This is a genomic window from Acinetobacter lwoffii (assembly GCF_022967985.1).
Taxonomy (GTDB): Bacteria; Pseudomonadota; Gammaproteobacteria; order Pseudomonadales; family Moraxellaceae; genus Acinetobacter.
Genome location: NZ_JALJVC010000001.1, coordinates 230,686 through 288,356, shown reverse-complemented (window position 1 = coordinate 288,356; position 57,671 = coordinate 230,686). Strand labels below are relative to the sequence as shown.

Annotated in this window: 53 protein-coding genes, 7 tRNA genes and 1 other RNA gene (2 of these 61 only partly in view); 29 read left to right on the top strand and 32 right to left on the bottom strand. The window is 43.3% G+C overall.

The window, feature by feature from the left end; translation table 11 throughout:
- The 5 genes from epmA to greB form a co-directional block, all read right to left on the bottom strand.
- Positions 1–689, bottom strand: the 5' portion of a protein-coding gene (epmA, locus tag MWG72_RS01405) for an EF-P lysine aminoacylase EpmA (RefSeq protein WP_247143076.1). The gene continues 286 nt to the left of window position 1, outside the view; 689 of the gene's 975 nt are visible here — the first part of the coding sequence; it begins with the start codon at positions 687–689; its stop codon lies beyond the left edge, outside the window.
- Positions 686–1,753: a 4-phosphoerythronate dehydrogenase gene (locus tag MWG72_RS01400; protein WP_180037121.1), complete on the bottom strand. Its 1,068-nt coding sequence runs from the start codon at positions 1,751–1,753 to the stop codon at positions 686–688. The genes epmA and MWG72_RS01400 overlap by 4 nt, the downstream gene beginning before the upstream one ends.
- 180 nt (positions 1,754–1,933) lie before the next feature.
- Positions 1,934–2,023 (bottom strand) — tRNA-Ser (locus tag MWG72_RS01395).
- Between the two features lie 269 nt (positions 2,024–2,292).
- Positions 2,293–2,382 (bottom strand) — tRNA-Ser (locus MWG72_RS01390).
- 88 nt (positions 2,383–2,470) lie between these two features.
- Positions 2,471–2,965 (bottom strand): transcription elongation factor GreB, encoded by a 495-nt coding sequence (greB, locus tag MWG72_RS01385; RefSeq protein WP_004731844.1) that lies wholly within the window; start codon positions 2,963–2,965, stop codon positions 2,471–2,473.
- A gap of 362 nt (positions 2,966–3,327) precedes the next feature.
- Between greB and MWG72_RS01380 the strand changes: the two genes are divergently transcribed.
- Positions 3,328–4,443: an MltF family protein gene (locus MWG72_RS01380; RefSeq protein ID WP_005247689.1), complete on the top strand. Its 1,116-nt coding sequence runs from the start codon at positions 3,328–3,330 to the stop codon at positions 4,441–4,443.
- Positions 4,444–4,536: 93 nt separating this feature from the next.
- Here the strand turns inward: MWG72_RS01380 and MWG72_RS01375 are convergent, their stop codons facing one another.
- The gene (locus MWG72_RS01375) at positions 4,537–4,923 is read right to left on the bottom strand and encodes an SCP2 sterol-binding domain-containing protein (RefSeq protein ID WP_004280536.1); all 387 of its coding nucleotides are present in this window, start codon (positions 4,921–4,923) and stop codon (positions 4,537–4,539) included.
- Positions 4,924–5,129: 206 nt separating this feature from the next.
- Positions 5,130–6,056, bottom strand: a complete 927-nt coding sequence (gene ttcA / locus MWG72_RS01370; RefSeq protein ID WP_004280538.1) for a tRNA 2-thiocytidine(32) synthetase TtcA — start codon at positions 6,054–6,056, stop codon at positions 5,130–5,132.
- 499 nt (positions 6,057–6,555) lie between these two features.
- Between ttcA and MWG72_RS01365 the strand changes: the two genes are divergently transcribed.
- Together MWG72_RS01365 and htpX are read left to right on the top strand one after the other, a co-directional pair.
- Positions 6,556–7,428: a lytic transglycosylase domain-containing protein gene (locus tag MWG72_RS01365; protein WP_114540821.1), complete on the top strand. Its 873-nt coding sequence runs from the start codon at positions 6,556–6,558 to the stop codon at positions 7,426–7,428.
- Between the two features lie 176 nt (positions 7,429–7,604).
- Positions 7,605–8,510: a protease HtpX gene (gene htpX, locus MWG72_RS01360; protein ID WP_004280540.1), complete on the top strand. Its 906-nt coding sequence runs from the start codon at positions 7,605–7,607 to the stop codon at positions 8,508–8,510.
- An 80-nt stretch (positions 8,511–8,590) separates the two neighbouring features.
- Here the strand turns inward: htpX and MWG72_RS01355 are convergent, their stop codons facing one another.
- The 5 genes from MWG72_RS01355 to MWG72_RS01335 form a co-directional block, all read right to left on the bottom strand.
- The gene (locus MWG72_RS01355; RefSeq protein ID WP_247143075.1) at positions 8,591–9,172 is read right to left on the bottom strand and encodes a DUF4112 domain-containing protein; all 582 of its coding nucleotides are present in this window, start codon (positions 9,170–9,172) and stop codon (positions 8,591–8,593) included.
- Between the two features lie 74 nt (positions 9,173–9,246).
- The gene (gene mgtE / locus MWG72_RS01350; protein WP_004731854.1) at positions 9,247–10,587 is read right to left on the bottom strand and encodes a magnesium transporter; all 1,341 of its coding nucleotides are present in this window, start codon (positions 10,585–10,587) and stop codon (positions 9,247–9,249) included.
- 160 nt (positions 10,588–10,747) lie between these two features.
- A complete protein-coding gene (locus MWG72_RS01345; RefSeq protein ID WP_247143074.1) occupies positions 10,748–13,876 on the bottom strand; it encodes an efflux RND transporter permease subunit in 3,129 nt (1,042 codons plus the stop codon).
- Between the two features lie 172 nt (positions 13,877–14,048).
- Complete coding sequence (locus MWG72_RS01340; protein ID WP_247143073.1) at positions 14,049–17,144, bottom strand: multidrug efflux RND transporter permease subunit; 3,096 nt, start codon at positions 17,142–17,144, stop codon at positions 14,049–14,051.
- A gap of 257 nt (positions 17,145–17,401) precedes the next feature.
- Entirely contained in the window at positions 17,402–19,003 is a 1,602-nt protein-coding gene (locus tag MWG72_RS01335; protein ID WP_004280550.1) for an isocitrate lyase, read from the bottom strand.
- A 662-nt stretch (positions 19,004–19,665) separates the two neighbouring features.
- Here MWG72_RS01335 and MWG72_RS01330 point away from each other — a divergent pair.
- The 3 genes from MWG72_RS01330 (at position 19,666) to MWG72_RS01320 (ending at position 22,450) form a co-directional block, all read left to right on the top strand.
- Positions 19,666–20,655 carry a LysR family transcriptional regulator gene (locus MWG72_RS01330; protein WP_247143072.1) on the top strand — a complete coding sequence of 330 codons (990 nt, stop codon included), beginning with the start codon at positions 19,666–19,668 and terminating at the stop codon, positions 20,653–20,655.
- 127 nt (positions 20,656–20,782) lie between these two features.
- Positions 20,783–22,105 (top strand): polyamine export protein PaeA, encoded by a 1,323-nt coding sequence (gene paeA, locus MWG72_RS01325; protein ID WP_004280552.1) that lies wholly within the window; start codon positions 20,783–20,785, stop codon positions 22,103–22,105.
- 66 nt (positions 22,106–22,171) lie between these two features.
- A complete protein-coding gene (locus MWG72_RS01320) occupies positions 22,172–22,450 on the top strand; it encodes a hypothetical protein (RefSeq protein WP_004645748.1) in 279 nt (92 codons plus the stop codon).
- 41 nt (positions 22,451–22,491) lie between these two features.
- Here MWG72_RS01320 and MWG72_RS01315 read toward each other — a convergent pair whose 3' ends face one another.
- A complete protein-coding gene (locus MWG72_RS01315) occupies positions 22,492–22,998 on the bottom strand; it encodes a hypothetical protein (protein ID WP_004280554.1) in 507 nt (168 codons plus the stop codon).
- A 174-nt stretch (positions 22,999–23,172) separates the two neighbouring features.
- Here MWG72_RS01315 and MWG72_RS01310 point away from each other — a divergent pair, with 174 nt between their 5' ends.
- From MWG72_RS01310 to MWG72_RS01300, 3 genes are all read left to right on the top strand, one after another.
- On the top strand, positions 23,173–23,901 hold the full coding sequence (locus MWG72_RS01310; protein WP_247143071.1) for a hypothetical protein: 729 nt from the start codon (positions 23,173–23,175) through the stop codon (positions 23,899–23,901).
- 170 nt (positions 23,902–24,071) lie between these two features.
- Positions 24,072–24,157: transfer RNA gene (locus MWG72_RS01305), tRNA-Leu, on the top strand.
- A 91-nt stretch (positions 24,158–24,248) separates the two neighbouring features.
- On the top strand, positions 24,249–24,935 hold the full coding sequence (locus MWG72_RS01300) for a hypothetical protein (protein WP_247143070.1): 687 nt from the start codon (positions 24,249–24,251) through the stop codon (positions 24,933–24,935).
- A gap of 30 nt (positions 24,936–24,965) precedes the next feature.
- On the opposite strand, the gene MWG72_RS01295 is transcribed toward MWG72_RS01300, so the two are convergent.
- The 5 genes from MWG72_RS01295 to rlmE form a co-directional block, all read right to left on the bottom strand.
- Positions 24,966–25,280 carry a DUF5713 family protein gene (locus MWG72_RS01295; RefSeq protein ID WP_064096325.1) on the bottom strand — a complete coding sequence of 105 codons (315 nt, stop codon included), beginning with the start codon at positions 25,278–25,280 and terminating at the stop codon, positions 24,966–24,968.
- Between the two features lie 107 nt (positions 25,281–25,387).
- Positions 25,388–26,239: a dihydropteroate synthase gene (folP, locus tag MWG72_RS01290; protein ID WP_247143069.1), complete on the bottom strand. Its 852-nt coding sequence runs from the start codon at positions 26,237–26,239 to the stop codon at positions 25,388–25,390.
- A gap of 78 nt (positions 26,240–26,317) precedes the next feature.
- Complete coding sequence (locus MWG72_RS01285; RefSeq protein WP_247143068.1) at positions 26,318–26,932, bottom strand: GNAT family N-acetyltransferase; 615 nt, start codon at positions 26,930–26,932, stop codon at positions 26,318–26,320.
- Positions 26,933–27,038: 106 nt separating this feature from the next.
- Complete coding sequence (gene ftsH, locus MWG72_RS01280) at positions 27,039–28,928, bottom strand: ATP-dependent zinc metalloprotease FtsH (protein WP_247143067.1); 1,890 nt, start codon at positions 28,926–28,928, stop codon at positions 27,039–27,041.
- 132 nt (positions 28,929–29,060) lie between these two features.
- Positions 29,061–29,711 (bottom strand): 23S rRNA (uridine(2552)-2'-O)-methyltransferase RlmE, encoded by a 651-nt coding sequence (gene rlmE / locus MWG72_RS01275; protein WP_004645756.1) that lies wholly within the window; start codon positions 29,709–29,711, stop codon positions 29,061–29,063.
- A 195-nt stretch (positions 29,712–29,906) separates the two neighbouring features.
- Here rlmE and yhbY point away from each other — a divergent pair, with 195 nt between their 5' ends.
- Complete coding sequence (gene yhbY, locus MWG72_RS01270) at positions 29,907–30,230, top strand: ribosome assembly RNA-binding protein YhbY (protein WP_247143066.1); 324 nt, start codon at positions 29,907–29,909, stop codon at positions 30,228–30,230.
- An 11-nt stretch (positions 30,231–30,241) separates the two neighbouring features.
- Positions 30,242–30,781, top strand: a complete 540-nt coding sequence (locus MWG72_RS01265; RefSeq protein WP_004280571.1) for a DOMON-like domain-containing protein — start codon at positions 30,242–30,244, stop codon at positions 30,779–30,781.
- A gap of 148 nt (positions 30,782–30,929) precedes the next feature.
- Here the strand turns inward: MWG72_RS01265 and MWG72_RS01260 are convergent, their stop codons facing one another.
- Positions 30,930–31,151, bottom strand: coding sequence for a hypothetical protein (locus MWG72_RS01260; protein ID WP_004280572.1), 222 nt, complete (start codon positions 31,149–31,151; stop codon positions 30,930–30,932).
- A gap of 102 nt (positions 31,152–31,253) precedes the next feature.
- Complete coding sequence (locus tag MWG72_RS01255; protein ID WP_044109436.1) at positions 31,254–31,742, bottom strand: hypothetical protein; 489 nt, start codon at positions 31,740–31,742, stop codon at positions 31,254–31,256.
- Between the two features lie 308 nt (positions 31,743–32,050).
- Between MWG72_RS01255 and carA the strand changes: the two genes are divergently transcribed.
- The 3 genes from carA to greA all read left to right on the top strand — a co-directional run bounded on the left by carA (position 32,051) and on the right by greA (position 37,002).
- Positions 32,051–33,190, top strand: coding sequence for a glutamine-hydrolyzing carbamoyl-phosphate synthase small subunit (gene carA / locus MWG72_RS01250; RefSeq protein WP_004280574.1), 1,140 nt, complete (start codon positions 32,051–32,053; stop codon positions 33,188–33,190).
- 13 nt (positions 33,191–33,203) lie between these two features.
- A complete protein-coding gene (gene carB / locus MWG72_RS01245; protein WP_004280576.1) occupies positions 33,204–36,434 on the top strand; it encodes a carbamoyl-phosphate synthase large subunit in 3,231 nt (1,076 codons plus the stop codon).
- Between the two features lie 91 nt (positions 36,435–36,525).
- Positions 36,526–37,002 (top strand): transcription elongation factor GreA, encoded by a 477-nt coding sequence (gene greA, locus MWG72_RS01240; RefSeq protein WP_004645764.1) that lies wholly within the window; start codon positions 36,526–36,528, stop codon positions 37,000–37,002.
- Between the two features lie 72 nt (positions 37,003–37,074).
- On the opposite strand, the gene MWG72_RS01235 is transcribed toward greA, so the two are convergent.
- The gene (locus MWG72_RS01235; RefSeq protein ID WP_004645766.1) at positions 37,075–37,668 is read right to left on the bottom strand and encodes a TetR/AcrR family transcriptional regulator; all 594 of its coding nucleotides are present in this window, start codon (positions 37,666–37,668) and stop codon (positions 37,075–37,077) included.
- Positions 37,669–37,804: 136 nt separating this feature from the next.
- Here MWG72_RS01235 and MWG72_RS01230 point away from each other — a divergent pair, with 136 nt between their 5' ends.
- Positions 37,805–38,200, top strand: a complete 396-nt coding sequence (locus tag MWG72_RS01230; protein WP_247143065.1) for a RidA family protein — start codon at positions 37,805–37,807, stop codon at positions 38,198–38,200.
- Between the two features lie 112 nt (positions 38,201–38,312).
- Positions 38,313–38,936 (top strand): CatB-related O-acetyltransferase, encoded by a 624-nt coding sequence (locus MWG72_RS01225; RefSeq protein ID WP_247143064.1) that lies wholly within the window; start codon positions 38,313–38,315, stop codon positions 38,934–38,936.
- Positions 38,937–38,938: 2 nt separating this feature from the next.
- Here MWG72_RS01225 and MWG72_RS01220 read toward each other — a convergent pair whose 3' ends face one another.
- From MWG72_RS01220 to coaD, 5 genes are all read right to left on the bottom strand, one after another.
- The gene (locus MWG72_RS01220) at positions 38,939–40,393 is read right to left on the bottom strand and encodes a KAP family P-loop NTPase fold protein (RefSeq protein ID WP_247143063.1); all 1,455 of its coding nucleotides are present in this window, start codon (positions 40,391–40,393) and stop codon (positions 38,939–38,941) included.
- A gap of 85 nt (positions 40,394–40,478) precedes the next feature.
- A tRNA-Met gene (locus MWG72_RS01215) sits at positions 40,479–40,555 on the bottom strand.
- A 72-nt stretch (positions 40,556–40,627) separates the two neighbouring features.
- Positions 40,628–41,005, bottom strand: an RNA gene (rnpB, locus tag MWG72_RS01210) — RNase P RNA component class A.
- Positions 41,006–41,031: 26 nt separating this feature from the next.
- Positions 41,032–41,295 (bottom strand): YfhL family 4Fe-4S dicluster ferredoxin, encoded by a 264-nt coding sequence (locus tag MWG72_RS01205; protein WP_004280584.1) that lies wholly within the window; start codon positions 41,293–41,295, stop codon positions 41,032–41,034.
- A gap of 1 nt (position 41,296) precedes the next feature.
- Positions 41,297–41,788, bottom strand: coding sequence for a pantetheine-phosphate adenylyltransferase (gene coaD / locus MWG72_RS01200; RefSeq protein WP_004280585.1), 492 nt, complete (start codon positions 41,786–41,788; stop codon positions 41,297–41,299).
- 139 nt (positions 41,789–41,927) lie between these two features.
- Here coaD and smpB point away from each other — a divergent pair, with 139 nt between their 5' ends.
- Entirely contained in the window at positions 41,928–42,407 is a 480-nt protein-coding gene (smpB, locus tag MWG72_RS01195; RefSeq protein WP_004280586.1) for an SsrA-binding protein SmpB, read from the top strand.
- Between the two features lie 54 nt (positions 42,408–42,461).
- Here smpB and MWG72_RS01190 read toward each other — a convergent pair whose 3' ends face one another.
- The 3 genes from MWG72_RS01190 to rluD are packed head-to-tail and all read right to left on the bottom strand — an operon-like array spanning position 42,462 to position 44,893.
- On the bottom strand, positions 42,462–43,022 hold the full coding sequence (locus tag MWG72_RS01190; protein WP_247143062.1) for a flavodoxin family protein: 561 nt from the start codon (positions 43,020–43,022) through the stop codon (positions 42,462–42,464).
- Between the two features lie 40 nt (positions 43,023–43,062).
- Positions 43,063–43,803, bottom strand: coding sequence for a peptidoglycan editing factor PgeF (gene pgeF, locus MWG72_RS01185; RefSeq protein WP_180049609.1), 741 nt, complete (start codon positions 43,801–43,803; stop codon positions 43,063–43,065).
- A 37-nt stretch (positions 43,804–43,840) separates the two neighbouring features.
- Positions 43,841–44,893, bottom strand: a complete 1,053-nt coding sequence (rluD, locus tag MWG72_RS01180) for a 23S rRNA pseudouridine(1911/1915/1917) synthase RluD (protein WP_005265880.1) — start codon at positions 44,891–44,893, stop codon at positions 43,841–43,843.
- Between the two features lie 71 nt (positions 44,894–44,964).
- Between rluD and MWG72_RS01175 the strand changes: the two genes are divergently transcribed.
- Together MWG72_RS01175 and MWG72_RS01170 are read left to right on the top strand one after the other, a co-directional pair.
- Positions 44,965–45,930 (top strand): outer membrane protein assembly factor BamD, encoded by a 966-nt coding sequence (locus tag MWG72_RS01175; protein WP_004645775.1) that lies wholly within the window; start codon positions 44,965–44,967, stop codon positions 45,928–45,930.
- 225 nt (positions 45,931–46,155) lie between these two features.
- On the top strand, positions 46,156–48,078 hold the full coding sequence (locus tag MWG72_RS01170) for a DNA primase (RefSeq protein ID WP_004645776.1): 1,923 nt from the start codon (positions 46,156–46,158) through the stop codon (positions 48,076–48,078).
- A gap of 139 nt (positions 48,079–48,217) precedes the next feature.
- Here the strand turns inward: MWG72_RS01170 and hemA are convergent, their stop codons facing one another.
- Positions 48,218–49,507 carry a glutamyl-tRNA reductase gene (hemA, locus tag MWG72_RS01165; protein WP_005247745.1) on the bottom strand — a complete coding sequence of 430 codons (1,290 nt, stop codon included), beginning with the start codon at positions 49,505–49,507 and terminating at the stop codon, positions 48,218–48,220.
- Between the two features lie 79 nt (positions 49,508–49,586).
- On the opposite strand from hemA, the gene MWG72_RS01160 reads away from it, so the two are divergent.
- From MWG72_RS01160 to panD, 10 genes are all read left to right on the top strand, one after another.
- Positions 49,587–51,299, top strand: a complete 1,713-nt coding sequence (locus MWG72_RS01160; protein WP_247143061.1) for a tetratricopeptide repeat protein — start codon at positions 49,587–49,589, stop codon at positions 51,297–51,299.
- A gap of 7 nt (positions 51,300–51,306) precedes the next feature.
- On the top strand, positions 51,307–51,885 hold the full coding sequence (lolB, locus tag MWG72_RS01155; RefSeq protein WP_121979624.1) for a lipoprotein insertase outer membrane protein LolB: 579 nt from the start codon (positions 51,307–51,309) through the stop codon (positions 51,883–51,885).
- Between the two features lie 21 nt (positions 51,886–51,906).
- Entirely contained in the window at positions 51,907–52,734 is an 828-nt protein-coding gene (ispE, locus tag MWG72_RS01150) for a 4-(cytidine 5'-diphospho)-2-C-methyl-D-erythritol kinase (protein WP_247143083.1), read from the top strand.
- A gap of 2 nt (positions 52,735–52,736) precedes the next feature.
- Positions 52,737–52,811: transfer RNA gene (locus MWG72_RS01145), tRNA-Gln, on the top strand.
- Between the two features lie 18 nt (positions 52,812–52,829).
- Positions 52,830–52,904: transfer RNA gene (locus MWG72_RS01140), tRNA-Gln, on the top strand.
- 92 nt (positions 52,905–52,996) lie between these two features.
- Positions 52,997–53,071, top strand: a tRNA-Gln gene (locus tag MWG72_RS01135).
- A gap of 36 nt (positions 53,072–53,107) precedes the next feature.
- Positions 53,108–54,061 carry a ribose-phosphate pyrophosphokinase gene (locus tag MWG72_RS01130; RefSeq protein WP_004280601.1) on the top strand — a complete coding sequence of 318 codons (954 nt, stop codon included), beginning with the start codon at positions 53,108–53,110 and terminating at the stop codon, positions 54,059–54,061.
- Positions 54,062–54,159: 98 nt separating this feature from the next.
- Positions 54,160–54,456, top strand: coding sequence for a 50S ribosomal protein L25 (gene rplY / locus MWG72_RS01125; RefSeq protein ID WP_004645781.1), 297 nt, complete (start codon positions 54,160–54,162; stop codon positions 54,454–54,456).
- An 18-nt stretch (positions 54,457–54,474) separates the two neighbouring features.
- Positions 54,475–55,056 carry an aminoacyl-tRNA hydrolase gene (pth, locus tag MWG72_RS01120; protein ID WP_004645783.1) on the top strand — a complete coding sequence of 194 codons (582 nt, stop codon included), beginning with the start codon at positions 54,475–54,477 and terminating at the stop codon, positions 55,054–55,056.
- Positions 55,057–55,200: 144 nt separating this feature from the next.
- Positions 55,201–55,581, top strand: coding sequence for an aspartate 1-decarboxylase (panD, locus tag MWG72_RS01115; protein WP_004280606.1), 381 nt, complete (start codon positions 55,201–55,203; stop codon positions 55,579–55,581).
- A 68-nt stretch (positions 55,582–55,649) separates the two neighbouring features.
- On the opposite strand, the gene MWG72_RS01110 is transcribed toward panD, so the two are convergent.
- Together MWG72_RS01110 and MWG72_RS01105 are read right to left on the bottom strand one after the other, a co-directional pair.
- Positions 55,650–56,216, bottom strand: a complete 567-nt coding sequence (locus MWG72_RS01110) for a GDYXXLXY domain-containing protein (RefSeq protein ID WP_247143082.1) — start codon at positions 56,214–56,216, stop codon at positions 55,650–55,652.
- On the bottom strand, positions 56,216–57,671 hold the 3' portion of the coding sequence (locus MWG72_RS01105; RefSeq protein WP_247143060.1) for a DUF2157 domain-containing protein. Its footprint extends 350 nt past the window's final position; only the last 1,456 of its 1,806 coding nucleotides appear in the window; its start codon lies beyond the right edge, outside the window; it ends in the stop codon at positions 56,216–56,218. The genes MWG72_RS01110 and MWG72_RS01105 overlap by 1 nt, the downstream gene beginning before the upstream one ends.

Genomic DNA, 57,671 nt, shown 5'->3' with positions numbered 1-57,671 from the left:
TCACCCTCTTCATCGATTCGGGTTTTGGCCAAAGAAGCCATTTCAGGGGGGAAATCGGTCAGGAATACTGCGGTATCAAACCCCAGACTCGGTTCAACCATATGTGAAAATAACAAGTCGATATAGCCAAGACGGTCATTTCCCAGATCCAGATTAAGACCAACGCGGCGGCAGCAATCTTTCAATTCCTGTAAAGTTGCCTGAAGCGGATTGAGATCCAGACGATCCATGAACGCGTGCTTATAACTCAAAATGGTCGGACGTATTTCGCCAAAACGTGCTTTCAAGGTCACATTCAACAGATCAGATACTTCAAACATCAAATCTTTTAAACTAAATCCCGGACGATACCATTCCAGCATGGTGAATTCGCTATTGTGCTTACGCCCATGTTCATCATCACGGAAGACTTTACAGATTTGATAAATGGGTCCAGAGCCACTGGCCAATAAGCGTTTCATGGCAAATTCGGGTGAGGTCTGCAAATAATGTGTATGCGCTTTACCCAGCACATGGCGCTGGGCCTGTACCGAGGCTAAATGCACATCAGTCACACCGGCTTGAGACAAAATCGGTGTTTCGACTTCTAATACATCGCGCTCAGCAAAAAACTGACGGATTTGACGATATAAATTCGCCCGCGCGTGCATGGCTTGAAGGTCACAAGTGGGTTGATACGTCATTGTCATGCCTTCGGCCCACCGTGTGCTGCCCACTCACGACGTAGTGGGTAGGTTTTACGTAAATGATCAAATGCCTGCTGATCGACTTTACCTTCTTTGAGACAGGCACGTAGATTGGCATCATCACGAGCAATGTCATAAATTTGGGATAAATGCTGTTGCAAAGCCATTTTTAAATCCTGCCCCTGAAAAAACTGCTCACAGACAGGCAGCTGAGATTCAAACTGTTTATTGGCTGCAAAACCAAAAATGTGACAAAAAGCTTCGTAAATCATCTGGGTACCACGTGCCTTGCCTTCCAGACTATAGCCGGCAATATGCGGGGTGACCAAAGTCACCAGATCCAGAAGTTCTGCTGAAATTAGCGGTTCGTGTTCAAAGACATCCAAAATCACGGTTCGATGTGTCGCCTGTATATCCTGGATCAGTGCGGCTTCCTCAATGACTGGCCCACGTGCTGAATTAATCAGGATTGCATCAGACCGCATGTGCGCCAGCGAAGCAGCATTAAATAAATAATAGGTTGGATATGCACCAGTTTTAGTTAAAGGGACATGAATCGAAATTGCCTCCGCCTGCTGCAATAATTCATGAAATTCAACTTGATCAACCTGCTCTCTTTGCACCAAAGGATCATAGCCAATCACGCGCCAGCCCAAGAGCTTCGCCATGTAGGCCAATCGGATTCCAACATTACCCAAACCGACAATACCCAAGGTAAATGTCGCATTGGCATCGAGTAATTCAGGACGCACCTGCAATAACGCGGTAATCACATATTCAGCCACTGCTTGCGCATTACAGCCGGCTGCATTACTCCATTGAATCCCATGCTGTTCTAATGCAGCAATATCCAAATGATCTGTGCCAATGGTGGCACTACCCACAAATTTAATCGAACTATTCTGTAGCAGTACTTCATTGACCTGAGTCACTGAACGTACCAACAGGCTATCGGCATCTTTGACATCATCTGCGCTTAAGGTTCGCCCTGCACGATGTTGAATATCACCAAATTCGGAAAAGAAATAATCGGTAAATGCCAGATTTTCATCTGCGACAATTTTCATAATGAGATCCATATGATGCTTGGACGTATGATAGCGCGTTGACGCCTCTGACTCTATATTTGGCCGATACGTCCATTTTTCAAGATTTTATGAATTAAGTTCAGGACTGAAGAATTTAATATTCAAGATCTGCAGCCTAAAAAGAAAAACCCCAATCTTTCGACTGGGGTTTTTAAAATTTGGCGGAAGCGGTGAGATTCGAACTCACGGAGGACTCACACCCTCGTCGGTTTTCAAGACCGGTGCATTAAACCGCTCTGCCACGCTTCCTTGGCCGCCATCATATAAATAAATTAGATTTTTGGCAATAAAATTTAGCGAAACTTCTATAAAAAGCAGCTTATTCAGCTAAAAATCATCCGAAATCAAAGCCAATCTGAGTATTTTCATTCAAAGATTTTAGTATTGCAATGATCTTGAGTTGAATTTAACTCAGTAGAGAATGATGAGAGAAATTAACTGCCTTATCAAGTGGATCAACAACTGAAAAATATTGAGACATAAAAAAACCCAGTCAAATAGACTGGGTTTTTAAAATTTGGCGGAAGCGGTGAGATTCGAACTCACGGAGGACTCACACCCTCGTCGGTTTTCAAGACCGGTGCATTAAACCGCTCTGCCACGCTTCCATGGTCGACATCATATAAACAAAAATCACGCTTGGCAAATATTTTTATGCTTTCACTGCATCAACTGCACAAAATAAAATCAATTACACTAATCTGCTGAATTTTCTGGCTTTTCATAACGAATTGAGTTGATGAACCAAAGTTTCTTGCCGGAGGGGGTCAATACCTCGGCCTCCTCATCGACCTGCTTGCCTAATAACGCGCGTGCCATCGGTGAACTGATCGAAATATGCTGCGGATGATGATCATAAATTTCATCTACACCGACAATGCGTAAAGTTTTTTGTTCACCTTCTTCATTTTCAATGTCCACCCAGGCACCAAAATAGACCTTGCCCTCCTGCTCCGGGGAAAAATCGATGATTTTCAGTTCTTCGAGGCGCTTGCCAAGGTACCTGACCCGTCGATCAATTTTCCGTAAAATTTGCTTGTTATATTGGTAGTCTGCGTTTTCAGAACGGTCGCCTAGACTGGCGGCCCAGTTCACTTTTTTGGTAATTTCAGGACGCTCTTCATGCCAGAGATTCTTAAGTTCTGCCACCAATTTATCGTGTCCAGCACGGGTGATTAAGTTGGATTTCATACGTCTTGCTGATCAAATTTTCAGTGTTTTAACTTACAAACAGCTTATTTTATTTACCATTTTAACACAATGGAAAAATTCTAAAAAAATTAACTTTATATTTCAATAGCTTAAAATTATTTTTAAAAATAATTTGTGTACAAAATTTGACAATCATTTTTTAGATCATTAATATGCCACCAACTTCCGGAAATGCTTACTTTTTAATCTATGTAGTTTTTCTACATAATTATCTTTAAATCTCTTGTCATTTTGAATGACGTCATGACTGCCCAACCCTTATTGAATTTATCAAACTGTTAAAATTTCTGGCTTTGTTGGCTGTGATTTTTAGGGCATAAATTACTTGTAGCGGAGACAACATGCACAGTAGTTCATCCACTGGGTCGAGGCTTTGCCTAAGATCTGTAATTTCTTCTCTCCCTTTGAAAGCACTTGTACTGAGCACTGCATTTATTCCCCTACACAGTATCAATGCAAGTAAGACCACACTTCAGTTTGATCACGTGGTAAATAGCAATAAGCTAACCGTGGTTGCGGTTGAAAATCCGACTACGGTATTCCAAGATGGACAACATCTGCATGGCTTCGGTTACGATCTGGTTCGTAACTATGCCAACAATCTGAATGTAAAGCTCGATTTTAAAATCGTCCCTGATAATAATACGGCACTACAATGGGTTGCTCAGGGTAAAGCCAATCTGGCTATGACGACTACTGATATACGCACCATTGAAAACAAGCGTTTGACGTCGTTCTCAGCCACTTGTGGCGATGAATCGATTCTGTCAAGTAATGGCTTGAATACCAATTTAAACCTGGTGTTTAAATCTGCTACAGATCCTTTGAGCCAGACGGCCAGTGCTTTTGTCTGCAAAGGCAAACAAAGTGGTGCCATCAAGCAGCTTGCTTCATTTTATAATCAGAATGTGGTGAAAGAGGAATCTTGGACCACCATTCAACGTGATTTGAACAACCGTCTGCCGATCTATGAAGCGAGCTTTAAACAGACAGCTCAGCAGTATGACCTGGATTGGCATTTACTGGCGGCCATTGGTTATCAGGAATCTTATCTGAAACCGAATTCAGTTTCTCCGACGGGTGTGCGTGGTTTGATGATGCTGACCAACAGTACAGCCAAAGCCATGGGTGTGAGTAACCGTACCGATCCGGCTCAAAGCATTCAGGGTGGCGCCAAGTATTATGATCAAATGCTTAGTCGCTATGAGCATATTCCTTTTCCAGATCGAAACTGGTTTGCACTAGTAGCTTATAATATGGGCCCAGGTGCAGTGAATCAGTTGCAAAAGCGCATTCAGTCGCAAGGCAAGAACCCGAATAACTGGGTGAACTTATATGCCTATCTGGATCAGAATAAAGCCAATAATGGTCGCTACCGTCAAGCGGTACAATATGTGACCCGCATTCGTGCTTATTTGGAACATATCAAGACCACACCACAATTGGTGAATATCTAAGCTAAAACCTTAGCATTAATCAAAATGACATAAAAAAAGCTTACCTCAGGGTAAGCTTTTTTCGTCTTTATTCAGGCTAATGTCTTAGTAGAATTAAGCCGTGGTATTTTCAAGTACTTTCTTGAACAAATCTTTTTGTTCCTGACTTGGTTTTGCAGTCTGAAGTGCCATCAATTGTGACATATCACCCTGTACTTTGATTTTACCTGTCATAAATGCCTGCATCGCAGCAGCCATATCAAACTCTAGGAAAACTTTACGTAGAGTTTCGCCATCCATATTCAGCGTAGTTTTGGCATTTGAAGACAAACCTTTTTTGATTGCCCCACCATCTAAAGATAGTTCAGTATTACCTGTAGTGTCCGCTACAACCAAATTAATCGCAAGGTTCGCCAAAGCTGGTGGCAAATTCAAATCGCCAGCTTGCGCAGTTAGAGTTTCTACAGTTGAAAACCAATCATCAGTTAAAAAAGCAGGCATGATCTTTCCTCAAATTATTTGTTCATTTGTGTCGACTATCCAGACGACATCATGTTGAAGCTATTATGCTTGTGCTTTGTTATATCATGATCATTAGCGCAAAGGCTAACGAATTTTGTACGCGCCGTTCAATTTTTGTAGTTCTATTTTTATTTATGTTTATAAGCAGACATCAACCCGCAGGCTGATGTCTACACGTTCTAAAATTAGTCTGCAGCAAAGCCCAGATTGACCATATTGATCCGACGGTTCTCGCCTTCCACAGCTTCTTCAGTTGAATCACCGCCTTTGAAGTCGAATTCACGCTGGCTGTCCAGCACTTCAAAATCAAATAATTCACGATCGACCAGCTGCGATGGCGAAACATTTTGCAATGCACCAAAAATGCTGTGCAGACGTTTTGGATGTGCTTTATCCCAATCACGTAACATGTCATTGATAATTGCGCGCTGCAGGTTGTCCTGAGAGCCACATAAATTACATGGAATAATTGGAAATTGACGCATTTCTGCATATTTGATGATGTCTTTTTCTTCCACATAGGCCAGTGGGCGAATCAGAATGTTCTTTTTGTCTGAAGACAACAGTTTTGGTGGCATAGCTTTCAAGCTGCCGCCATGGAACAGGTTCAGGAAGAAAGTCGCCAAGATATCATCACGATGATGGCCTAAAGCAACTTTGGTCGCGCCAATTTCCTGCGCAAAACCGTATAAAGAACCACGACGCAAACGCGAACAGACTGCACAATAGGTTTTGCCTTCTGGCGTCAGTTTTTTGGTAATGCTGTAGGTGTCTTTTTCCAGAATGTAATACGGAATATTATTTTCTTCTAAATAACGCGGTAGAACATCTTCAGGGAAGCCTGGCTGTTTCTGATCCAGATTCACAGCCACTACATCGAAATTGATCGGTGCGATGCGCTTGAACTGTAGCAGGATATCCAACAGGGTATAACTGTCTTTACCACCAGAAATACACACCATGACCTTATCGCCTTCTTCAATCATCTTGAAGTCACGAATGGCATGTCCGACCTGGCGGCGAAGCTTCTTCAACAAACGGTAGTAGGCTGAGCTTGTTGGCAGTTCAGGTTTGAAATTAAATCCTTGTTCGGACTCAACTGGCGAGTACATAGACGAGATTAACCCATAAAAAAAATACCGCGCAATTTTAGCCGATTCAGACCGCTATCGCATCAAAAGAATTTATTTTCATGAAAATGTCTTATTAGTTTCATTTTTATGTTTTATTTAGATTGATATATTGAACGATTGCGTTCATTTTTTAGTCAAGATGCTTATCTTTTGGACTTTTCCACAGTTGTCCACAAAAGCTGTGGATAACTTTGTGGATTGAAACAGACTTGACAACTTGTCCGGCTCAAAAGATAAGGCTTTTCTTTAAATTGATCATTTTTTGATCAATTTAATTATTTATAAAAATCAATTAGTTAACCCTGTCAAGCCTAAGGTTTTAAATTAAATCATATTTTTTTTTCTACTGCTAAAATGTAAAAAATGACTTGCATTTACAAACTCGTTTATAAATGCAGCGCACAAGTCTTTTCATTCCGTAATTTTTTGTTAAACTCTTTATTGAATTTTTCTCGCTTGTGTTTACTTAATATAAACAATGAAAATAAATGTGTATGTTTTGGGGCGTTATGGGATCAGTGGTTTGCTATTGGCAAGCTGTTGTCATTTTGCTTATGCCGGTCAAACGATCTATCAATTACGTGACAGTAATGGCAGTACTTTATTGACCAATAAGAAAAGCCGCTATAATCATCTACAGGTAGAAAAGAAAACCTATTATCCAGACAGCAATATTCACAGTTATAGCAACTGGGGCTCGAGTGAAGCTTCTGTATTGCCTAGCTATAGTAGAAATAAAAATGCCTATGACTCGATTATTCGTCAGGCAGCACAAACCTATGGCGTGTCTGAAGGCTTGATTAAAGCCGTGATGCATACCGAATCCGGTTTTAATGTACAGGCACGCTCTCCAGTCGGTGCACAGGGCTTAATGCAACTCATGCCGGCGACTGCCCGTCGGTTTAATGTCAGCAATGCTTATGACCCGCAGCAGAATATTATGGCAGGCGCCAAATATCTGGCCTGGTTATTGAAACGCTTTAATGGCAATACCACTTTGGCACTGGCAGGCTATAATGCCGGTGAAGGTAATGTTGCCAAATATAAGGGCGTGCCACCGTTTCGTGAAACTCAGGACTATGTCCGTCGTGTCAGCAGCCGTTATCAGAACTTATATGCCCAAGGAATTGGCAATGCTAGTGCTGCCTATACAGCATCTTCTGATAATGGTCGTGTGATTGCCAGTTCTGACAATTATTCGACTGAAACCACCACAGCTTCCAATATTCAGGCTGCTAAGTATCAGCGTCAGATCATTGCTCAAGCGGATGGCAGTTTCACCGATGCACCGGCAGGCTCTTATGCCACCGCGAATGCGTCAGCATCTGCAAAAATATATTTGAGTGAATAATTCCTAAACAGCTTTGTTTTTAAAGACCTATGTTTCAGTTTGTACAAAAAATATCCTGTGTTTTTTGTAGCTAAATGCTATTTTTTCCTTGAATTCTTCTCGATTTCACCGCATATTGAATTCAATGATTTACATTTAATAATCAGATTATTTTTCTGTAATAAGAGGATTTCTCAATGATGCGGATTGGTTTGTTCTTGCTAACCAACCTCGCGGTACTGGTTGTAGCTGGCATTATCTTGTCACTCTTCGGTGTCGGTAGTTACCATGGCGCAGGTGGCTTGAATCTAGGCAACCTGTTGGTCATCTGTTTTGTGTTCGGTATGGTCGGCTCAATGATTTCCCTGTTCATGTCTAAATGGATGGCGAAAAAGACCACGGGTACTGAACTGATTGACCCGAATGCACCTCGTAACCAAGCTGAAGCCTGGTTGCTCCAAGAAGTTGCACAACTTTCTCAGCGTGCGGGCATTAAAATGCCGGAAGTGGGTATTTTTCCTTCTTACCAGTCGAATGCCTTTGCCACTGGCTGGAACAAAAACGATGCTCTCGTTGCGGTATCAACCGGCTTGCTTGAGCGTATGAACAAAGACGAACTTCGTGCTGTATTGGCGCATGAAATCGGTCACGTTGCCAATGGTGACATGGTCACTCTGGCACTGATCCAAGGCGTAGTAAACGCCTTCGTGATGTTCTTCGCACGTGTCGCGGGTGATTTTATTGACCGCAATGTCTTTGGTCGTGAAGAAGGTGAAGCACCGGGTATTGCCTATTTCGTGATTACTATTGTACTGGATATCGTGTTCGGTATCTTGGCGTCGTCGATTGTGATGTGGTTCTCTCGTCATCGTGAATACCGTGCTGATGAAGCAGGCGCACGTTTGGCAGGTAAACAAGCCATGATTTCAGCATTACTGCGCTTACAGGCAGAATCTGAAATGCCAGATGCCATGCCGAAAGAAATGAAAGCATTTGCGATTTCTGCGGGTAAAGAAGAAGGCTTTAGCCTTGCTGCATTGTTCCAGACGCATCCAAGCATCGAACAGCGTGTCGCTGCATTGCAACAACTTGATTGTGCTTAAGTAAAACTTGAGTTTTGATTCAAGAAAAGCCTGCAATTGCAGGCTTTTTTATTGGATTTAATTATTTTTTAGCTAGCCTATCATTGGCTGAACCATTGATACAGCGCCATAGCACCCCACCCGATCGCGAAGATAAATAAAATCAGGAATAAAGTGCCTAAAATATCCGGAATATGAATCCAGATCCAGGCCACCACAGGATTGCGCCAGAATCCAGATTGCTGTTGCTTGCGTTCCAGACTTTCATGCAAAAATGGATGCACCACATGTCGATCGCTATTAATCTGATATTCCTCGCGAATATGCAGGTGCACGACATCGAGCGCTTTGCGACTGGGCCGAATAAAAATATCAAAGACCGTGCCTGCCACCGGAATAAATCCTACTACCGCATCGATCGCCGCCATTTTCATCACCGGATTGAGTTTGGCACTCGGAACCCCGATCTGTTTGGCCTTATGAATGGCATAACAGGTCAATACAAAACCGGCAATATCTCCAGCAACCGGAATCGTACTCAAAGCTGCGTCTGCCCCCACCCCTTGCTTGGTAAACGGAATACGCACCACGGAGTCCATCATATTGGCAAACTTGGCCAGATCACGTTCCAGACGTATCACCTCTTGTTGGCTTAATTTTGGTTTTTGTCCAGACTCAGGCATAAGTTATTCCAGAAATAATGCTGATTTTCTTGAGCATAAAGTATTTTTTCTAGGCTGATGTATCAATCTGTGAATTAAAACAATAATTTGGAAGCAACGAATAAATACAGAATCACACCGGTAGCATCGCAGATAGAAGTCACTAACGGCGCCGAAGCACTGGCAGGATCAAGTTTGAGTTTATTTAAAATAAAAGGCAGACTCATGCCGATCAGGCAGCCCGTCAACACAATCCCGAGCATACTGATGGCCAGCACCACAGCTACCATAATATCTCCCCGAATATAACCCAGAATGGATACCGCAATCGCCATAGTGCCGCCTAAGCACAGCGCCACCAAAGATTCGCGACTGAGCAAATTAAACCAATCCTTAAATTCGACATCGCCTGTGGCCAAGGCACGCACCATCAAGGTGGCTGATTGCGAACCGGCATTCCCGCCACTACCCACCAAAAGCGGTAAGAAAAATACCAACACGATATGTGCGGCAATGATCTCTTCAAAGTGTGCAATGCCGATTCCCGAGAGCAGACTGCCAAAAACCAGAATGACCAGCCAAAAGACCCGCTTCTGATACAGGGTCAAAATCGGGGCAGTTTTAAGGCTCAATTCAGTCAACGGTGTCACTGCACCCGACTTTAAAATATCTTCAGTGGTTTCGGCTTCGACAATGTCCATAGCATCGTCATAAGTAACAATTCCTAAGAGTTTTTGCTGTGCATCAACTACAGGCAGAGCAATAAAATCATAATAGGCCAAGGCTCGAGCTACAATTTCCTGATCATCTGTTACCTGAGCAGAAATGACGTCACGTTGCATCACCTCGGCAATGCTCAGCTCAGGTAAGGCCTGTATGATCTGCCTTAAGGAAATCACACCGATCAGCCGTTCTTCTGCATCGACAATATAAATCAAATACAGGGTTTCCTGCCCGGCGGCCACCACACGTAAAGCCTGTATCGCTTCATCCATGGTTAAATCGGGTGAGAGCGTCACAAAACTTGAGCTCATCATGGCACCCGCTGTACCTTCCGGATAGATGGCCAGATCTTTGAGTGTCTGCTGGGATTCTTCAGATAATGCGCTCATCAATTGCAGCTGTAGCGGCGGCGAAAACTGCTTATAAATATCGACAAAATCATCAGAGGGCATTGCGTCCAGAATGGGAACAAGTTCTGAAATGGATAAGTACTTTGTCACGTTTAACTGCTGCCCTAGGGGCATAAAGGCATAGACCAAGCTTGATTCATTCAGTTGCCTTAAAATTTGGGCCTGTTGCCGAGCATCTAAACGACTTAAAATGCGCGCCTGATCGGCGACATTCAGCTGACTGAGTAAGCCTACAGCGATGTCGTGATTTTCAGAATGTAATTGTTGTTGGATATGCTGGATTTTCTCTGAAATTGTCGGCATAAGCAGCTCATTATAAAAGTCTGGCATTCAAGAGATGTTTGTCCTGATCCCTGTATCCTAATTTTTCATGTGAATAATTTTAATGATCATGCTGCAATATGACGATATTTTTTGTATAAATCAATTCCTCGATATTTAGCCAGAAAAAAGCCTGCCTGAGTCAGGCTTGTTCACTTTCTAAAGATGGATGCTCTATCACCACTGATTTAGAAACCGTTTTTTTAACCATCAGACCACGGATCAATACATACATAAAGGGAATAAACAGCAGTACCAGTACAGTGGCAAATAGCACCCCACCAAAAACACTACTGCCAATCTCCTGCCGGCTGATTGCACTGACACCGGTGGCAAACATCAAAGGCAGTACGCCCGCTGCAAATGCAATGGAAGTCATGACAATAGGACGCAAGCGTAAGCCCGCAGCCATTATCGCGGCCTGAACCGGAGTATGACCTGTCCGCTCTGCTTGTGCAGCAAACTCTACAATCAAAATTGCATTTTTACAGGACAGACCGATAGTCGTCAGCAAGGCGATATGAAAGTAAATATCGTTCGCAAAACCAAACCAGACACAGAACAGAATACTTCCTCCCACGCCCAGAGGAATCGCGGTCAACACCACAGCAGGAATCGTCCAGCTTTCATAGAGTGCCGTTAAACATAAGAAAATAAAGGCAATCGAAATTAGATACAAGAAAATAGCTTGCCCACTGCTACGTTTTTCTTCTAAGGCGGCTCCACTCCAGGCCAAATTTACTCCGTCTTGTTCATCGACTAAAGCTTCGACATCTTGCATGGTTTGACTCGAAAATTGATCTTTGGGAATACCTGCATATACAGGCACGGCGTTATAGCCCATATAACGGTTGATACTATTCGGTCCACCTTGCCAATTCAGCGTAGTGAATTGATTAAACGATAACATTTCGCCTTTGCTATTACGGACATGCCAATGTGCCAAATCTTCAGGTTTAGAACGGAACTCCGCTTCGCCTTGCATGATGACCCGTTTGATTTGCCCACGATCAATAAAGTCGTTGATATAAGTACCACTCCAAGCCGCAGCCAACGTACTATTAAAACTTTGCTGAGGTACGGCATATTTGAGTAAACGTTCTACATCCAGTTTAATATTCAGCTCGGCACTTTCTTTGGGTACATCAAGTTGTAAATATTCAATCGATGATTTTGCTTTGGCACGGGTTTCAATCTCAGAGAAGGATTGCTGTAAAAACTCGCTGCCCCGTGAATCTAGATCTTGTAACCAGAAGTCGACCACACGTCCATTACTTGACATAGAAGGCGCCATAAAGAAAATCTGGGCATTGGCATGATTGGCAAAGTGCTTTTGTGCACGATCTACAATGGCAAAGACGGTATCTTCAGGATTTTTACGCGCTGCCCAGTCCTTTAATACGACAAAAAGCTGACCACGATAAGGCCCAACTCCAACATTGTTTCCACTATACCAAATCCCAATGCTCTGGATGCGCTCAGATTCATGCTGCATTAAATAGTCTTGGACTTCACGCCCGACTTTTTCTATCTCAGAACGTGGTGCATTACCCGGCATCACAATTTGACCCATGACAAAGCCCATATCTTCCGTTGGCATCAAGCCTTCGGGCAAGGTTTTATAAAGCCAGCCAAAGCCTAAAACACATATACTAAATACAGCCAACATCGTCATTTTAAACTGCATGCTACGTGCAGAAAGCTTTTGGTAATGCATGGTGAGCTTATCCATGCCACGATTAAAACGCTTTGCCCATTTTGGTTGATGTGGTTGACGCTTTAGCAGTTGCGCTGCAAATGTAGGGGTGATGATAAGTGCTACCAATAAAGAAAGTAGCATTGCCACGACCAACGTGATGGAAAACTGACAATAGATGACCCCTGTCATACTGCCAAAAAATGCCATGGGAATAAATACAGCCGTTAAGACCAACGTAATCCCGATCAATGCACCGCTAATTTCCTTCATTGACTTTAAAGCTGCAGCCTGAGCATCCAAATGTTCTTCATGCATCAAACGTTCAATGTTTTCCACGACCACAATGGCATCATCGACCAGCAGGCCAATCGCCAAAATCAGGGCAAACAAGGTAAAACTGTTTAAGCTCATTCCTAATACATACAGCACCGCAAATGTGGCTAAAACTACAATCGGAATCGTGACTGCAGGAATAATAGTGGCGCGCCAGTTTTGCAGGAAGATAAACATCACCAAGACTACCAGTACCATCGCTTCAACCAGAGTTTTCGCGACTTGTTCAATTGAACTGGTAATAAATGGGGTTTTGTCCATGGTCATACGTAATTGATAATGTGCAGGCAAATTGGCTTGGGCATTTTTCAATACCGTTTGCATCTGCTCTGAAACCGCAATCGCATTACTCCGTGGCGCCAATTGAATCGATAATGCAGCGGATAAATGACCGTTGGTATAATTTAAATGGTTATAACTTTCTGCCCCTAAGTCAACACGTGCGACATCTTTCAAGTACAGTACTGAACCTGAATCTGTTGTTTTCACAATAATTTTTTCAAATTCATCAATGCTACTTAAACGTGATCCTGCACTGACCTTGGCATTCATGTATTGATCTTGTGCTGTCGGTAATCCACCAATAGAACCTGACACAAGTGGTGCATTTTGTGCCTCGACTGCATTGCGAATATCACTCGGCATCAGATTAAATTGGCGTAGTTTATGTGGATTGAGCCAAATGCGCATCGCATAGCCTGCGCCATAAAGCTCCACCTCACCCATTCCCTCAATACGGGAAAAACGCGGTTCGACATGCACCATTAAATAGTCAGCAAGCTCTGTCGGTGTCGCCTTCCCTGATTCATCATATAAACTCAGTAATGCAAATTGATCATAACCTTGTTTATAAACAGCCACTCCATTTTGCTGGGTTTCTTCAGGCAATCGACTTAGCACACCATTGACCGCATTTTGCACTTGCAACAGTGCCTGATCGAGATCCACGCCTTGCTCAAACGACAGGGTCAGATTTGCACGTCCCACGCTACTGTTGGACTGAAAGCTTTCCAAACCTTCAATGCCTTTTACCGCTTGTTCTAAAATTTGCGTGACCGATTGCTCAACGGTTTCCGCAGATGCACCACGATACCCCGCAGAAACCCCTAACGCAGGTGCGTCCATATTCGGCATATGCTCAATGGGAATTTTTTGCAGTGCAAAAATTCCTAATACCATCATGATAATGGCAATCACGGCTGCAAATTTAGGTCGATAAATAAAAAAGTGTGACAACATGAATAAAAATCCCCATCAGATGCATTCTCACGACACATTCTTGTATGAATAGATGATTTTTATAGCAATTTTCACACCATGCTGAAAACGCAACCAGTCATTGGACGAGTTTTGGCGATAAAAAAATCCCCGTATAAACGGGGATTTTTCAGCTCTAGAGTTTTCCTTTATTTTAAGCACGCGATTTTTTGATGATGAGTCGACGAATTAAAACATACATAAATGGAATAAAAATCAGCACCAGCAATGTTCCAAAAATGACACCACCAAATACACTCACACCAATTTCCTGACGACTCACCGCACCAGCGCCTGTAGCAAAGACCAGCGGTAAAATCCCTGCGCCAAAGGCCAAAGAAGTCATCAAAATTGGACGTAGACGTAAAGACGCACCTTCTAGTGCGGCTTCTACTACCGATTTACCTTGTTGCTGCGCTAATGAAGCAAATTCCACAATCAGAATGGCATTCTTACAGGACAGACCAATGGTAGTCAGCAAGGCAATCTGGAAATAGATATCATTCGGGAAACCAGCCAGATAACTGAAAATAATATTGCCGCCAATCCCGAGTGGAATAGCTGACATCACGGCGGTTGGAATGCTCCAGCTTTCATATAAAGCCGCCAGACAAAGAAAAATAAAACCAATTGAAATCAGATACAGCCAGATCGCCTGATTATTGGACTGTTTTTCCTCGAAAGAAAGACCGCTCCAGACCACATCCACCCCTTCCTGCTCGGCAACCAAAGCTTCCACATCCTGCATGGCCTGACCGGAACTGCTATCTTTAGCCCGATCCGCTTCCATTTGCAATGCGGTATAACCCATAAAGCGGTTGACCACTTCAGGGCCACCACTCCAGCCTACTTGCGAGAAGTTGCTGAAAGGCACCATCTGATTCTGGTCATTGCGCACATGCCACTGTGCCAGATCTTCCGGCTTAGAACGGAATTCAGCATCACCCTGCATAATCACCCGTTTAATCCGGCCGCGATCAATAAAGTCATTGATATAACTGCCTCCCCAGGCACTGGATAAAGTACTGTTGATTGCCGATTGGGTCAGACCGTTGGCCATGGCCTGCTTCTGATCAATATTGACACGTAGCTCTGCTTTGTCAGGATTAGAACGTTTACCCAGATTTTCAAAGCTTGTATAGTTGCCCGCCCGAGCTTCCAGCGCTTCAAATTGCTGTTCCAGATATTGCCGGCCATTGCCATTGATATCTCGAATCCAGAAATCCAGACCATCGGTTTGTCCCAGACCATTGACTGAAGCTGGCATGGACACATTAATTTGTGCATTGCGATTACTCTGGAAATGCTTCAAGGCACGTTCACGAATCGCTTGTGCAGTATTGTTCTGACCGGAACGCTCATCCCAATGTTTTAATGCCACAAAACCGGTCGCCAGATTCTGACCAGTTCCAGAGAAATTTCGCCCATAACGGATCATCACCAGATTGACATTGGCTTGTTCCTGATCCAGAAAATACTTACGGACTTCCTCTCCGATCTGAATGGTATTTTTCATCGGGGCGCCTTCCTGCAATTTAATTTGCAAGCTTAAGATCCCCTGATCCTCACTTGGTAAAAAACTGGTTGGCAAAGCACGATAGAACAGCGCAAACACACCGATCAATCCGGCAAACAGCAGCAAACAGATCGCCTGACGCTGAATCGTGAGTTTAGACAAATTCAGATAATGATGTTTTAAATGATCCAGTTTCTGATTAAACCAGGACGCCCATTTTGCCGGTTTAGGATTCGGTTTTAGGATAAGCGCGCACAATGCTGGGGTTAGAATCAATGCCACCATTAAAGACAGCGACATGGCCGCAACCAAAGTGATAGAAAACTGGCGATAGATCACGCCAGTCGATCCACCAAAAAAAGCCATTGGAATAAAGACTGCGGTTAAGACCAAAGTAATCCCGATCAGTGCCCCACTAATTTCCTGCATGGATTCCAGGGCAGCGTCTTTGGCGGACAGTTGCTTTTCATGCATCAGCCGTTCCACGTTTTCCACCACAACAATCGCATCATCTACCAACAGGCCGATCGCCAGAACCAGCGCAAATAAGGTTAAGGTGTTGATACTCATACCCAGTGCATACAGCACCACCATCGTACCCAAAATCACCACTGGAACAGTCACGGTAGGAATCAAAGTGGCACGCCAATTCTGCAAGAAAATGAACATCACAATGATGACTAAAATCACTGCTTCGATCAGGGTTTTGACCACCTCTTTAATTGATTCTTGTACAAAAGGCGTATTATCACGCGGGTAAGCAATTTTATAGCCTTCAGGCAATTGCTGGGAAATACGGGCAATTTCAGCTTTAATCAGATTAGAGGTGGCAATGGCATTGGCACCTGACGCCAGTGAAATACCCAGACCAGCCGATGGATAACCATTATTGGTACTATAAGATTGATAATTTTCAGCACCCACTTCCACCCGCGCAATATCTTTCAAATAAATAAAGCTGCCGGCACGATCCGATTTGACAATAATATTCTGGAATTCTTCCACGGTTTTTAGCCGTGAACCTGAAGTAACTTTGGCATTCAGGTATTGCTCGTCTATGGCTGGAAGATCACCAATCGCACCTGCAGCGACCTGGGTATTCTGGGATTCTATTGCGGCACGCACATCACTTGGCATCAGGTTATATTGTTTTAATTTTGCCGGATTCAGCCAGATTCGCATCGCGTATTGTGAACCAAAAACATCAACCTCACCAATGCCTTCAATCCGGGAAATGTCCTGTTCCAGATGGGTCATCAGATAGTCGGAAAGTTCAATATTGTTGCTGCGCCCCGACTCATCATACAGGCTAATCACCATATGAGTATCGCCAAGCGATTTAAAGACATTAACACCTTGGCGTTGCACATCTTCCGGTAATCGGTTGAGCACGCCATTAATCGCATTTTGTACCTGCACCTGTGCGGTATCTGGGTCGGTGCCATTTTCAAAACTAATGCTGACCCGGCTGCGTCCTGAAGAATCACTACTGGAACTGAAATACAGCAGATGATCAATGCCTTTGATTTGCTGTTCCAGCACTTGAGTCACGCTTTCTTCCACAGTTTCCGCAGAAGCGCCGCTATAAGTTGCTGCCACCGTTATCCTTGGCGGGGCAATGTCCGGATAACGTTCCACTGGCAGGTTCATTACTGCGAACAGGCCGATTGCCATGACAACAATCGCCAGTACCCCAGCAAAGATCGGGCGGTGGATAAAAAATTTAGACAGCATAAGTCCGGGTCACTTTTAATTAAATAAGGGTAAATTGATGCAGAACATAAGCATGCTATATCCAAATATTCAGTGACATAGCACTAGAATGCAAGAATTAAACACATAAAAGCTGCGATAAAAACCAATCATGGAGAAATTATGGATAATCCCTCTTGAGCACGTTCTTGAGATTGCTCTTCCCTATTTATTAATAGCATTTTTCCAAACAAAAAACCCTGCAGATGCAGGGTTTTTTGGTGAATCAATTAAGCGGATTAAGCGCTGAACTGGTTCATTGTGTTTTTAGAATCATCACCAGCTTTCAATGCATTGTCACCAGCGAAGATTTCTTTGTGGTCATCACCGATGTCAGAACCAGCCATTGCTTGGTGTTTAACACATGCGATACCGCCGCGGATTTCTTTACGTTGTACGCCAGCAACATAAGCCAACATACCTTCAGTACCGAAGTAACCTTGAGCAAGCTCATGAGTAGAAAGTGCAGCTGTGTGGTAAGTCGGAAGTGTGATCAAGTGATGGAACACACCCGCTTCACGAGCAGCGTCAGCTTGGAATGTACGAACTTTTTCGTCAGCTTCAGCAGCCAGTTCAGTTGCATCGTACTCAGCGCTCATTAACTTAGCACGGTCGTAAGCAGAAACGTCTTTACCTTCAGCAACCCAACGGTCATACGCTTGTTGACGGAAGTTTAAAGTCCAGTTGAATGAAGGCGAGTTGTTATAAACAAGTTTCGCATTTGGAACTGTTTCACGTACACGGTTAACCATGTGAGCGATTTCAGCAACGTTAGGCGTCGCAGTTTCGATCCAAAGCAAGTCAGCACCGTTTTGTAGGCTAGTTACACAGTCAAGTACAACGCGGTCGATTTGCGTGCCTTCACGGAACTGGTATAGACCAGAAGCAAGACGTTTAGGACGGTGAAGTTTACCATCACGCTTGATCAGGATTTCGTCTTCTTGCGCTTCTGAAATATCGATTTCAGTTGTGTCTAAGTAGCTAATGTATTGAGAAGCGATGTCGCCTGGCTCTTTAACCACTGGGATTTTTTGAGTCAAGTCAGCGCCTTCAGAGTCAGTACGTGCAACGATGATACCGTCGTCAAGACCCATTTCAAGGAATGCATAGCGAAGAGCGTGGATTTTCGCGATGAAGTCTTCGTGTGGAACTGTTACTTTACCAGCTTGGTGACCACATTGTTTCGCGTCAGAAACCTGGTTTTCGATTTGTAGTGCACAAGCACCCGCTTCGATCATTTTCTTAGCAAGAAGGTAAGTCGCTTCTTCGTTACCGAAACCAGCGTCGATGTCCGCAATAATTGGCACAACGTGAGTTTGGAAGTTGTCGATTTGTGAAGTGATTTCAGCTGCTTTAGCAGTGTCGCCCGCTTCTTGTGCTTTTTTAAGGGCACGGAACAAGTCGTTTAATTCTTTCGCGTCAGCTTGACGTAAGAAAGTGTAGATTTCTTCGATCAATGCAGGAACAGAAGTTTTTTCGTGCATTGATTGGTCAGGAAGTGGACCGAATTCTGAACGAAGCGCTGCAACCATCCAACCAGAAAGGTAGATGTAGCGACGTTCAGTTGTACCGAAGTATTTTTTGTTCGCAATCATTTTTTGTTGCGCGATGAAACCGTGCCAGCAACCTAGTGATTGAGTGTATTTGCTAGAGTCTGCATCATAAGCAGCCATATCACGACGCATAATTGCCGCTGTATATTTCGCAATGTCTAAACCAGTTTTGAAACGGTTTTGAAGTTGCATACGCGCAGCATCTTCAGGACTGATGTCTGCCCAAGTGTTACCGAATTTCGCTTTTAATTCGCGGATTGCATCAATCGCTGTTTGGTATGTAGTCATGATATATTCCTGTAATAATATTAGGATTTTTCTGCAACGAACCGCTCAAATCACACCCTCAATGACTTGTTCAGATTTTCGACGATCCGTTGGGATAGCTAAAGATTAGTGGGCTTATGAAAATTAATCCAATAGTCTGCAAGAATCTTCAGTATTTATTTAAAAAATGAGTAGATCAAAGTCTTAGTACGATCTTAATTAATTAAATTAAATCGCTGTTTTATATATATTTATTTAAAAATAAAAATGAATAAAATTTCCGCATGTTGCTTAAAAATAATTCATTAGACTTAAGTCTGGATATGGGTTTTATGTCCTTTTATTTTTAAAAAATGCTGATCTTTGATGATTTATTCAACTCAAGGAATTCTTGATTTAGTTTACTTTTCACTCAAATCTTGAATGCAAGAATAGCTTTTATGATTTTCTTTTAAAGCGAAAAGAGGGCTTTCATCCCAATCTATAAAAAAGGCTAAATGATGGTCCATTTAACGTGCATCTTTTTTCTTATGTACACTGTAAATAATAGAGTCTAAGCCTGTGTTAATTCTGTAAACTTTATCAGTGAGCACATGGCTTTTTTTCATCGGCGCTTTACACAAGGCTCGGCAATTATGGCATAATCATCATAATTTCTTGTATTTATTCTCGGTATTTCTTTTATGAATCTGGAGCGGGTCGATCTCAATCTATTAATTTATCTTGATGTACTTCTTCGCGAAAAAAATGTCACACGTGCAGCAGAACAATTGGGTGTTACCCAACCTGCCATGAGTAACATCTTACGCCGATTACGCAATTTATTTAATGATCCCCTCCTGATCCGTTCTTCTGAAGGCATGACCCCAACCGAACGTGCCTTAGAATTACAACCACGTATTCGGGATGCACTGGCTGACTTGTCGATGATTCTGGAACCACGTACCGAGTTCCGTCCTTATACCTCAAATCGTGTGTTCCGGATCATGACTTCGGATTATGCGGAAGCAACGCTGGTTCCGCGTCTGGTCAAAGCCTTACGTTCAGAAGCACCGAATGTGGTATTGGATTTTCTGACGCCAAGTGACGTGTCGTATCGTGACATGGAACAAGGCAAGGTCGATCTGGCAATTAACCGCTTTAATGAGATTCCGCAAAGTTTTCATCAGGTTCTGGTCTGGCGCGACAGCTTTTCTTGTCTTTTAAATAACAAGCATCCTGCCGCAAGCAACCTGAACTTAAAAAGCTATTTGGATGCACAGCATATCTGGGTTTCTAAAACCGGTATGGGTGTTGGCTTCGGGGTAAATCCTGAAAAACAGGCCGGTTTAGGCTGGATCGATCAGGCTTTAGAACGTATTGGCCAGAAACGTAAAATCTCCGTCTTTACCCGTCACTATCAAATGCCGGGATTATTGGCTGCCAATGTAGATCTGATCGCAACACTGCCTTCACGCATCGCACGTCTGCAAGCCAAGAATCACAATTTAATTCTCAAAGACCCTCCGTTTTATATTCCTGAATTTGAATTGAAAATGGCATGGTGTCCTTTATTGCATCATCATCCGGCGCATCGCTGGTTACGTCAGCTGATTTTATATGTCGCCCGCCAGATGATTGAAGAAGAAAACCGTGAATTCCTGAGCAATAATTCTCAATTTTCACATTATTAAACTCAAAATCTTCTAAATTCTTATTTTTTAAGATTATACTTCGAAGACTTGAGATGTCATTGTTACACCTCAAGTCTTTTTTTGTGTTAAAAATATCCCAAGATACTATTCATCCACAGGTGGATTTGTGAGCCTCTTACAAAATATTGTGATTATCTTAATACTCATCACGGGGGCCGGTTTTTTATCTTTAACTGAAATCGCCCTCGCTGGTGCCCGTAAAGTCAAACTCAAAATTCTGGCTGAGTCGGGTGATCATCGCGCTCAAAAAGTTTTAGATCTACAAGAAAATTCTGCAGACTTCTTTGCAGCCTCCCAAATTGGTTTAAATGCAGTTGCCATTCTTGGTGGTATTTTAGGTGAAGGTGCCTTCCGTCCTTATATTTATAATTTTGTTTCCCGCTTTTACCAAGGACCTTGGGCTGACAATATCAGCTTTGCGCTTTCCTTTACGGTCGTCACTTCATTATTTATTTTATTTGCAGACCTGATGCCGAAACGTCTGGCCATGATTGCGCCAGAAAAGATCGCAGTCTCAGTCATCGAGCCAATTCAGATTTTCATTAAAGTCTGCAAACCTTTGGCTTGGTTTATCAATGCGATTGCCAACATGCTGTTCCGTCTGTTTAAAGTAAATACTATTCGTGATGACAATATTACTTTTGATGATATTTCTGCAGTGATGGATGCCGGTGCACAGGCAGGCGTGCTCCAGAAACAGGAACACCATTTCATTGAAAACGTATTCGAGCTGGAAGAACGTAACGTGCCTTCGAGTATGACCACACGTGAAAATGTGGTGTTCTTCACCTTAAATGAACCGGAAGAAAGTATTCGGCAAAAGCTGGCGGAATACCCCTATTCCAAGTTTCTGGTATGTAGCAATGACATTGACAGTGTGATTGGCTATGTCGACGCCAAAGACATTCTGGTGCGTATTCTGAACAACCAGTCGCTGCTGCAACTCAATGAAAATACCATCCGTAATGTCCTGACTATTCCTGACACTTTGACCTTATCGGAAGTTCTGGACCGTTTCCGTTCCACCAAGGAAAAGTTTGCCGTCGTCATTAATGAATATGCGCTGGTCGTTGGCGTGATTACCCTTTCTGATATTATGATTACCGTGATGGGTGACTGGGTGACGCCTATTGAAGCAGATCAGCAAATTATTAAACGTGACAATAATTCCTGGTTGATTGAAGGCAGCACGCCGATTGAAGACATCAAGCATGCGCTTGAAATTGATGAAATGCCTGATGATGAGAACTATGAAACCATTGCTGGCTTCATGATGTATAAATTACGCAAGATTCCACGTCCTGCAGATGCCGTGATATTTGGTGCTTATAAGTTTGAAGTGGTGGATGTCGATCATTTTAAAATTGACCAGTTGCTGGTGACCCGCCTAATCGAAACCAATTCAGTTATTCAAGAAGAATCAGATTAATCTGGTTCTTCTTTTTAGCCCTCTATTCAAAAAATTATTCTAATAAAAAAATCCATAAGGTGAGTGATGAATATTTCTGCATTATTGGCATGTCTGTTTTTTTATTCAGCCCTGTATTTGTTTTACTTCTTCTTTGCCAAACAACAGAATCCCCTGCTTTTACTCGCAGCCATCATTCTGATGGTTTTAACAGTTTTCATTATTCCCTACCCGCATGAACGTCGCCGTCAAGGTTTCGACTCGACCTTGAGATTTGGAGAGTATTTTTATTGGCCATTAATCACGTGGTGGCGTTTATTTATTCTGCCCATCAGCTGGCTGATTGCACTGATATATCGTGATTAAAAAAGCACCTTTGGGTGCTTTTTTTTAGATCTAGTTATAGCTTAGATTTTTGCTAATAAAGCCTCAAGAACGGCTTGATAGTGAATCTGGATATCATCTTCTAAAATTTTGTAGGCATTATCGAATTGCACCATTGGCCAGCCTTCTTTCCAGAATGGGAAAATATTATGCAGGTCATGGGTGACAATGGCATCTTCACGCACAATTGCTTGGGCAATTTGTGACAGCACTTGCGCAGTTTCAGCGCCATCAATCGCCATATAATCAATACCGCGCGCTTTTAAAATACGGATTCGGTCTTTTTTATAACGGATTTTTTTGATTTGTGCTGCATTCAGACCCAAAGCCAAAGATACGGCTTCGACAAATTTGTCTTCAAATGACTGATTCAATGCTACTAAGGCTGCTTTATGCGCTTCCTGACGACCAGCTTTACCACCCTGACGAATTGCTGCTTGCGCCTCAGTATTTAGCTCATCCTTTTTCATACTTTGCAGGATGTCTAAAATTTCGATGTCGCTTAACGCCTGAGGAGATTGATCAGTCATAAACTGTCCTTAAAAAAATAAATCTTGAATCGGCTATTTTCGCATAATTCGTGGCTAAAAAATCAAAATCTTCATGATTAAAACAGCGCTACGACCTGAAACTGCATTTCTTCTGCGATTTTGCGCAAAATCGACTATAGTGCTTCATCTATATATTAAATTAATCTCTGGATGATGCCCACTACGCAAGTGACTTTGTTGCTGCAGCAACTTAAGCGCCAATATCCGACTGCATTTAAAGGAAATTACCTGTTTTACAGTCAGATTAAAATCCGTGGAATCTGGGATAAAGCCAAGCTCTTAATTCCTTGGGTCTTGGCCGCCATGATTTTTGTTCCCATCAGTTTGATGTTAGGAGATCTGGTACAGCAATCTTTTGTGCAAATCAGCGAATTTCAGGCGCAAAGTTATGCCATTTTGGCCATTTTGTTGTTCCTGATGTTGAGTCTCACCTTGATTCTGCACCAGATTCAGCATTCTTCTTATTCACTGTATCAGTTATTACGGCATACTCCGATCAAGATGGCTATTGTGATTCTATTGCAAGCCTTAAATCTGGTCTTTATGCAAAGTAGTTTGCTGATGTGGAGCTTATTCTTCTTTGGCGTGAGCTTTGGCTTTGTGCGCTTTTATCGGGAAAATTTATTCAAGGAAAATAGCAAAAATACTGAGCACTATCAGCTACAACAATTACGTAAAATCTGTTTTTGGGCTTATAAACAGACCTGTCTGATCCGACTAAAATTACGTTTTTATTCAAGCCATGATCCTCGGCATGCCGAACTAAAACAGCAATTAAATCACTTTGCCGGGTTATATACGCGGCTACTGAAATATGAGCATCAATATTGTAAAACGATCAAGCATCTAGATGTCGACAGCTATCTGGATGAGAATTCATAGTTCCCTCTATCATTTTTCATTGGTCGTCTTAAAGATCTGCAAATATTGACTTTTAAAAAACGTTGATTTGCTGGTTTTTAGAATAGAAGCTACGGAATTGCTTGAAAAGAAAGCAATCATTTAGAAATTTGCTTGCCAAGCTTTATTTCGTCCTCTATTATTGCGCACATGCCCGAGTGGTGAAATCGGTAGACACAGGGGATTTAAAATCCCCCGCCCACAAAGCGTGCCAGTTCGAGTCTGGCCTCGGGCACCATTTTAATATTTATTAAAATGGTGCAATAAAAAATCCAGCATTAGGCTGGTTTTTTTGTGCCTGCATTTTATTCTTTTAACGCGAAATCCCCATGTCAGAATTAAAACACTTCGATCTCGCTACATTACAATTACGTCATCCAGACGCTTTTTTCCTGAAGCTGCGTTATAGCCGCTTTAAATTTAATGCCCTGCAAAATATCCAGTTTGTTCTCGCGATTAATTTACTCTCTCTTCTGATCTGTGTAGCCTGCAGCATCAGTTCAGTATTCCTGGAATATTATTTTTTCAAGAATGCCACGATTGCCTTTAATGTCACCTTAATTGTGCTGATGGCACTACTCTATCCCTATATCTGGCATGCACAATATCAGGCGCAATTTAGTTCCAAAGCCTATAGTCAGCGTTTGCAAAACTGTCTCTATATGCAAATTCCAATTTTTCTGAGCTTATTGCTCAACCTTTATCTGATTCATTCGGATGTACTGGTCATCATTAGTATGATCATTTTAGCGATTTCTTCCTTTGGGGTGGTCATCCTGGAACCTTTATTTAAAAGTTCCTGTAGTGCGATTGACCAGATCAGGTTGCAGAAACTCCGACAACTGGCTTTTTGGGCTTATCAACAATCCAAATCAAAAACACCACAACAGATTCAAGGTCAATCGAATCTGCAGGCTTATTACCAAAACCTTTATCAGCAATGCATGAATGAAGAGCAACAATTACTCGGCTCAATTCGCTTTAATAGCTTTAAAGATTATTTCAACAGACAATAAAAAACCCTGCATCTGCAGGGTTTTCTTAAATCACCATTCACGATTGGTAATCAGTTCTTCCATTTCAATCTCGAACAGGCCGTGCTCTTGCACCACCATCATCATGGCTTCGGCAATATAATCTGCAGCACTATCATCCAGAGATGAATCCAGATCTTCAAACTGAGGTTTCATGACATTAATATCAGCCACAGTCAGATTGGCAAGCTGATAAATTTCTTGATCTGACAAACCTGATTTAGCAACTTTTTGGGCAAAACGTTCGATGTGCTGCTTGATTTCAGCAACCAGAATATCGGGATAATATTCATCATCGAACATGGGGAGAAGTAAATCTGCAAACATACAGGCACTCTAAAGGATGACTATCTAATCTAAGCGTGCCTATATAGCATATTGTTGCTTAAAAGCCAAACAACATTGCTAATATAGGGATTTCGCAGCCTCGCTTTCTAAGCCATTTGCATGGCTTGCCAGACTTTAATCGCATCGGCTGTAGCCTTAACATCGTGCGCTCGCACCATACAGGCACCCTGCTGAATACTCAGTAAATGTGCTGTTGCAGAGCCTACTGCCCGCTCTTGCGGTGCTGCACCATCTAGCACTGTCCCGATAAAGCGTTTACGAGATAAAGCAGACAAAATCGGATAGCCCATTTCTGTCAGTTTATAAAACTCTTGCAACAGCTTGAGATTTTGCTGGGCATTTTTAGCGAAACCAAAACCCGGATCAATCATGATATTTTCCGCTTTCACTCCCACATCCAAGGCATCCTGAACACGTTGAGATAACTCGCGAATCACATCGGAAGTGACATCATCATATTGATCCAGATTGTTCATGGTAGTCGGTTCACCACGCATATGCATGATGATGACCGGAATATTCAGCTCTGCTGCAGTCTGCAATGCATTCGGCCGAGTCAAAGCACGGACATCATTCCAGATATGCGCTCCGGCCTGAACCGCTGCACGAATCACTTCCGATTGCGACGTATCAATTGAGAGAATAACATTATGTTTGGATAAAGCTTCAACAACAGGCACCACCCGACGAATTTCTTCTTCCACTTCTACCATTGCGGCACCTGGACGGGTCGATTCACCGCCAATATCAATTACGGTCGCGCCTTCAGCGATCATTTCCAGTGCGCGGGCAACTGCATCTTCTTTTTGATTATGCCGACCACCATCACTAAAAGAGTCTGGGGTGACATTGAGAATCCCCATCACATGCGGCTGGGATAAATCCAATTTTAAATCACCAAATGTCCATACATGTGGTAACAAAGGCATCAGCTGCATGATTCAATACTCACTCAAAATAACCCCGATATTGTCTTATGGATCGCTGAATAAAGCAAAGTGGAATAAGGCTAGGACCTAGATTTCGAAGTAATTGTTTTGGGAATATTGCATCAGTTTAGTTTGTAATAATGCTTTCACATCTGCCCATTCACTTTCTAAAATACTATAGATGTAGCTATCTCGAATAGTCTGTCCATCTTTACGTAGCATATGACACCTGATAATGCCATCTCGCTTGGCACCTATTCCTTCAATCGCTTTTTGGCTGGGAAGATTCAAGTGATCAGTCCGAAAGCCGACCACCTGAGCATTTAAACTTTCAAAAGCATGTCTTAACAAAAGATATTTACAGACGCGATTTACATAGGTTCTGTGATAGCGCTTGGCATACCACGTAAAACCAATTTCAAAACGTGGAATTTCCGCCTTAATATCATGATAACTGGTGGTTCCAATTGCTTGGCCGGAGTTTAAATCGATGACAGCAAAAGCCATCCTTTCACCTTGAGCTTGCTGTTCAAAGGCCTGAGAAAAATATTTTTTTAAGTTATGCAGATAAGGCACTGAGTTATATAAAATCTCGCCTAAATTTTCTTCAGCGCATGCGATGGCTAAATCAGAAAAATGTTCCCAGCTCAACGGTTCAAGACGAAGCTGGTAAACACTTGACTCCAGAACAAGCATATTCATTTTTGTTTTTCTTATTCATTTTTAATAGCTCAATATAACATTCAAAAAGATATGACAAAAATGACAAGCATAAAAAAACCACCCGAAGGTGGTTTTTTTATTGAACTTAGTTCGCTGGCAATGGCGGAGGAGTCAACGGACCATCATCTGGGGTTACATCAATCACAGGATTTTCCGCAACATAGACTTTTGGTGGCTGAGGCTCACGACCTTCCATGATGTCACGAATTTGATCACGATCAATGGTTTCCCATTCCATCAAGGCTTTCACCATCGCATGGGCAATATCTTTTTTGCTTTCCAAGATATCGCGTGCGATTTTATATTGCTCATCTAGAATTCGACGAATTTCACGATCGACTTCCAGTTGTGTGGTTTCCGAAATACTGCGGCTACCAATACTGCCCATGAAAGATTGCTGTGCATCTTCTTCATAGACCATGACACCGAGTTTTTCCGACATACCATATTTGGTCACCATCGCACGTGCCATTTTGGTTGCACGTTCGAAGTCATTTGAAGCGCCGGTCGACATCTGGTTAATGAAGACTTCTTCAGCAATACGGCCACCAAACAAAATCGAAAGTTCATTCAACATTTTGTCTTTGTAATGGCTGGTCTGGTCAAATTCAGGCAGCTGCCAGGTAACACCTAAAGCCCAGCCACGTGGCATGATTGTCACCTTATGCACAGGATCTGTACCTGGCAAGCTTTCAGCAACAATCGCATGCCCTGCTTCATGATAAGCCGTCGCACGACGCTCTTCATCACGAAGTACCATCGATTTACGCTCAGGACCCATATACAGCTTGTCTTTTGCATCTTCAAAGTCATGCATATCGACGGTGTTTTTGTTACGGCGTGCAGCAAATAAAGCAGCTTCATTCACCAGGTTTGCTAATTGCGCACCCGAGAAGCCCGGTGTACCACGTGCAAGAACTTTAACATCCACACCTGTCACTGAAGGCAATTTTTTCAAATGTACATTCAGGATTTGTTCACGACCTTTAATGTCTGGCAAACCAACCACAACTTGACGGTCAAAACGGCCTGGACGAAGAAGTGCTTTATCCAGTACATCTGCACGGTTGGTTGCAGCAATCACGATAATGCCTTCATTGCCCTCAAAGCCGTCCATTTCAACCAGCATCTGGTTCAGTGTCTGTTCACGTTCATCGTGACCACCACCAGTACCTGAACCACGATGACGACCGACTGCATCAATCTCATCAATAAAGATGATACATGGCGCATGACGTTTCGCCTGTTCGAACATGTCACGAACACGGGATGCACCGACACCGACAAACATCTCAACGAAGTCAGAACCTGAAATACTAAAGAATGGAACTTTCGCTTCACCGGCAATGGCTTTGGCAAGTAGGGTTTTACCCGTACCTGGAGGACCGACCATTAACACACCGCGTGGAATACTCGCACCCAGACGTTTAAATTTGGTTGGATCTTTCAGGAAATCTACGATTTCAACGACTTCTTGCTTGGCTTCGTCACAACCAGCAACATCAGTGAAAGTGACTTTAATCTGGTCTTCAGACAGCATTTTGGCTTTAGATTTACCAAAACTCATTGGGCCGTTTTTACCACCTGCACCGCCACCCATGTTGCGCATAAAGAACATGAATAACAAAATGATTAAAAGTACCGGGAAACTTGCAATAAGCAACTGCATGAGCAAGCCTTGACGTTGTGGTGCTTCACCTTCAACCACAACATTATTTTTAATCAGGCTTGGCATCAGTTCAGGATCCTGAACTGCCGGACGGATACTTTCAAACTCTGAACCGTTCGATTTTTCGCCACGGATTCTTTCGCCGTCAATCACAACTTGTTTAATTTGGCCAGCATTGACCGCGGCAACAAACTCTGAGTAGTTCATTGTAGTCGGTTGATTGCGGTCACTGACGTTGCTGAAGATTAACACCAGCACACCCAGTATCACGAGCCACAATACGGCATTCTTAAAAAGATCGCTCAAAGCTTTATTCCCATTCCAATCTAATTTGATCATGCCCTGTTCAGGGTGACCTTAATACTTAAGCTGTAAATCAACTTACAATTATCTGAAAACGTACAAAATGCACAATTTTTAACGACTTGGCAAGTAGACTTATTTTAAAGCCTTCTTACGTCCCTGCCCGATCAGGAAAACTTCCTTGGAGCGAGCACGTGATGCCAAAGGTTTAGATGTTTTCAGAACATCAAAACTATCAACCACTTGCTTACGGAATTCGTCAAAACCTGAACCTTGGAAAACTTTTACCACAAATTGACCTTTGGGGCCTAGCACCTTATTGGCAAAATCCAGTGCAAGTTCACACAAGTAAATCTGACGCGGTTGATCTACAGCCTTATTACCTGATGTATTGGGGGCCATATCTGAAATTACAACGTCTACAGTACGACCATCTAAAATTTCTAACAATTGCTGGAAGACTTCTTCTTCACGAAAGTCGCCTTGCAAGAAAGTCACATCAGGTAATGCATCCATTGGTAAAATGTCAGATGCAATCAATAAACCCTTGTCACCGACTAGCTTACCTGCGATTTGTGACCAACTCCCGGGAGCTGCACCCAAGTCGACTACGGTCATGCCGGGTTTGATGATCTTGTACTTTTCTTGCATCTCTAAGAGCTTATATGCTGCACGCGCACGATAGCCGTCCTTTTGTGCCTTTTTCACATAAGGATCGTCTAAATGCTCTCTCATCCAATCACGACTACTTTTAGATAACTTTTGGTTGGTAATGCGTGTAGCCATAACTCTCTAAATAAAAAAACGTCTAATTATTAATTGTACGTGAAAAAGACATATTTTGCAGTATACATGTGTATCTAAATCTAGGAGTTTTGCTCGTTATGAAGAGATATTGGAAATGATTATTTCCTGATAATTTAAAGCGTTTGTTTTTTGCTTTTGCTATACTAAGCCGTTTTAAAATTCAGGTTATCTCTCATGCCGTCTTTATCTATTCAGGAACGTAAGCGTTTACGTCAAATCGGACATGCTTTAAACCCGGTCGTTATGCTGGGTGACAAAGGCCTGACTGAAAATGTCATCGAAGAATTGGCGCGTGCTTTAAACGATCACGAACTGATTAAAGTAAAAATCGTAGCTGAAGATCGTGAAGCGCGTGCAGCATTGATTGCTGAAATTTCAGAAGCGACTGGTGCCGAAGTAGTTCAAACTATTGGTAAAATTGCGCTGCTTTACAAGAAAGCTGCGAAACAAAACCAAAAATTGTCCAACCTTGTCCGTTTCGCTCATCTGTCTAACTAAGTACAGGACTTATGGCAAGTTACGAACTTAGCGCATTTGATCGCCGTTTTCAGGCCATCTCTCTGGTTGCCGCCATTGAACAGCAAGGCCCATGCAATTTAAATGTGGGCTTCTGGATCCGTGATCCCAATCAGTACATCTTGTGGCCCGACATGGTGACGGCACATCCCCGTCAGGATTTCCTGTGGGAACAGACCTGCTTTGAAATTTTTATTGGGGTTCAGGGCGAAGATTTTTATCGTGAGATTAATCTTTCCCCTTCTCAGGCCTGGCAGGCTTATCAATTTGAAGAATACCGTTATCCTGAAGATATGCCCCCCCAAGCTGCGGATGATATTGAGCTGAATCAGCTCAAACGTACGCATTATGGTCTCAATGTCAGTGTGGATCTGACTGATTTTATGGCAACACATAAACTGAAATGGGAAAACTTGTTCCTGGGTTTATCTGCTGTTTTAAAAACCTCACAAGGTGATCAATACTATGCCATGCAGCATAGTAGTCCTCAGGCAGATTTTCATAACAAACGTGACTGGTTGCATGTATTTTAAATAGATTGACGCTGTGCATCAGCTATTTAAAGTGTAACAGGCGAATAAAACGTGAGACTTAAAGTCTCACGTTTTTGTTTATTGCTCAACAATGATTGTTCCTCTGTATAATTATTTTAGATTTTTTATTGTTTTCAACGTTCATATTTTAATGATGTAGATGATGCTGCTCCTGAATAGATTTCACAGCAGCATAAAGAATAAAAGCAAAAGTAATGATCATCAGAAGAATGGTCCCAAACACCAGTCCCAGCACTCCCAAACATAATACGATTACACCTAGATAAAGTATGCGCCCCAATCCGCTTTCCAGATTCAGTAGCATGATCAATATCAGTAAAATAAGTACACCTACAAAATGCTGTTGCATCGTGACCCCCTTTAATTGTTATTGTGAGTCCGTTTTGCTGCATAAAGACAAAGGAGAACATTTGATTGTTCTCCTTTTAAAATAGCGGCCTTTCAGCGCAGCCTAACTTTTCAGCTCAGGACTTTTGTCCGAGCTCTCTGTTTTCACCACGGGTTTGACTTTTTTCAGTACTTCAATGGTACTGTCCTTAGAACGTTTAAAAGTATCGGTCAGATGTTCCTTATGCTTGGTCGAAATCTGACTGACATCCTCTTTCAACTCTTTACCCAGATTAGATAAGTCTTCGAAGACAGCGTTGAATTCTGTCTTGATAAAGCTTTTCAGTTCAGTTAATTCTTTCTGCGAACCGAAAATCTGCTCCTTCAAAGTATCAATACGCTGTAACACCTCCTGCTTAAATTGACGCAATTGTTCCTGCACAGTGTCGCTTAACTGCTTGGCTTCAACTTCAAGCTTTTCCTTACTTTCCTCGATGGTTCCAATTGCCTGATCTTTAGCCTCGACTGCTACTTTTTCAAGCTTCTCGGCAGTTTCAGTGACCACGCTCGGAGTGATTTTTTTAGATGTAGTAGATTTAGGTGCTGTAGCCATTTGTCTTGTTCCTATTGTTATATCGACTAAGCTATATTAGTAGATTTGATAAAAATTAAGATTTGATTTGTCTGACAATTATTAATTGCTTACATTTTTTCACCTTGCTTACAAAACAGACTTCCATGCAAAAAGCAAGCCATTTATCTCATACTTTCGCTGCAAAGCCGTTGGACTTTAGGGGTCATTCTGCGTATAATGCCGTGTTAAGTTCAAGCGAGCAGACATAGGAGGGTAGGTTTAAAAAATAGCCTTCCTTTTTTTTCGTCTTCTCGCTTTTTTACAGCCTAAATTTCAGGAGCTTTGGTTTGAGCACCCCAGCAATTTTAGCCCTTGCCGACGGAACTATCTTTAAAGGTACTTCGATTGGCGCATCGGGTAGTACGACTGGTGAAGTCGTTTTCAACACTGCCATGACTGGCTATCAAGAAATTTTGACTGACCCGAGTTATGCACAGCAACTTGTGACACTGACTTACCCACATATCGGTAACACAGGCTGCAATGAAGAAGACGCTGAATCAGGTCGTATTCATAAGGTTTGGGCGAACGGATTGATCATTCGCGACCTGCCTTTACTGCACAGTAACTTCCGTTCAACCCAATCATTAGCTGAATATTTGGTACAACACAATGTTGTGGCAATTGCGGATATCGACACGCGTAAATTGACACGTATCTTACGTGACAAAGGTGCGCAAAATGGCTGTATCCTTGCTGGCGAAAATATCACTGAAGCTGAAGCGCTTGAAAAAGCACGTGCATTTGGTGGTTTAAACGGTTTAGACCTGGCAAAAGAATGTTGCGACCCTGAAGGTTTTGAATGGACTGAAGGCTCTTGGACATTAGGCAAAGGTTTCTCTCAACCAGAAGCTAAATTCCATGTTGTTGCATACGATTACGGTGTCAAAACCAACATCTTACGTATGCTCGCAGACCGCGGTTGTAAACTGACTGTTGTGCCGGCGCAAACTCCTGCTGCTGATGTACTTGCACTGAATCCAGATGGCGTGTTCTTATCGAACGGTCCTGGCGATCCGGCTGCATGTGACTACGCAATTGAAGCTGTAAAAACAATTGTAGAAACCACTGAAATTCCAGTATTTGGTATCTGTCTGGGTCACCAGATTCTTGCGCTTGCAAGTGGTGCTAAAACCTTAAAAATGCCTCACGGCCACCACGGTGCTAACCATCCTGTACAAAATCTAGATAACGGTACAGTGATGATTACTTCTCAGAACCATGGCTTCGCAGTCGATGAAAGCAATCTGCCTGATGTGTTGCGTGTAACGCATCGCTCACTGTTTGATGGCACCAACCAAGGTATTCATCGTACAGACAAACCTGCGTTCAGCTTCCAGGGTCACCCTGAAGCAAGCCCGGGTCCACATGACTGCGCACCATTGTTCGATCATTTCATCGAACTTATCGAAGCATCTAAGAAGTAATTAAGGAAGCATCATGGCTAAACGTACTGACATTAAAAGCATCTTGATTATTGGTGCTGGTCCGATTGTCATCGGTCAAGCATGTGAGTTTGACTACTCAGGTGCTCAAGCATGTAAAGCCCTTCGTGAAGAAGGCTACCGCGTTATTTTGGTCAACTCGAACCCAGCGACCATCATGACCGACCCAACCATGGCGGATGCAACTTATATTGAGCCAATTACCTGGCAAACTGTTGCAGCGATTATTGAGAAAGAACGTCCAGACGCTGTTCTTCCGACCATGGGTGGTCAAACGGCATTGAACTGTGCCCTTGCCCTCGATGAGCACGGCATTTTAGAAAAATTCAATGTTGAATTAATCGGTGCAACCAAAGAAGCGATTGAAAAAGCTGAAGACCGCAAACTGTTTGACCAGGCAATGCGTAAAATTGGTCTTGAATGTCCAAAAGCTGACGTTGCTGAGTCAATGGAACATGCTTTAGAAATTCAAGCACGTTTCGGCTTCCCAGTGATTATCCGTCCATCATTCACCATGGGTGGTTCAGGTGGCGGTATCGCGTACAACAAAGAAGAATTTATCGAGATTTGTGAACGCGGTTTCGATCTTTCTCCGACTAAACAATTATTGATTGATGAATCTTTAATTGGCTGGAAAGAATACGAGATGGAAGTTGTTCGTGACAAAAACGACAACTGTATCATTGTATGTACCATTGAAAACTTTGACCCAATGGGCGTGCATACAGGTGACTCAATTACTGTTGCCCCTGCTCAAACGCTTACAGATAAAGAATTCCAGTTACTACGTAATGCATCTTTAGCGGTTCTTCGTGAAATTGGCGTAGAAACAGGTGGTTCTAACGTACAGTTCGGTATTTGTCCAAATACGGGTCGTATGGTTGTGATCGAGATGAACCCACGTGTATCACGTTCATCTGCACTTGCATCGAAAGCAACCGGTTTCCCGATCGCGAAAATTGCGGCGAAATTGGCAGTGGGTTACACGCTTGATGAGTTGAAAAACGACATCACTGGCGGTACAACACCTGCATCGTTCGAACCTGCAATCGACTACGTTGTTACCAAGATTCCTCGTTTTAACTTCGAGAAATTCCCACAAGCGGACGCGACTTTAACCACACAGATGAAATCTGTCGGTGAAGTGATGGCGATTGGCCGTAACTTCCAGGAATCTGTACAAAAAGCCCTTCGTGGTCTTGAAGTTGGCGCTTCTGGTTTTGACGAAAAAATTGAAGTGGGGGCTGAAGGCGCGCGCGACAAAATCTTGCAAGAACTTAAAGTTCCAGGTCCAGAGCGTATTTGGTACGTGGGCGACGCATTCCGTCACGGCTTTACTTTAGACGAAGTATTCGCTGCAACGAACATTGACCGCTGGTTCTTGATTCAAATCGAAGACATCATCAAAACTGAAAACCAAATCAAAACTTTAGGTTTTGGTGATTTGAATGCGGACAACATCCGTGGGTTCAAACGTAAAGGTTTATCAGATCTTCGCATTGCCGACTTGATGGGCATTTCACAAAAACAATTCCGTAAACACCGTTGGAACCTGGGCGTAACGCCAGTTTACAAACGTGTAGATACATGTGCTGCAGAATTCGAATCTGATACAGCTTACATGTACTCAACTTACGATGAAGAGTGTGAAGCTAATCCGTCTGCGAAAGACAAGATCATGGTGATTGGTGGTGGTCCTAACCGTATTGGTCAAGGGATCGAATTCGATTACTGCTGTGTACACGCTGCCCTTGCGATGCGTGAAGACGGTTACGAAACCATTATGGTGAACTGTAACCCTGAAACAGTTTCAACGGATTACGACACATCAGATCGTTTGTACTTCGAACCAATCACTTTAGAAGACGTTTTAGAAATCGTACGTATCGAGAAGCCGAAAGGCATTATCGTTCAGTACGGTGGTCAAACACCTTTGAAATTGGCTCGTGCTCTAGAAGAAGCCGGTGCGCCAATTATCGGTACATCACCTGATGCGATTGACCGTGCAGAAGACCGTGAACGTTTCCAGCAAATGATTCAACGTCTGCAACTTCGTCAACCGAACAACAGCATTGTAAAATCTGCTGAAGAAGGTATGGCTGAAGCATCTAAAGTCGGCTACCCGCTTGTAGTACGTCCTTCTTACGTCCTTGGGGGTCGTGCGATGGAAATCGTGTACAACGACGAAGAACTCAAACGCTACTTACGTGATGCGGTTCAAGCATCTAACGAAGCGCCTGTTCTTCTTGACCGTTTCTTAGATGATGCGATCGAAGTTGACGTGGACTGCGTATCTGACGGTAAAGACGTTGTGATTGGCGGCATCATGCAGCACATTGAACAAGCGGGTATTCACTCAGGTGACTCGGCATGTTCGATTCCTCCTTACTCTCTATCTAAAGAGATTCAGGACGAAATGCGTCGTCAAACCGTGGCTATGGCAAAAGAGCTTGGCGTGATCGGTTTGATGAACGTTCAGTTTGCGGTTAAAGGCGAAGACGTTTACATCCTGGAAGTGAACCCACGTGCATCTCGTACTGTGCCATTCGTTTCTAAGTGTATCGGCGAATCTTTAGCGAAAGTTGCTGCACGTTGCATGGCTGGTCAATCTCTTGAGTCGCAAGGCTTCACAACTGAGATTATTCCTGAGCACTTCTCTGTCAAAGAAGCAGTGTTCCCGTTCAACAAATTCCCTGGTGTTGACCCGATCCTTGGCCCTGAGATGAAATCGACTGGCGAAGTGATGGGCGTTGGTAAAACATTTGGTGAAGCGTTCTATAAAGCTGTTTTAGGTGCAAATGAGCGTTTACCAGGTCTTCCAACTGAAGGCGAAGTGAAACACGCATTTATCTCTGTACGTGATTCTGATAAACCACGTGCGGCGGGTATTGCAAAACAATTGATTGACCTAGGCTTCAAGATTCTTGCAACTGATGGTACATTTAAAGTGATTAGCGATGCTGGTCTTGAATGTGAACGTGTCAATAAAGTAACTGAAGGTCGTCCTAATATTGTGGACCGTATCAAAAACGGCGAAATCCACCTTGTGATTAACACGACTGAAGGCAAAAAAGCACAAGAAGACTCATTCTCGATCCGTCGTTCAGCACTTCAAGGTAAAGTGTATAACACAACTACATTGAATGGTGCGGATGCAGTATGCCAAGCTTTAGCAATTAAATTGCCAATGGATGTATATCGTTTGCAAGACCTAACTAAAGGTTAATTCGCTTCCAAGAAGTCCCGCTACCTTCTTGGTGGCGGGCTTTTTTTTATTTATAGATTTTATATCTTTCAACTGACTTTTGAGGGACAACATGCAACGTTATCCTATGACACCTGAAGGCAAAATTGCCTTAGAGAAAGAATTACACCAACTGAAAACAGTGGATCGCCCACGTATTACAGCTTCAATTGCAGAAGCGCGTGAACACGGCGACTTAAAAGAAAATGCGGAATACCATGCAGCACGTGAACAGCAAGGCTTCTGCGAAGGCCGTATTCAGGACATCGAAGGCAAACTGGGTGCAGCTCAGGTGATCGATGTCAAAGAACTTGAACAGAATGGTCGTGTGGTTTTTGGTGTAACGGTCACGATTGAAAATCTGGATACTGAAGAACAGAAAACCTATAAAATTGTAGGCGATGACGAAGCAGACTTTAAGATCAACAAGATCTCAGTGAACTCGCCGATTGCACGTGGTCTTTTGGGCAAAAACGAAGGCGATGATGTGAAAATCAATACACCAAACGGTGAAGTTGAATACGAAATTGTGAAAGTTGAATATCTTTAAAATTTAAAGCTATTTAATTTAAAGCCCCTCGATTGAGGGGTTTTTTACCTTTATCCGCTTCCTACAAACGGATTAACTCTGTGCTTCTTTTAAAAACCCCGATGCAAATAAATTAAATGCATATAAGGCCTCAGTGAGTACCTGCTCAGGATGTTCGCTAGAAGCCACCCAGAGTGCTGCATTCATTGCAGCACCATTTAAAAATACCGCAGCAGCTTCCGGATCAACTGTTTTAATTCGATCTGCTACCAATAATTGCTCAACACATTCACGCGTGGACTGCAAACATCTGTTTTGACTTGGCCAATGTGCAGGATCACCCAGCACAGCCGGTCCATCACGCAACACAATGCGTTGGAATTCCGGATTTAAGGCATTTTGAATATAGGTCCGCCCTTCTAGCATCAAACCATCCCAAAGATCATCAGGCTGCTCCAGATGCTGCTGGGCAGATGAAGCCATTTCCGAATCGATTTGATCAACTACCGCAGCAAATAAGCCTTTTTTATCACCAAAATGATGATACAGCGCACCACGGGTCAATCCTGCTTCTGCCGTGAGCTTATCCATTGAAGTGCCAGCATAGCCATATGCTGCAAATGCACGGCGTGCCACTTCAATTAATTTCTTGCGGGTTTCCGCCATCTTTTGTTCACGAACAGACATGAATTACTTTACCTCATCATCATAAAAATTTTAATTGACATACGGACCGTATGTCAATTATGTTTACATACGAAGCGTATGTGAAAGTCAAGTTGCTTTCACTCACTGATAAATTAGATATTGAATGAGAATAGACATGACTAGAACTGCGATATTTCCCCAAGACCGCCATTCCCTGTATGAACAGCATGGTTATTCTGCTGCGATCAAATCGGAAGATTTACTCTTTGTATCGGGTCAGGTCGGTAGCCGTGAGGATGGCTCTCCAGAACCAGATTTCGAAAAACAGGTAGAACGGGCTTTTGAAAATTTAGCTGCGACATTGGCAGCAGCTGGTTGTACTTTTGATGATATTGTCGATGTCACCACTTTTCACACCGACCCAGAAGTACAGTTTGAAAGTATTATGAAAGTTAAGCAGCAAGTGTTTAATCAAAAGCCTTATCCAAACTGGACGGCTGTTGGCGTGACCTGGCTGGCAGGTTTTGATTTTGAAATTAAAGTCATTGCCCGTATTCCTCTCAGCGCTTAGGTCATATCAGCACGTGCTTTAGGATTTGCTTCACAAGCTGAATTGCGATTGTTGATTCAGCTTAAAGTGCAATTCGGTATAATGGCGCATTCCTTGTAGTTATAGCCTCCTCATGTCTGAAAAGTTAATTAATTCTCCTGTAAAGCATTGGTGTGAGTTCGAGTTTATTTCGAAAACGGTGAAAAATCCCAATATTCACATTAAAGGGAATTACTCATACTACTCAGCTTATTGGGATCAGGGTTTTGAGCGTTGTGTGGTGCGTTATTTACATGATAAGCCTGCAACGCCTGAGAAGCCGATTGACCAGCTCTATATCGGCAATTTTGTCTGTTTTGGTGCTGAATGCGTAATTATGATGGGAGGTAACCAGTTACACCGTACCGATTGGATTTCAGCGTTTCCGTTCGATACACGCAGTTTTGTGCCTGCTGGCGATACTGTTATTGGCGATGGCTGCTGGATTGGTTCACGCGCAATGATTATGCAAGGTGTGAAGCTTGGTGAAGGCGCGGTAGTGGCGACAGGCGCAGTCGTGACCAAAGATGTGCCACCTTATGCAGTTGTGGGCGGCGTACCTGCGAAAATTATTAAATACCGCTTTCCACAGGAAGATATAGAAAAGCTGCTTTCCATCAAAATCTATGACATAGACGAAAAGCAGTTTTTAAAAATGCGTGAGAAGTTACAGACGGATGATGTGGTTAGCTTGGTAAATTTTATATCTAATTCATAAAATTACAGTCCAGTTTTTATATAATTCATCCAAGATTCAATAAAATCACTAGTTTTATTCAAAGGGCTTATTGAAAATGCAGACAAATACTCTATGTACTTGCTCTCTTTCCAACTAGCATCATCTCTAATTCGCTCAATATTATGATGCTCATGAATAAAGCTACTCATAAAAAAATCTTCAACTTTATAATCCCATTTCAATATATCTCGCACCCATGTAGTATCAGTAATTGCATCAAACTTAGTATCAAAATTTAAATTAAGGTTATGTTTTTTCATAAAATCCCTCTTATTTAAATACAGATTATTAGATAAGAATTTAATAATTATTTCAAAATACCTAATATAATCATGTTGTACTGATAACGGTGTCATCATTAGGCTAATAAGAATTAAATTCTTGTTAGTTTCATTTGTCCTTAATAAAGCATATTGATTTAGCTTTTTAACTAACTCACGCGGATTTAATTTTTTCTCTAATTGCAAAGCTAAAACCCAAAAATAGAACTCGTTCACTTCATCTTTATTAGCTAACTCTCCTATTCGAAAGAGTTGTTCTTTGATAATATTTTCATAATTTTTTTCACACTTTTCTGAAGAAAGATGTACTGTAAAATCAATAAATTTTTCTAAATAATCACCATTCATCTCCGCTTCATAACCATACACACTTTTGATAGATTGTAATAATTGTGGCTTATTCATTACTAAAACAAAAACAATTTTTGGAATATCAAAAAAGTGCTTAATTCTTTCAATTAGACGAATTGCAAAATCGGGGCGACAGCGATCTAACTCATCAATAATAAAAACTAAAGGTTTTTCTAATTGAGCAGCAAGTTCGGCTAGTTCTTTTTTAAAATCTTGGATCGTTTGTTTTTCAATATGGTGATTTTCTATTTTCTTTTCGATTTGTTCTTTTACCTTAGATGCTATTTCATCACTAGCAGTATCGAAAACATCTTGCCCTTGTTTATAGACTTCCTGTATAGCTTCACCTGCACCACCTAGACCAATCCAATGCATACCTGCTTTGGCAGCGATCATAGGAATAACAGCAGCTAAAGAAATTAACACTGAGGCAGTCTTTGAATTAAAATCATTAATCTCTTCAATACCAGTTTCATCAGAATCTTTAAAAGCTTGGCTAATTTCAGCTGCAATTGTTAGAAAAGGATCATCTAAATAATCATTTGCAAACGCATCCAAATAAATAACGTTATGTTTCGTATCATCTAAATGCTTTGCCCAATGCCTTACAAACCATGTTTTTCCTTCACCCCAACGAGCATCCAAAGCTAAAACAGCATCACATTGTAGACGATCAACATAGTTAGTCAGTTGTTCACCCAAGCGACGTCGATCCCAGAGATCACCTTCCCAAGCTGTTTGAATATTCTCAAAATTATCTTTCTGCCAATTTATTTGATCTATAGTCATTTTATTAAATTTCATTCGTTTACAATTCATTCATTATATTCATTTTAATTTTTAAAGGCATAAAAAAACCCACTCAATCGGAGCGGGTTTTTTCAGAATATGGTGGCTATGACGAGACTTGAACTTGTGACCCCCGCATTATGAGTGCGGTGCTCTAACCAACTGAGCTACATAGCCTTAAACTGTGCGCGCATTATGGGATTTTCTGTAAATCACGTCAACCCCATATTGTGCTGTTTGATCAAAATTTGTTGAAGTGAGCCGATAAGCCGGGTTCTGTCGTGAACGATCATTCCTCTAGGCGCACAATCACTCATGCGCTCAAGCGACCTACCCGAATCCAGCATGGGCCATGCCTAATGGATTCCTATTTGGTCTTGCTTCCGGTGGGGTTTACCTCGCCATGAACTGTTACCAGCCATGCGGTGCGCTCTTACCGCACCCTTTCACCCTTACCTCCGATTCCGATTGCTCGAAAACATAATGAAGGCGGTCTTCTCTCTGCTGCACTTGCCGTCGGTTTGCACCGCCCAGGCGTTACCTGGCACCTTGCCCTATGAAGCCCGGACTTTCCTCCCCTGCTTCAATCACGGAGATTTCCACAGCAGCGATCGTCTGGCTCACTTCGAGCGGCATAGTATCAAATATCGAGACTAATTGCTTGATGTTTTTTGAGCAGTCAGTTTTTCATACTTGGCTTGCAGCTGTTCCTGCGTTTCGACATGATTCGGATCCAGTGGAATACAATCTACCGGACAGAACAACTGGCACTGCGGTTGATCATGATGTCCGACGCACTCTGTACATAAATCTGGATGAATCTCATAAATGAGTTCACCCATATAAATGGCCTCATTCGGGCATACAGGTTCACAGACATCACAATTAATACATTCATCGGTGATATATAAAGACACGCTACCAACCTTGTTGAAGTTTACGCTCGAAGGCCGCAACCACGTTTGGTGGTACAAACTTGGTTACATCACCTCTTAATCGAGCAATTTCACGCACCAAAGTGGATGAAATAAAAGAATATTGCTCTGAAGGGGTTAAAAATACCGCTTCAAAGTGGGAGTCCAGCTGACGGTTCATATTGGCCAGCTGAAATTCGTACTCAAAATCAGACACTGCACGCAAACCACGCAATACAGCAGTCGCCTTTTGCTCACGGAAAAAATTGACCAGCAAACCGTCAAAACCTACAAATTCAACATTGTCCAAATGACTCAATGACTCTTTTGCCAATGCGACACGCTCTTCCAGACTAAATACCGGATTTTTATGATGACCGATGGCAATCGCTACCACAACTTCATCAAACATTCGGGCTGCGCGGGTTACCAAATCAATATGTCCATTGGTAATTGGATCAAAAGTCCCCGGATAAATCACACGAGTTTTAGACATCCATTTGTACTCTGTTTGTTATGTAGAATCTTATTTTAGCAAAAACTTGTTTTTTTGGTGAATAATCCTCATTAATTTAAAAAACTTCACCTTATTTCTAGTTGCGGTACAATAGCAGCACGTTTGGAAGTATCAGATTATGGCGAAAGCATCTATTGTAGTAAAAAAAAATAATGGCGGTACCATTGCACTGAATAAACGTGCCCGCCACGATTATTTTATTGAAGAGAAATTTGAAGCGGGGCTTTCATTAAAAGGCTGGGAAGTCAAATCAATGCGTGCTGGTCGCATGACCATCGTAGAAAGTTATATTACCTTTAAAAATGGTGAAGCGTTCTTGTTTGGTGCACAGGTTCAGCCCTTGTTAAGTGCTTCGACCCATGTGGTGCCTGAAGCAACCCGTACCCGCAAACTGTTGCTGAATCGCCGTGAAATTGAAAAGTTGATGGGTGCGATTAACCAGAAAGGTTATTCCTGCGTTCCACTGGCCTGCTACTGGAAAGGTCCACATGCCAAGCTGGAAATTGCTCTGGTCAAAGGTAAGCAGCTTCATGACAAACGTGCCACCGAAAAAGACCGTGACTGGCAACGTGATAAAGCACGAATTTTCCATAAATAATGGATTAAAAATTGAATATAAAAAAACCTCCGCATTCGGAGGTTTTTTATAACTTTAAGCTTTACCGCCCAGTCTTGCCAGAGTCAGGGCAATATATTCCCCAAACCAGAACGCGGTTTTTAAATCACCTTCAGGTGGAGTCACTTCTACCGATGCGTTATCTGACTGGGTCATTAAACCCAAAAAGCTCGACATCCTGTTTAGATCCGTGACGGCACGTCCTGTCGGCATTAATGGCAATCCACTCCATAGCATACCGTGCTGCATGGCAAACAGATTGATTTGCTGCAAGACCGCCAGCTTGTCGCCACTGAGTCCACCACCATTGGTAAAGGCTGCTGCCAGCTTACCCTGCCAGCTACGTGCCAGCCAGCGCTTGGAAGACTGTTCCATAAACAGCTTCATGGCAGAGGTCAGACTGCCCATATAGGTCGGACAACCAAAGATAATTGCATCGGCGGCGTCCAGTACATCCCAGTCTATATGTTCGACATTCATCATATGCACCTGAACACCGGTTTCCCGTGCACCATCGGCAATAAAATTTGCCACTTTAGCCGTGTGTCCATAAGGACTGTGATAAACAATCGCAACAGATTTGGAAGATAGGGACATAACGCTCAAAAGCCAAAAAATTCAGTTAAGTTTAACATTTTCATGCCATAAACACGAATGTCGCCATACGCCCTGTTTTAGCTTCGCGGCGATAAGAGAAATATTCCTCTGCTTGACGATAAGAACACTGATCCCCACCCAATACGGTATTTATGCCGTGTTGCTGCAAGATATAACGTGCAATTGCATACAGGTCGGCATAATATTTACCTGCCTGTTCACCGACCTGAAATGCACTGTCCAGTTCAGGATATTTACCGCAAAAAGCTGCTTTTACTTCAGCACCAATTTCAAAACACGGCTGGCTAATTGCTGCCCCGAGCCAGGCCCAGGTCGGCGGAGTCTGCATAGCGGCAATGGTATTTTCGACAATCCCACCCGCCAGACCACGCCAGCCGGCATGCAGATTCGCCACTTCTGTACCTTCCGCATTACCTAATACCACCGGCAAGCAATCTGCCGTCATCATCATTAAGGCATGCGCCTTACGCTGCGTCACCAGACCATCTCCGACCAGTGCCTCAAAAGGCATCTGCTCATTAATACTATGACAGATGGTGCTATGCGTCTGGGTCATCCAGGTAATTTTATCTACGCCAAAGGCAGCGAAATCCTGCAATAAAGCCATACGATGCTGTTGTACCCGTAGCGCATTATCCTGCACATGCAAGGCCAAGTTAAAACCTGCAAGCTCAGGCTGTGCGGATGGCTGTACTTTCGCATGGTGAACGCGAGTCTGGCCGACATACACACCTTGTGGAAGTCCTGGTACAAATTGCATCTCGATTCCTTGCTTTGACGCGAGCTAAATAAAAAGATTAATAGGCTTTGTTTTCGGTACGCAGCACTTCAACCAGATTGGCAAAGTCTTCCGGCCACGGTGCTTCAAAGGTCATTTCTTCTTTGGTACGCGGATGGGTCAGACCGAGTTGTACAGCATGCAAAGCCTGACGCTTGAAGCCACGCAAAGTATCATCTAATAATTGCGATGCACCTGCAGGCATACGGACACGTGGCATATACACCTGATCGCCCACCAAGCCAAAGCCGATATAGCTAAAATGCACACGGATCTGATGGGTACGTCCAGTTTCCAGACGGGCTTGAACACGGGTAAAATGCTGGAAACGCTCTTTGACATTGTAATGCGTCACCGCGTCTTTACCACCTGGAAGTACGGTCATTTTCACACGATCCACCGGATGGCGTTTGATGGGTTCATCAATGGTACCGCCAGCAATAATATTGCCGTAAACCACCAGGTCATACAGGCGATATACTGATTTTTTCTCAAGCTGTTTGCTTAAGGCAAACTGTGCTTCCAGATTTTTGGCAACCACCAACAGACCACTGGTGTCTTTATCGATACGATGTACCAGACCTGCACGCGCCAGTTCAGCTGATTTCGGATAGTGATGCAATAAAGCATTCACCAAGGTGCCAGAACTATTGCCAGCGCCCGGATGCACTACCATGCCTACAGGTTTATTGATGACAATAATGTCATCATCTTCATAGATGATATCCAGTGGAATATCTTCCGGCAGACTGCGCGTTTGCGCTTCAAGCTCAACATTTAAAGTCAGGGTTTCAAAACCATCACTTTTAAATTTCGGCTTAACCGGTTGACCATTCACCAATAAATTGCCATCTTTAATCCATTGCTTTAATTTTTCTCGAGAAAAATCGCTCCAGACCATTGCGGCAATCTGGTCGATCCGTTGCCCGATATAAGTTTCATCCAGTTGAAATTGCAACGATAAACGTGTTGCAGTTGCTTCTGAAGTATGGTTATCTGCATCCTCAGAATCTTCAAGTAAATTGAAATCAGTATCAGGGATATTAGAATTGGAAGATTGTGCTTGACTCATTTGCTCATTCAGACAAAAGTGGTTTAATAGTGCAATTGTAGCTCATTGCCCGTATTAACAGAGGAATTTTTATGTCGCTACCACATTATAAAATGACAATGCTTGCTGTGACATTAGGCATTGCATCGGCAATGGTAGGCTGTAGCAGTAATCCAAAAAAAGAAGTCGTGGATAAAGGTCCGGAATCTAGCGAACAGGTTTATATTCAAAAAGCACAGAAAGCGCTAGATCGTAATCAATATACCGATGCAGCAAAACAGTTGGAAGCGCTGGAAACTTATTTCCCGACCAGTCAGTATGCCCCGCAAGCGCAACTGGAACTGTTGTATGTGAAATTCCAGCAAAAAGATTATGAAGGTGCGGTCGCACTGGCAGAGCGTTTTATCCGTCTGAACCCTCAACATCCAAATGTCGACTATGCCTACTATGTACGCGGTGTCTCAAATATGGAACAGAACTATAACGGCCTGCTGCGTTATACCTCACTGAAACAGTCGCATCGTGATGTCAGCTACCTGAAAGTGGCTTACCAGAATTTTGTTGATTTCATTCGCCGCTATCCATCTAGCACTTATGCAGTGGATGCAGCACAGCGTATGCAGTTTATCGGTCAGGAACTGGCTGAGCATGAAATGAACGCAGCACGTTTCAACATCAAGCGTAAGGCTTATCTGGCAGCAGTTGAACGTGGCTTGTGGGTGATTGAACATTATCCTCAAACTCCGCAGATTCCAGAAGCACTGGCAACGGTTGCTTATGGCTATGCTCAGCTAGGTGATAAAGCGACTTCTCAGCAATATGTGGATGTATTAAAGCTGAATTATCCGAATCTGGTGAAATCAGATGGGACGGTGAATCTGCGTGCAGCGCGTAGTGAAGGCAGCTTCTTTAACCGCGCGACACTGGGTATTTTTGGTAAAGAAGCCAAGACTGTAACCGACACCGATGCACAGTCTGATGCGCCAGAAAATGAAAAGCGCAGCATCACCAATCGCATTTCATTTGGTTTGCTGGATCGTCCTAAAACGGCTGAATAAAGCTAAAGAAGGCCGGCAGCATCAGCAAATAAGACAGCGCTTTACAGGTGCATTTTCCTCAAGGGCAAGGTATCATACCTGCCCTTTTGCGTTGTCTTGCCCAGGCTTGAACAAAACGTGCAAAAGGTATACAAAGGAACTTAAAATATTCAATGTCCAACTAGACTATTTTCATTTTTTCAGTGATTTAGACCTTAGATTCCAGCACGAGAAGCTCAGCAGACCATGGCCATTCCTCAACATACGATTGATCAGATTCTCGATCGCACCGATATTGTCGATGTGATTGGTCAATTCGTAAAACTGAAAAAAACAGGCCGTACCTATTCAGGCTGCTGCCCTTTTCATCAGGAAAAATCACCGTCTTTCCACGTCTATCGTGACAAACAGTATTTTCACTGTTTTGGCTGTCAAGCCAACGGTAATGCCATCCGTTTTTTAATGGACATTGGCAGCCGTAATTTTGTCGAAGTGATGAAAGACCTGTCCAGCCAGACGGGCATCGAACTGCCTAAAGACAATACTGATTCCAATAAATTAAAATATAAACGTGAAGCAGCCAAACCCAAAATCGTGCCTGCTCAAACTGCACCACAAACTCAGCCGCAACAGAATAACGCTCCAACAGAAAATAATAATGCTGCATCTACGGCGAGTTTCGATCCATTTGCAGAGTTTCAGACAGTCGAACAGGATTTTTATGGTGACCCTTTTGCTTCTTTTGAACACCTACCGATGGCGGAAGTTCAGCAAGACGGTAACCTCTACGACCTGCTAGAAAATATCGCGCAGTTCTATGAGCGCCAACTCCCAAATAGCCCGAGTGCCCAGCAATACTTCAAGCAGCGTGGTCTGACTGCAGAGACCATTGCCTATTGGCGCTTAGGCTATGCGCCTGAAGACTGGCAACATCTGGAAAAAGCCTTTCCTCAGGATATTGAGGGCTTAAAACTTTTAGGTCTGATTCGCACCAGCGACAGTGGCCGTGATTTTGACCTGCTGCGTGAACGAGTCATTTTCCCGATCCGTGATACCAAGGGCCGTGTGGTCGGCTTTGGCGGCCGTGCCCTGAATGACGAGATCAAGCCGAAATACATCAACTCGCCAGATTCTGAAGTCTTCCATAAAAACCAGTTGCTGTACGGCCTCTATGAGGGCCGCAAACAGAAAGCCCAAGAATGGCTGATGGTCGAAGGCTATATGGATGTGATTGCGCTTCAGCAATATGGCATTCATGGCGCAGTGGCGACTTTAGGCACAGCGAGTAATACCGACCACCTGAATATTCTGTTCAAGCAGAGCAACCGGCTGACCATTGCCTTTGATGGGGATGCTGCCGGTCAAAAAGCAGCGCGCCGTACCTTGGACATTGCCCTGCCCCTGCTGAATGATGGCCGAGAGCTGAAGTTCTTTGTTTTGCCCGCTGACCATGACCCAGATTCATTGATCCGCCGTGAAGGGATAGAAAACTTCAGACGCTTGCTGGATCAGGCACCGTTGATGTCGGACTTCGTGTTTGCCCATCTGACCCAAAATCAGGATATCACCACACCTGAAGGCAAGAGTCAGGTTATGGGTGAACTAAAAAATCTGACCGAGTTACTGCCCAAACACGGCTCCTTCCGTTATCTGCTGCAGCAATTTTTCCGCGAAAAACTGGGCTTTAATCGTAAATGGCAACCTAAGGTCAATACAGATGCATCTTTAAGCTTTAGTACCAAAATTGATGCTGAAGAATATGTGATTGCGATCTTGATGAATCATCCTTATCTGTATATTCATTTTGAACCACTGCGCGCGCTAGTAGCGGAAGATCAGTTGCTGTTTAAGATTTTGAATATTCTGAATGTGATTTTTGATGACTTGCCGGATGATCCTGAACTGTCGATCTATTATGTGCTCGGTGCCTGCGCAGCCCATCATCATGAACTGCAGCATATTCTGCAGCATGCCAATGTCAGCGATTACACCTCATCGCCGGAACAGGCCGATAAGCTCGCGGCTGATTTTTCAACCAAGCTGCAATATCAGTGTTTAAAAAACAAGATTAAATCCAAGAAATTTAACAGTATTGCAGAAATGAAAAACCTGAAAATGCAGATTTATGAGATTGACCGCAAACGCTCAATGACCCTGTTAGAAGATTAATTTCTCAAATTATTGATTCTTTTGAATCCAATGAAGTCACTGCTAGCTCACATTATTATTTATAATTTTCTCAAATAATCAGGCTGGGTTTTATGTTGAAGTACAAATCAGCAAAGAACCAAGCTTCTCATCATGCTGATTAAAACGAATGCCTGGATTTACGACGCTTCGCGACTACATTGCCCAGTTCTTCCTGTAACAGCTCAAAATAGGTAGGATCTTCCGCTTTGGCCGCCTCACGCAGCACAATAGAAGTTGGATGCAACAGTTTTTGGGTTAAACGATGTGAAAACTCGGCCAGTACCGTTTCCGCCTTTTCGCCCTTGGCAATACGCTGCATTGCCAGTGACAATTCTTCCTGACGTAATGTTTCCCCGTGGTCACGATAGGCATGAATGGTCGCCCCGGCCTGTTTGACCTTTTGCTGGGTCATCAGTTCTGTAGCCAGCTGATTGACCATGATCTCAGCCTCAACAGCCGCTTGACGGCGCTGTGCCAGATTTTCCTCAATCACGCTTTGCAGGTCATCGACCCCATACAGATAAACCCCGTCCAGGCTTTCTACTTTGGCATCAATATCGCGTGGCACTGCCAGATCGACCAGCAGCATCTGCTGGTAACGGCGTTTCTTTAATGCTGCCTTGATATCAGGATAGTGAATCACCTGATGCAAACTGCCGGTACAACTGGAAATGACATCGGCACGATGCAGATTTTCTGCAAGCTGATCAAAATCTATAATTTCGACTTCAACTCGATGTGCAATTTCCTGTGCCAGAATATCCGCACGCTCGCGGGTACGGTTACAGATGATGATCTTGCCCACACCCATTTCTGCAAGATGCTTAGCCACCAGACTGTTCATCTCTCCAGCTGCCACCACCATAATGGTCAGCTTGTCCGGGTGACTAAACACTTGCAAGGCAAGTTGTGCTACCGCATAGCCCATCGAGACCGCATGACTACCGACAGCCGTTTCCGAACGCACACGTTTAGCGGCATAAAAAGCATATTCAAAAATGCGGTTCAGGTTTTGCGAAACGGTATGAGAGTCTTTGGCCAGAGAAAGTGCGGTTTTGACCTGCCCCAGAATTTGTGGTTCACCTAGCATCAGTGAATCCAGACCACTGGCAACACGCATCAGATGCGTCACCGCTTGAGCATTTTCATAACGATAGACATGATGTTGCAGTTGTTTGACATCCACCCCATTTTTCTGGGCGAGCCAGTTCAGCACCATGTCAGCATTGTCAGACATGGCGTAAACTTCGGTCCGGTTACATGTAGACACCACCACCATGTCGTTCAGTTCAGGGTGTTGGCTTTGCTCGGCAAGAATGGCACTTAACTTTTCAGGGTTAAACGCCACTTGTTCGCGCAGTTCTACAGAGGCAGTTTGATGGTTGACACCCAATGCAAAGAAAGACATATCAGGTCATCATTTCACTAAATTTATGCTATTGTGCAACATCGGTGTCATAAAAAGCATTACTTGGATCAATAAAAAATTGCGTCAAACAATTAGCCGTATCAACGGCCCTACAATTAAGCAATATTCTACCACATTCCTACTGGTGGGTAGCATGGCTTCGACTGCGCATCTTTATGCAGCGGAAGCAGTTTACCATGCAAATCAAAATTATGATGCGATAAAACAAAGTATGATGGCTGAGTTTGCCATCGCTGCACATGACATTCCGACTGCTTTGCACAACTATACGGTGCTGGCGATCAAGAGCAATTCCACTTCAGTCAAGCAGCGTGCACTGAATGTCGCGCTGGAACATGATGACCTACAGGCAGCACTAGATATCTCCACGCACTGGGTGGTACAAGAGCCACAAGACGTCCCTGCTTTATTTTATTTATCACATATTGCCCTTAAAGCGCATGAATATGAGCTGGCTGCTGAGACCTTAGAAAAAATCCTGCAAATTGATGACAGTGCCGATCTGGAAGAAATTCTCGCCGGAATTTCACCGGAAGGCACAGAGGATCGTACTTATCTGATTCAGGCCTTAAGCACCACTAAAGCCAAGGACAATCCATCTATTCTGGTGCTAGTGGCCGGTCTGGAAGCACAAAATGGTCAGCTTGAACAGGCTTTAAATACAGTTAACCGCGCCTTAAAAAAACGTCCGAATGCGACCGGCTATATCCTGATGAAGGCCAATCTGCTCAATGCACTCGGCGATACTCAGGCGACACTGCAATGGTATGAAAAATCCAGCCGTAAACACCGCAATAATCTGGATGTACGTCTGTCCGAAGTCAAATATCTGGTCAAGCTGAACGAAGCGACTTTGGCGCTAAAAAAACTGCAAGACATTCTAAAAAAATGGCCGACTGCCGAAGAAGCCCTGTTTATTGCCGGACTAACCAGTATCGACCTGGAAGAATACGAGAAAGCCGAAAAATATCTGGTCGAACTGCGTTATTCTGCGCAGTATCAAAATGAAGCTTATTATTATCTGGCGGTCAATGCAGAACGCAAACAGCATTATGAAACGGCTAAAGCCTATTATCGTCTGGTCGATGGCAGTCTTTACACCGTCTCACGTCGCAACATGATCTCGATTTTCGCCCAGCAGGATAAGCTGCATGATGCGCTGCGTTTCTTAACCCAGGAAAGGGTGAATTATCCACAACATGCCAGCTTCCTCTATCTAGCTCAGGCGGATATTTTGACGCGCATGCAGAATAAAAAAGCTGCGATTCGCCTGTTGGAAGAAGCCAGCAAAAACCTGCCGGATGACCCTGAACTGGTCTATTCGCAAGTTCTGTTGCTGGATCCCCATCAGGATCGCGTCAAGCTGGATGAACTACTTAGCACTTTACTTAAAATTGAACCGAACAGTCCGACCTATCTGAATGCCTATGCCTATACCCTGGCGATGCAGAACCGTCGTCTCGAAGAAGCACGCCGCTATGTCGAACAGGCACTGGAATATGCACCGGAACAGGCATCCATTCTGGATACCTATGGTTATATCTGTTATTTACAGAATGACTTCGCCACAGCTGCGGACGTGTTATACAAAGCTTATCAGTTGAATCCGAATGTGAAGATTGGCGTGCGTTATGCCCGTTCCTTGTACATGAAAGGTGATCTACAACAATTCCACCAAGTGTTACAACAATTACAACAAAACCATCCAAATGACCCAGAATTGAAACAACTTAATTCGCTATTGTTAGCACCACAAACCAAAACGAGTTAATTAATTTATGCGCAATTTGAGCCAATTGGGCTGCTGTGCCTTTGCAGCCACTGCTTTATTTTTAACTGGCTGTCAGCAGATGATCAAGCCTCAAGCGCCTGCCACCCCGTCTGTACAGGCAGAGAATCAATTTCAGCTGCAAGGTAAAATTGGCGTTCGTACCCCTCAACAGACTGGCAGCGCATTCTTTACCTGGGTACAACAGCAGGAAGAATTCGATATTGAGCTCAGCGGTATCTTAGGCGTCGGTAAAACCCAGATTTCTGGCACACCGGGACAAGTGACCTTAAACAGCGCAAAAACCGGTGTGATTCAGGCAGCCAGTGCCGAAGAATTACTGCAACGTGCAACCGGCTGGCAAGCGCCGATCAGTTATTTAGTCGATTGGGTACAAGCCCGCCCTGCTACCACGACTGCCAAATTACAAAAAGACGATACACAGCGAATTAACCAGATTATCGAACAGGGCTGGACGGTCGATCTCAATTATAATGCGCAGGCCAAAATGCCAAACCGTTTGATTTTAAAGCAGTCACTTGAAAATGGTGCGGAAAACCGTATTACAATGATCATTGAAAACCGTTAATTGACCTGATTCCAGCCCATGATAATTCGTGTTCCTTCGCCTGCTAAACTGAATTTGTTTTTACATATTACCGGTCGCCGTGAAAATGGCTATCATGAACTGCAAAGTATTTTTCAGTTGATTGACCTGTATGACTGGCTGGAGTTTGAACAAAGCGCTGATGATGCGATTCAGATAGAAGGTTTGGCCTCAGTCGATCTGCAACAGAATTTAATCTATCGGGCGATACAATTATTGAAGCCCTATGCCAAAACGCCGTGCGGACTAAAAATTCGTCTGGAAAAAAATATCCCGATGGGTGCAGGTCTGGGTGGAGGGTCTTCCAATGCAGCGACGACCCTGATTGTGATAAACCAGCTCTGGCAGTGCGATTTAAATATTGAGCAACTGGCAGATCTCGGGGTTAAACTGGGTGCAGATGTGCCGATATTTGTGCATGGTAAAAATGCTTGGGCTGAAGGCATTGGTGAACACTTAACATTCATAGACTTAGATCAAAAAAAATTCATTGTGTTAAAACCTGATTGTTTTATCAGCACTCAACTGCTTTTTTCGCAAAAAGCATTGACAAGAGACACGAAGAGCACTAAATTTTGCGCCTATCAGGAAACGCCATCTGATTTTGGAAATAACTTTGAGCCACTGGCAAGAAGCTTATATCCTGAAGTCGATGAAGCAATGCAATATCTCGACCAGTTCGGTAGAGCAAAGCTTACAGGTACAGGTGCTTGTGTGTTTATTGAAGTCACTGACAATCTGAATATCGAAGATATTCTTGCAAATGCACCATGTAAAGCTTACCTGGTCAACAGTTTACAAGAATCACCTTTAGTTCAGTTTAAAGTGTAGATAGGGGTATCGCCAAGTGGTAAGGCACCGGGTTTTGATCTCGGCATCCGTTGGTTCGAATCCAGCTACCCCTGCCATCTTACAGTCATCAAATTAGGGGCGTCGCCAAGTGGTAAGGCACCGGGTTTTGATCTCGGCATCCGTTGGTTCGAATCCAGCCGCCCCTGCCATTTTCTCGAAAAAAGACAGAACACTCATTTGCTGTAAGACTGTTAATTTACCTTGACACTTTACCGCAAAAATATTAAAGTTCTGCCGCATTAGGGGTATCGCCAAGTGGTAAGGCACCGGGTTTTGATCTCGGCATCCGTTGGTTCGAATCCAGCTACCCCTGCCATCTATTCCCATATATCCCAACCGCCAAGGGTGCTTCATGCCCAATCTTGTCGTTTTTAGTGGATCTGCGCATCCACAATTCGCTCAAAAAGTCGTAAGTCACTTACATATTCCTCTAGGCGCTGCCTCTGTAGGTCAGTTCTCTGATGGTGAAATTGCTGTCGAGATTACTGAAAACGTTCGTGGTAAAGACGTATTTATCGTACAACCTACTTGTGCCCCAACTAACGATAACCTGATGGAAATCTTGGTGATGGCTGATGCTTTGCGTCGTGCAAGTGCGGGTCGTATTACTGCCGTGATTCCTTATTTTGGTTATGCTCGTCAAGACCGTCGTCCACGTTCAGCACGTGTTCCAATTACTGCAAAAGTTGTAGCAGACATGCTCACTACTGTAGGCGTTGACCGTGTTGTGATGATCGACTTGCACGCTGACCAGATCCAAGGCTTCTTCGATATCCCTGTAGACAACATCTACGGTACACCAGCGCTACTTGCTGACTTGCGTCAACAGTCGCATCACAACCTGATGGTGGTTTCACCTGACGTAGGTGGTGTAGTGCGTGCACGTGCTGTTGCGAAACAAATGGGCGATATCGATCTTGCAATCATCGATAAGCGTCGTCAAAAAGCGAATGAATCACAAGTGATGCATTTGATTGGCGATGTAAAAGATCGTGATTGTGTCATTGTTGATGACATGGTAGATACTGCTGGTACGCTATGCAAAGCTGCTGATGCATTGAAAACTTTCGGTGCTCGCAAGGTTGTTGCGTATGCAACGCATCCAGTACTTTCTGGTAAAGCGATTGAAAACTTAAAGAATTCTGTGATTGATGAACTGGTTGTGACTGATACCATTCCTCTTTCTGATGAAGCTTTAGCACTGGGCAAGATTCGCCAGGTTTCAGTAGCCAGTATGGTTGCCGAAACGATTCGTCGTATTAACAACGAAGAATCTATTAGCGCAATGTTCGATTCTTATCTATAATAGAGCGCTGAATTTTCAAAGCCCTGCCATTTGGTAGGGCTTTTACTCACCAGACTGGTCGCAAGTCTGGTTCATTTAACTTAAATAGGATGTCTATCATGGCAAACTTCGTATTAAACGCAGCAGCACGTGAAGAAGCAGTTCAAGGGAAAGGTGCGAGCCGCCGCCTTCGTCTTCAAGCTAAAGTTCCTGCAATCATCTACGGTGGTGAAGCTGCTCCTGTAGCAATTACTGTTGAGCTTCGTCAGCTTGTTAAATTCTTAGAAAACAATTCATTCTTTGAAGAAGTTATCGAAATTGATGTAGACGGTAAAGTTGAAAGCGTGAAAATCCAAGCGTTACAACGTCACCCAGCTAAAAACACACCAATGCACGCTGACTTCAAACGCGCATAAGTGTTAATGGTGTAATTAGTGTCAAATATTTCACTGATTGTTGGTTTGGGTAACCCAGGTTCTGAGTATGCCCAAACCCGCCATAATGCAGGCTTCTGGTTCGTAGAACGCCTTGCAGACCAATATGGCATTACCCTCAAAAAAGACCCGAAATTCAACGGATTTAGCGGTCGTGGCAATATCGAAGGTCAAGACGTCCGTCTTCTTCTACCGACAACCTTTATGAACCTTTCCGGCAAAAGTGTTGTTCCTTTCGCCAAATTTTACAATATCGCACCTGAATCGATCCTGATTGCCCATGATGAACTGGACATGAATCCCGGTGTCATTCGCCTGAAAACTGGCGGTGGTCACGGTGGTCATAATGGTCTACGCGATATCGTGCCGCATATTGGTTCAAACTTCCATCGCCTGCGTATTGGAATTGGTCATCCTGGTGCCAAAGACCGTGTTTCCGGTCATGTGCTCAGTAAAGCACCTAGCAGCGAACAGAATTTAATGGATGATGCAATTTCCCATGCGCTCGCCCGCACAAAAATGCTGGTGAACGGTGAAGTACAGCAAGCCATGAATCAAATCAACGCATATAAGCCGAACTAAACATTCAAAAATTGCTGGACAATTCCGCTTGCCAGAAAGTTTATTTAAGCGCAAAATGCGTTTGCTCGATTGTTCACCATACAGCAAGCAAGATTGATTTAACCAAATGATCAAACTCTTAGGTCAACTCAGGGGACGCTAGCCATGCTATCTCGTTTATTAAAATGCAAAATTCACCGCGCTCACGTTACACATGCAGAACTACACTATGAAGGTTCATGTGCAATTGATGGCGTTTTGATGGATTTGGCTGGCATTCGTGAATACGAAGAAATTCATGTGTGGAACGTGACCAATGGTAAACGTTTTGCAACTTATGCAATTCGTGGCGAAGACAATTCAGGCATCATTTCAGTCAATGGTGGCGCTGCGCATCAAGCCGATGTAGGCGATATCGTGATTATTGCAACCTTTGGCGATTTCACTGAAGCTGAAGCGAATGCCCATCAGCCTCGCTTGGTTTATGCTAACCCAAATAATACAGTCAGCCACACCGCCAACTGTATTCCGGTACAAGTCGCATAATCTGATCAGACCAGATACCCAAAAGCTCGCACATTGCGGGCTTTTTTAATACCCGAATATTGACCTATTTAACTGCCCTCTCGCCAGCTTTTAGAGCTTTCACAGTTTAAGGGTTTTAATTGTTGATCCAGCAAATCAAATAACAAGGCCTTGCCATTTTCCTTCACCTTCAGCTCTGCAAATTTGGCGTTACGATAACAAGGCTCCAGACCCTCGGGGAACATGAAACTGTTAGCAGCAGGATACAAAGCCTCAAAAGTATTGCGTGGGTTTTTCAGCATTAATCGGGCTACACGTTCCGATTGATTGAGTGCACTTCGATCAAAACTGGTTTTAATAACTCTGCGCTGCTGCTCCAGCTGCACATAACTCATTACATGTGATTGATTTTTAAAATCTTCAATCTTTATGTCAGAAACAGGCTGTTCGGAACCATTCCCCGCTGCCACTGCGCTAAAATGCAGATCATAGTTCAGTACCATATAATCCCCTTGCAGGATCGAACGCGGATCGACTGGTGCCAACTCGACAAAGATACTGTCGCTTTTGGCCAGATGCCATTCATGCTGGACAATTAAACCTACGAATAAAGCAATACTAAAAATACTCAGGTGCAGCCCCATAAACTTTTTCATCATGAGACCACTCCTGCTTTCAGCTGGAACTTCGGTGAACTCAACACATAAGCCAAAAGCAACACCAGCACACCTGAGGCAAAAATACTGACACTTTTAAATAAAAAACTTAGTCCCAGATTGTAATACAGCAGCCATAACCAGAAGATCAGTAGCAAAATGCTCAAGGCTTGCATCAATCGTTGTTGATTCACCATGGCCCAAGCCATAAACACTAAAATGATAAAAATTTCAAAGTAACCCAATGCAATCAGCAGAATTCCCGCAGCAGGAATCAGCCAGAGTTGAATTCGTGAAAATTGCTTGAGATGAATCCCGACAAAACTCAATAGCCAGAAAGCTGGCAAAATATAGAAAATCATGGCTTCATCTATACCATGTGGCTGCAATTGCTGAGCCACACCAAATTGCAGTAAACATTGAAAAATAGCCGTCACCACCAAAATACTAATCATCCATAAATTCATGCTTTTGGCATAAGCTGAAGCGAGCCAGTATCTCGCAGTAAGCAAAGCTCCTGTCAGAATGCTGTAATTCAGCAGCATGATCCACGTCAGCAGGCGCTGATCCTGAAAAAATGCATGTTGCTCGACCAGAACTGCAATTCCCAGTATATGTGCAAGTAACAACTGCAACAGCACCACCAGCCAATGCATACGACTCATGATAGTCAGCAGCGTAATGCCGACTTGTATCAGCCAAATCAGTAATAGGCTCTCTGTGAGTAATTGGGTATGAATCAATACCGCGGCCTGACCGCACACCCACAAACAATAAGCCAATTGCCGCAGAAAAACTGAGGGCTTGCTACGAATCAACCACCAGGCGACTGCGATAAAAATGACTCCCATCAGAATCGAAAAATTTCCCCAATAGGTCAGCAACAGCATGGCCAAGATCACACCAGCAATCCATGCGCCCAAGGCCAATGGAATGACCGAAAACCGGCTCTTGGGCAACAGCTTGATCAGCAAACCTGTAATAGCTGCAAACCAACTGAATATCAACAAAGCCAATACCAATAAGCCGGCGGCTGAATCCTGTAAATATTGCTCAGTGAGATCAAAAATCAGAATACTAAAACTCAGTGCCAGTCCTGCAATCAGTAAGCTGGTTTCAAGCTGTTGCTTTCGGGTATAGAAATAAGCACTGAATAAAATAGGCAGAACCAGCACCGAAGCCAAATACCAGATCGAATCCGAGTCGACAAACCGGAACATACTCACTACCGAAATGAGTACCACGATGGCGATAAACAGATAGCGCAAAACCGGATAATAACGTAAGGCATAGATCATACTTAGCCCGGTCAAAAGATTCAGACTGAGCAGATAAAGAGTTTCAGCACGCACCAACCAAAAGCTTTGTTTAAAATAAAAATACAGCGCCAGCTGACTGACCACACAAAATAATGCAAAGATCCCAATATTCGGCCGATACAGCCACGGCAGTAGC

What these genes read in the sequence shown, in the direction of transcription:
- pgeF (WP_180049609.1), bottom strand. Translation starts at nt 43,803, where the DNA reads ATGCAATTTGTACCAGGACTTCCACAAGGTGTGTATGTCGGCCAGACT.
- MWG72_RS01295 (WP_064096325.1), bottom strand. Translation starts at nt 25,280, where the DNA reads ATGTTTGCAGATTTACTTCTCCCCATGTTCGATGATGAATATTATCCC.
- mgtE (WP_004731854.1), bottom strand. Translation starts at nt 10,587, where the DNA reads ATGCCGACAATTTCAGAGAAAATCCAGCATATCCAACAACAATTACAT.
- htpX (WP_004280540.1), top strand. Translation starts at nt 7,605, where the DNA reads ATGATGCGGATTGGTTTGTTCTTGCTAACCAACCTCGCGGTACTGGTT.
- coaD (WP_004280585.1), bottom strand. Translation starts at nt 41,788, where the DNA reads ATGTCTAAAACTCGTGTGATTTATCCGGGGACTTTTGATCCAATTACC.
- panD (WP_004280606.1), top strand. Translation starts at nt 55,201, where the DNA reads ATGCTATCTCGTTTATTAAAATGCAAAATTCACCGCGCTCACGTTACA.
- MWG72_RS01265 (WP_004280571.1), top strand. Translation starts at nt 30,242, where the DNA reads ATGGCAAGTTACGAACTTAGCGCATTTGATCGCCGTTTTCAGGCCATC.
- MWG72_RS01380 (WP_005247689.1), top strand. Translation starts at nt 3,328, where the DNA reads ATGCACAGTAGTTCATCCACTGGGTCGAGGCTTTGCCTAAGATCTGTA.
- carB (WP_004280576.1), top strand. Translation starts at nt 33,204, where the DNA reads ATGGCTAAACGTACTGACATTAAAAGCATCTTGATTATTGGTGCTGGT.
- MWG72_RS01230 (WP_247143065.1), top strand. Translation starts at nt 37,805, where the DNA reads ATGACTAGAACTGCGATATTTCCCCAAGACCGCCATTCCCTGTATGAA.
- MWG72_RS01330 (WP_247143072.1), top strand. Translation starts at nt 19,666, where the DNA reads ATGAATCTGGAGCGGGTCGATCTCAATCTATTAATTTATCTTGATGTA.
- MWG72_RS01340 (WP_247143073.1), bottom strand. Translation starts at nt 17,144, where the DNA reads ATGCTGTCTAAATTTTTTATCCACCGCCCGATCTTTGCTGGGGTACTG.
- MWG72_RS01110 (WP_247143082.1), bottom strand. Translation starts at nt 56,216, where the DNA reads ATGAAAAAGTTTATGGGGCTGCACCTGAGTATTTTTAGTATTGCTTTA.
- MWG72_RS01220 (WP_247143063.1), bottom strand. Translation starts at nt 40,393, where the DNA reads ATGAAATTTAATAAAATGACTATAGATCAAATAAATTGGCAGAAAGAT.
- MWG72_RS01130 (WP_004280601.1), top strand. Translation starts at nt 53,108, where the DNA reads ATGCCCAATCTTGTCGTTTTTAGTGGATCTGCGCATCCACAATTCGCT.
- MWG72_RS01300 (WP_247143070.1), top strand. Translation starts at nt 24,249, where the DNA reads ATGTCAGAATTAAAACACTTCGATCTCGCTACATTACAATTACGTCAT.
- lolB (WP_121979624.1), top strand. Translation starts at nt 51,307, where the DNA reads ATGCGCAATTTGAGCCAATTGGGCTGCTGTGCCTTTGCAGCCACTGCT.
- MWG72_RS01190 (WP_247143062.1), bottom strand. Translation starts at nt 43,022, where the DNA reads ATGTCCCTATCTTCCAAATCTGTTGCGATTGTTTATCACAGTCCTTAT.
- MWG72_RS01335 (WP_004280550.1), bottom strand. Translation starts at nt 19,003, where the DNA reads ATGACTACATACCAAACAGCGATTGATGCAATCCGCGAATTAAAAGCG.
- MWG72_RS01375 (WP_004280536.1), bottom strand. Translation starts at nt 4,923, where the DNA reads ATGCCTGCTTTTTTAACTGATGATTGGTTTTCAACTGTAGAAACTCTA.
- MWG72_RS01365 (WP_114540821.1), top strand. Translation starts at nt 6,556, where the DNA reads ATGAAAATAAATGTGTATGTTTTGGGGCGTTATGGGATCAGTGGTTTG.
- yhbY (WP_247143066.1), top strand. Translation starts at nt 29,907, where the DNA reads ATGCCGTCTTTATCTATTCAGGAACGTAAGCGTTTACGTCAAATCGGA.
- greA (WP_004645764.1), top strand. Translation starts at nt 36,526, where the DNA reads ATGCAACGTTATCCTATGACACCTGAAGGCAAAATTGCCTTAGAGAAA.
- rluD (WP_005265880.1), bottom strand. Translation starts at nt 44,893, where the DNA reads ATGAGTCAAGCACAATCTTCCAATTCTAATATCCCTGATACTGATTTC.
- MWG72_RS01225 (WP_247143064.1), top strand. Translation starts at nt 38,313, where the DNA reads ATGTCTGAAAAGTTAATTAATTCTCCTGTAAAGCATTGGTGTGAGTTC.
- ttcA (WP_004280538.1), bottom strand. Translation starts at nt 6,056, where the DNA reads ATGTACTCGCCAGTTGAGTCCGAACAAGGATTTAATTTCAAACCTGAA.
- rlmE (WP_004645756.1), bottom strand. Translation starts at nt 29,711, where the DNA reads ATGGCTACACGCATTACCAACCAAAAGTTATCTAAAAGTAGTCGTGAT.
- MWG72_RS01260 (WP_004280572.1), bottom strand. Translation starts at nt 31,151, where the DNA reads ATGCAACAGCATTTTGTAGGTGTACTTATTTTACTGATATTGATCATG.
- MWG72_RS01170 (WP_004645776.1), top strand. Translation starts at nt 46,156, where the DNA reads ATGGCCATTCCTCAACATACGATTGATCAGATTCTCGATCGCACCGAT.
- rplY (WP_004645781.1), top strand. Translation starts at nt 54,160, where the DNA reads ATGGCAAACTTCGTATTAAACGCAGCAGCACGTGAAGAAGCAGTTCAA.
- MWG72_RS01320 (WP_004645748.1), top strand. Translation starts at nt 22,172, where the DNA reads ATGAATATTTCTGCATTATTGGCATGTCTGTTTTTTTATTCAGCCCTG.
- MWG72_RS01400 (WP_180037121.1), bottom strand. Translation starts at nt 1,753, where the DNA reads ATGAAAATTGTCGCAGATGAAAATCTGGCATTTACCGATTATTTCTTT.
- MWG72_RS01175 (WP_004645775.1), top strand. Translation starts at nt 44,965, where the DNA reads ATGTCGCTACCACATTATAAAATGACAATGCTTGCTGTGACATTAGGC.
- MWG72_RS01235 (WP_004645766.1), bottom strand. Translation starts at nt 37,668, where the DNA reads ATGTCTGTTCGTGAACAAAAGATGGCGGAAACCCGCAAGAAATTAATT.
- MWG72_RS01345 (WP_247143074.1), bottom strand. Translation starts at nt 13,876, where the DNA reads ATGTTGTCACACTTTTTTATTTATCGACCTAAATTTGCAGCCGTGATT.
- MWG72_RS01315 (WP_004280554.1), bottom strand. Translation starts at nt 22,998, where the DNA reads ATGACTGATCAATCTCCTCAGGCGTTAAGCGACATCGAAATTTTAGAC.
- MWG72_RS01355 (WP_247143075.1), bottom strand. Translation starts at nt 9,172, where the DNA reads ATGCCTGAGTCTGGACAAAAACCAAAATTAAGCCAACAAGAGGTGATA.
- MWG72_RS01255 (WP_044109436.1), bottom strand. Translation starts at nt 31,742, where the DNA reads ATGGCTACAGCACCTAAATCTACTACATCTAAAAAAATCACTCCGAGC.
- folP (WP_247143069.1), bottom strand. Translation starts at nt 26,239, where the DNA reads ATGCAGCTGATGCCTTTGTTACCACATGTATGGACATTTGGTGATTTA.
- MWG72_RS01285 (WP_247143068.1), bottom strand. Translation starts at nt 26,932, where the DNA reads ATGAATATGCTTGTTCTGGAGTCAAGTGTTTACCAGCTTCGTCTTGAA.
- smpB (WP_004280586.1), top strand. Translation starts at nt 41,928, where the DNA reads ATGGCGAAAGCATCTATTGTAGTAAAAAAAAATAATGGCGGTACCATT.
- MWG72_RS01310 (WP_247143071.1), top strand. Translation starts at nt 23,173, where the DNA reads ATGCCCACTACGCAAGTGACTTTGTTGCTGCAGCAACTTAAGCGCCAA.
- greB (WP_004731844.1), bottom strand. Translation starts at nt 2,965, where the DNA reads ATGAAATCCAACTTAATCACCCGTGCTGGACACGATAAATTGGTGGCA.
- hemA (WP_005247745.1), bottom strand. Translation starts at nt 49,507, where the DNA reads ATGTCTTTCTTTGCATTGGGTGTCAACCATCAAACTGCCTCTGTAGAA.